44 protein-coding genes and 3 pseudogenes (2 of these 47 only partly in view) are annotated in these 57,671 nt (G+C 63.6%); 12 read left to right on the top strand and 35 right to left on the bottom strand.

Annotation, left to right across the window (positions count from 1 at the left end; translation table 11 throughout):
- Window positions 1-77, top strand: partial view of an exodeoxyribonuclease III gene (gene xth / locus OKW30_RS06410; RefSeq protein ID WP_429346286.1) — the 3' portion only. 700 nt of this gene lie to the left of the window's left edge; 77 of the gene's 777 nt are visible here — the last part of the coding sequence; its start codon lies beyond the left edge, outside the window; the stop codon is at window positions 75-77.
- Window positions 78-128: 51 nt separating this feature from the next.
- On the opposite strand, the gene OKW30_RS06405 is transcribed toward xth, so the two are convergent.
- From OKW30_RS06405 to glnA, 4 genes are all read right to left on the bottom strand, one after another.
- Window positions 129-2,246: a prolyl oligopeptidase family serine peptidase gene (locus tag OKW30_RS06405; protein ID WP_429346285.1), complete on the bottom strand. Its 2,118-nt coding sequence runs from the start codon at window positions 2,244-2,246 to the stop codon at window positions 129-131.
- A 140-nt stretch (window positions 2,247-2,386) separates the two neighbouring features.
- A complete protein-coding gene (gene ntrC / locus OKW30_RS06400) occupies window positions 2,387-3,925 on the bottom strand; it encodes a nitrogen regulation protein NR(I) (RefSeq protein WP_184070931.1) in 1,539 nt (512 codons plus the stop codon).
- A 36-nt stretch (window positions 3,926-3,961) separates the two neighbouring features.
- Window positions 3,962-5,104: a nitrogen regulation protein NR(II) gene (gene glnL / locus OKW30_RS06395; RefSeq protein WP_187626630.1), complete on the bottom strand. Its 1,143-nt coding sequence runs from the start codon at window positions 5,102-5,104 to the stop codon at window positions 3,962-3,964.
- Window positions 5,105-5,303: 199 nt separating this feature from the next.
- On the bottom strand, window positions 5,304-6,719 hold the full coding sequence (gene glnA / locus OKW30_RS06390) for a type I glutamate--ammonia ligase (RefSeq protein ID WP_184070936.1): 1,416 nt from the start codon (window positions 6,717-6,719) through the stop codon (window positions 5,304-5,306).
- 453 nt (window positions 6,720-7,172) lie between these two features.
- Between glnA and OKW30_RS06385 the strand changes: the two genes are divergently transcribed.
- Entirely contained in the window at window positions 7,173-7,637 is a 465-nt protein-coding gene (locus OKW30_RS06385; RefSeq protein WP_184022229.1) for a rhodanese-like domain-containing protein, read from the top strand.
- Window positions 7,638-7,841: 204 nt separating this feature from the next.
- On the opposite strand, the pseudogene OKW30_RS06380 reads toward OKW30_RS06385, so the two are convergent.
- The 5 genes and pseudogenes from OKW30_RS06380 to OKW30_RS06360 all read right to left on the bottom strand — a co-directional run.
- Window positions 7,842-9,518 (bottom strand): annotated as a pseudogene (locus tag OKW30_RS06380) (GH92 family glycosyl hydrolase); the annotation flags it as partial.
- Window positions 9,519-9,531: 13 nt separating this feature from the next.
- Window positions 9,532-10,380, bottom strand: a complete 849-nt coding sequence (locus tag OKW30_RS06375) for a competence/damage-inducible protein A (protein WP_429293434.1) — start codon at window positions 10,378-10,380, stop codon at window positions 9,532-9,534.
- A gap of 19 nt (window positions 10,381-10,399) precedes the next feature.
- Window positions 10,400-11,233 carry an EI24 domain-containing protein gene (locus OKW30_RS06370; protein WP_184070940.1) on the bottom strand — a complete coding sequence of 278 codons (834 nt, stop codon included), beginning with the start codon at window positions 11,231-11,233 and terminating at the stop codon, window positions 10,400-10,402.
- 197 nt (window positions 11,234-11,430) lie between these two features.
- On the bottom strand, window positions 11,431-12,429 hold the full coding sequence (locus OKW30_RS06365; RefSeq protein WP_429346284.1) for a sterol desaturase family protein: 999 nt from the start codon (window positions 12,427-12,429) through the stop codon (window positions 11,431-11,433).
- A 90-nt stretch (window positions 12,430-12,519) separates the two neighbouring features.
- Window positions 12,520-13,539, bottom strand: coding sequence for a beta-propeller fold lactonase family protein (locus OKW30_RS06360; protein WP_184070944.1), 1,020 nt, complete (start codon window positions 13,537-13,539; stop codon window positions 12,520-12,522).
- A gap of 403 nt (window positions 13,540-13,942) precedes the next feature.
- Between OKW30_RS06360 and OKW30_RS06355 the strand changes: the two genes are divergently transcribed.
- From OKW30_RS06355 to OKW30_RS06345, 3 genes are all read left to right on the top strand, one after another.
- On the top strand, window positions 13,943-14,404 hold the full coding sequence (locus tag OKW30_RS06355; protein WP_429345692.1) for a helix-turn-helix domain-containing protein: 462 nt from the start codon (window positions 13,943-13,945) through the stop codon (window positions 14,402-14,404).
- Window positions 14,401-14,949, top strand: coding sequence for an IS630 family transposase (locus tag OKW30_RS06350; protein ID WP_429345693.1), 549 nt, complete (start codon window positions 14,401-14,403; stop codon window positions 14,947-14,949). Before OKW30_RS06355 ends, OKW30_RS06350 begins: the two co-directional genes overlap by 4 nt.
- 249 nt (window positions 14,950-15,198) lie before the next feature.
- Entirely contained in the window at window positions 15,199-17,709 is a 2,511-nt protein-coding gene (locus tag OKW30_RS06345) for a YadA family autotransporter adhesin (protein ID WP_429346283.1), read from the top strand.
- Between the two features lie 149 nt (window positions 17,710-17,858).
- On the opposite strand, the gene hrpA is transcribed toward OKW30_RS06345, so the two are convergent.
- Window positions 17,859-22,520 (bottom strand): ATP-dependent RNA helicase HrpA, encoded by a 4,662-nt coding sequence (gene hrpA / locus OKW30_RS06340; RefSeq protein WP_429346282.1) that lies wholly within the window; start codon window positions 22,518-22,520, stop codon window positions 17,859-17,861.
- Between the two features lie 23 nt (window positions 22,521-22,543).
- On the opposite strand from hrpA, the gene argA reads away from it, so the two are divergent.
- The 3 genes from argA to proP all read left to right on the top strand — a co-directional run bounded on the left by argA (window position 22,544) and on the right by proP (window position 26,485).
- The gene (gene argA, locus OKW30_RS06335; RefSeq protein ID WP_184070952.1) at window positions 22,544-23,932 is read left to right on the top strand and encodes an amino-acid N-acetyltransferase; all 1,389 of its coding nucleotides are present in this window, start codon (window positions 22,544-22,546) and stop codon (window positions 23,930-23,932) included.
- A gap of 74 nt (window positions 23,933-24,006) precedes the next feature.
- Window positions 24,007-24,279 carry an oxidative damage protection protein gene (locus OKW30_RS06330; RefSeq protein WP_026225286.1) on the top strand — a complete coding sequence of 91 codons (273 nt, stop codon included), beginning with the start codon at window positions 24,007-24,009 and terminating at the stop codon, window positions 24,277-24,279.
- A 736-nt stretch (window positions 24,280-25,015) separates the two neighbouring features.
- On the top strand, window positions 25,016-26,485 hold the full coding sequence (gene proP, locus OKW30_RS06325) for a glycine betaine/L-proline transporter ProP (protein WP_090800879.1): 1,470 nt from the start codon (window positions 25,016-25,018) through the stop codon (window positions 26,483-26,485).
- Window positions 26,486-26,551: 66 nt separating this feature from the next.
- Here the strand turns inward: proP and OKW30_RS06320 are convergent, their stop codons facing one another.
- The 8 genes and pseudogenes from OKW30_RS06320 to OKW30_RS06285 all read right to left on the bottom strand — a co-directional run.
- A complete protein-coding gene (locus OKW30_RS06320; RefSeq protein WP_184070954.1) occupies window positions 26,552-27,040 on the bottom strand; it encodes a metallophosphoesterase family protein in 489 nt (162 codons plus the stop codon).
- An 8-nt stretch (window positions 27,041-27,048) separates the two neighbouring features.
- Window positions 27,049-27,855 carry a hypothetical protein gene (locus tag OKW30_RS06315; protein ID WP_429346281.1) on the bottom strand — a complete coding sequence of 269 codons (807 nt, stop codon included), beginning with the start codon at window positions 27,853-27,855 and terminating at the stop codon, window positions 27,049-27,051.
- Window positions 27,856-27,857: 2 nt separating this feature from the next.
- Entirely contained in the window at window positions 27,858-28,433 is a 576-nt protein-coding gene (locus tag OKW30_RS06310) for a TMEM175 family protein (protein ID WP_184022166.1), read from the bottom strand.
- A gap of 144 nt (window positions 28,434-28,577) precedes the next feature.
- On the bottom strand, window positions 28,578-28,931 hold the full coding sequence (locus OKW30_RS06305) for a cupin domain-containing protein (RefSeq protein WP_429346280.1): 354 nt from the start codon (window positions 28,929-28,931) through the stop codon (window positions 28,578-28,580).
- Window positions 28,932-28,959: 28 nt separating this feature from the next.
- A complete protein-coding gene (locus OKW30_RS06300; RefSeq protein WP_429346279.1) occupies window positions 28,960-30,357 on the bottom strand; it encodes an FAD-containing oxidoreductase in 1,398 nt (465 codons plus the stop codon).
- Window positions 30,358-30,526: 169 nt separating this feature from the next.
- Window positions 30,527-30,715 (bottom strand): hypothetical protein, encoded by a 189-nt coding sequence (locus tag OKW30_RS06295; protein WP_062129896.1) that lies wholly within the window; start codon window positions 30,713-30,715, stop codon window positions 30,527-30,529.
- Between the two features lie 136 nt (window positions 30,716-30,851).
- Window positions 30,852-33,167 carry a putative bifunctional diguanylate cyclase/phosphodiesterase gene (locus OKW30_RS06290; RefSeq protein ID WP_429346278.1) on the bottom strand — a complete coding sequence of 772 codons (2,316 nt, stop codon included), beginning with the start codon at window positions 33,165-33,167 and terminating at the stop codon, window positions 30,852-30,854.
- A 210-nt stretch (window positions 33,168-33,377) separates the two neighbouring features.
- Window positions 33,378-33,470 (bottom strand): annotated as a pseudogene (locus OKW30_RS06285) (SH3 domain-containing protein); the annotation flags it as partial.
- 182 nt (window positions 33,471-33,652) lie between these two features.
- Here OKW30_RS06285 and OKW30_RS06280 point away from each other — a divergent pair.
- A complete protein-coding gene (locus OKW30_RS06280) occupies window positions 33,653-34,222 on the top strand; it encodes a lysozyme inhibitor LprI family protein (RefSeq protein ID WP_429347730.1) in 570 nt (189 codons plus the stop codon).
- 82 nt (window positions 34,223-34,304) lie between these two features.
- On the opposite strand, the gene OKW30_RS06275 is transcribed toward OKW30_RS06280, so the two are convergent.
- Complete coding sequence (locus tag OKW30_RS06275; RefSeq protein ID WP_184063836.1) at window positions 34,305-34,595, bottom strand: helix-turn-helix domain-containing protein; 291 nt, start codon at window positions 34,593-34,595, stop codon at window positions 34,305-34,307.
- Window positions 34,596-34,643: 48 nt separating this feature from the next.
- A complete protein-coding gene (locus OKW30_RS06270) occupies window positions 34,644-36,077 on the bottom strand; it encodes a PLP-dependent aminotransferase family protein (RefSeq protein WP_429346277.1) in 1,434 nt (477 codons plus the stop codon).
- Window positions 36,078-36,228: 151 nt separating this feature from the next.
- Here OKW30_RS06270 and OKW30_RS06265 point away from each other — a divergent pair, with 151 nt between their 5' ends.
- A complete protein-coding gene (locus tag OKW30_RS06265; RefSeq protein ID WP_429346276.1) occupies window positions 36,229-38,562 on the top strand; it encodes an FdhF/YdeP family oxidoreductase in 2,334 nt (777 codons plus the stop codon).
- A 47-nt stretch (window positions 38,563-38,609) separates the two neighbouring features.
- On the opposite strand, the gene OKW30_RS06260 is transcribed toward OKW30_RS06265, so the two are convergent.
- Entirely contained in the window at window positions 38,610-39,113 is a 504-nt protein-coding gene (locus OKW30_RS06260) for a M48 metallopeptidase family protein (RefSeq protein WP_429346275.1), read from the bottom strand.
- A gap of 761 nt (window positions 39,114-39,874) precedes the next feature.
- Between OKW30_RS06260 and OKW30_RS06255 the strand changes: the two genes are divergently transcribed.
- Entirely contained in the window at window positions 39,875-40,324 is a 450-nt protein-coding gene (locus tag OKW30_RS06255; RefSeq protein WP_184070978.1) for a hypothetical protein, read from the top strand.
- Between the two features lie 18 nt (window positions 40,325-40,342).
- On the opposite strand, the gene OKW30_RS06250 is transcribed toward OKW30_RS06255, so the two are convergent.
- From OKW30_RS06250 to OKW30_RS06195, 12 genes and pseudogenes are all read right to left on the bottom strand, one after another.
- The gene (locus OKW30_RS06250) at window positions 40,343-41,830 is read right to left on the bottom strand and encodes an MdtP family multidrug efflux transporter outer membrane subunit (RefSeq protein WP_429346274.1); all 1,488 of its coding nucleotides are present in this window, start codon (window positions 41,828-41,830) and stop codon (window positions 40,343-40,345) included.
- Complete coding sequence (locus OKW30_RS06245; RefSeq protein ID WP_429346273.1) at window positions 41,827-43,926, bottom strand: FUSC family protein; 2,100 nt, start codon at window positions 43,924-43,926, stop codon at window positions 41,827-41,829. The genes OKW30_RS06250 and OKW30_RS06245 overlap by 4 nt, the downstream gene beginning before the upstream one ends.
- A 9-nt stretch (window positions 43,927-43,935) precedes the next feature.
- Complete coding sequence (gene mdtN, locus OKW30_RS06240; RefSeq protein ID WP_429346272.1) at window positions 43,936-44,994, bottom strand: multidrug transporter subunit MdtN; 1,059 nt, start codon at window positions 44,992-44,994, stop codon at window positions 43,936-43,938.
- A gap of 19 nt (window positions 44,995-45,013) precedes the next feature.
- On the bottom strand, window positions 45,014-45,298 hold the full coding sequence (locus tag OKW30_RS06235; protein ID WP_429346271.1) for a YtcA family lipoprotein: 285 nt from the start codon (window positions 45,296-45,298) through the stop codon (window positions 45,014-45,016).
- 253 nt (window positions 45,299-45,551) lie between these two features.
- Window positions 45,552-46,349 (bottom strand): NAD-binding protein, encoded by a 798-nt coding sequence (locus OKW30_RS06230; RefSeq protein WP_429346270.1) that lies wholly within the window; start codon window positions 46,347-46,349, stop codon window positions 45,552-45,554.
- A 131-nt stretch (window positions 46,350-46,480) separates the two neighbouring features.
- Entirely contained in the window at window positions 46,481-47,416 is a 936-nt protein-coding gene (locus OKW30_RS06225; RefSeq protein ID WP_184070988.1) for a 3-hydroxyacyl-CoA dehydrogenase NAD-binding domain-containing protein, read from the bottom strand.
- Window positions 47,417-47,437: 21 nt separating this feature from the next.
- Complete coding sequence (locus OKW30_RS06220; protein ID WP_429346269.1) at window positions 47,438-48,643, bottom strand: acyl-CoA dehydrogenase family protein; 1,206 nt, start codon at window positions 48,641-48,643, stop codon at window positions 47,438-47,440.
- A 31-nt stretch (window positions 48,644-48,674) separates the two neighbouring features.
- Window positions 48,675-49,413, bottom strand: a pseudogene (locus OKW30_RS06215) (acetoacetate decarboxylase).
- Between the two features lie 81 nt (window positions 49,414-49,494).
- Complete coding sequence (locus tag OKW30_RS06210) at window positions 49,495-50,724, bottom strand: CaiB/BaiF CoA transferase family protein (RefSeq protein WP_429346268.1); 1,230 nt, start codon at window positions 50,722-50,724, stop codon at window positions 49,495-49,497.
- A 90-nt stretch (window positions 50,725-50,814) separates the two neighbouring features.
- Window positions 50,815-51,618: an enoyl-CoA hydratase-related protein gene (locus OKW30_RS06205; RefSeq protein ID WP_429346267.1), complete on the bottom strand. Its 804-nt coding sequence runs from the start codon at window positions 51,616-51,618 to the stop codon at window positions 50,815-50,817.
- A 533-nt stretch (window positions 51,619-52,151) separates the two neighbouring features.
- Window positions 52,152-52,826 (bottom strand): response regulator transcription factor, encoded by a 675-nt coding sequence (locus OKW30_RS06200; protein WP_429347729.1) that lies wholly within the window; start codon window positions 52,824-52,826, stop codon window positions 52,152-52,154.
- Window positions 52,827-53,076: 250 nt separating this feature from the next.
- Window positions 53,077-55,029, bottom strand: a complete 1,953-nt coding sequence (locus OKW30_RS06195; RefSeq protein WP_429346266.1) for an ATP-binding protein — start codon at window positions 55,027-55,029, stop codon at window positions 53,077-53,079.
- A gap of 586 nt (window positions 55,030-55,615) precedes the next feature.
- Between OKW30_RS06195 and OKW30_RS06190 the strand changes: the two genes are divergently transcribed.
- The gene (locus OKW30_RS06190; protein ID WP_429346265.1) at window positions 55,616-56,599 is read left to right on the top strand and encodes an AraC family transcriptional regulator; all 984 of its coding nucleotides are present in this window, start codon (window positions 55,616-55,618) and stop codon (window positions 56,597-56,599) included.
- A 14-nt stretch (window positions 56,600-56,613) separates the two neighbouring features.
- Here OKW30_RS06190 and OKW30_RS06185 read toward each other — a convergent pair whose 3' ends face one another.
- Both OKW30_RS06185 and OKW30_RS06180 read right to left on the bottom strand, forming a co-directional pair.
- Window positions 56,614-57,411, bottom strand: a complete 798-nt coding sequence (locus OKW30_RS06185; RefSeq protein WP_429346264.1) for a c-type cytochrome — start codon at window positions 57,409-57,411, stop codon at window positions 56,614-56,616.
- Window positions 57,408-57,671: the final stretch of a cbb3-type cytochrome c oxidase subunit I gene (locus tag OKW30_RS06180; protein WP_429346263.1), read on the bottom strand. The gene runs 1,359 nt beyond the window's last position; 264 of the gene's 1,623 nt are visible here — the last part of the coding sequence; its start codon lies beyond the right edge, outside the window; it ends in the stop codon at window positions 57,408-57,410. The genes OKW30_RS06185 and OKW30_RS06180 overlap by 4 nt, the downstream gene beginning before the upstream one ends.

Here is a 57,671-nt window from a genome sequence, read left to right as displayed (position 1 = left end):
CGTGCGACATCGACAAGGTGCCGCGCAAGTGGGAGCAGCCGTCGGATCACGCGCCAGTGTTCGCGCAGCTGGGCTGATCCGGAATACAGCGACGAAACGAGGCAGCGCTGCCTCGCGTCCCTATTGCTTCAAGCGCCGCCCAGCACACCCCACAAGAACCCGAACACCATCGCATCATGCTCGGCCTGCTCCAACTCATCGGAGCCGCCGTGGCCGCCTTCCGTATTCTCCCGATACCACACGTGCTGCGCGCCCAGCGCCTGCATGCGCGCGGCCATTTTGCGCGCATGGCCGGGATGCACGCGATCGTCGGCGGTCGACGTCGTGAATAGCACCGGCGGATACGCGACACCCGCCGCGAGGTTGTGATACGGCGAATATGCGGCGAGCGCACGCGCTTCATCGGGTTCGTCGGGGTCGCCGTACTCGTCGATCCACGAGGCGCCCGCATGCAGCAGGTGATAGCGGCTCATATCGAGCAACGGCACCTCGCAGACGACCGCGCCGAATAGCTGCGGCCGCTGCACCATGCAGGCGGCCACGAGCAAACCGCCGTTGCTGCCGCCCTGAATGCCGAGCTGCGCGGCGCCCGTCACGCCGGTCGCGATCAGCGCCTCGGCGACCGCGATGAAATCATCGAACGCGCGCTGGCGATGCTCGCCTTGCGCCGCCGTGTGCCAGCGCGTGCCGAACTCGCCGCCGCCGCGAATATGCGCGACCACGTACACGCCGCCGCGTTCGAGCCAGCCGATGCCCTGCCCCGTCAGATAGCTCGGCAGCAGCGGAATCGCGAAGCCGCCATAGCCGCTCAGCAGACATGGGCGCGGCGGGCTTTCATCGCCCGGCGACGACGGCGCTTCCTTCGGCCCAATCACCGTGTAGGGTACGCGCGTGCCATCGGCCGATACCGCATGCCCGCGCGTCACCGCAACGCGCGTCGCGTCGAACTGCGTCGGCCAACGGTCGAGCAACTCCCATTCGCCGGGCTCCTCGAGCGCGAGATCGGAGAGCCAGTAGGCGGGCGGTTGCAAATAATCGTCGGTGTCGACGAACACTTCGTCGTTCAGTGTCGACTCGACCGGCGACACGTCGACCTGCGCATCGCCGCGCGACGCGAACACGCGCTCACGCCACTGCCAGGTGCCGTCCTCGCGCGGCGACGGCGTCCAGATCAGCGTCTTGCCGCGCACGTCGTCGAGATACGACACGATCAGATGATGGCGCGTATGCGACCACTCGCAGGCCGAGGTCAGCGGCGTCGGCGTGAATAGCGGCGTCACGTCGCGCTCGCCGCGCAGGAACGCGTCCTCGCGAATCGCGAGCAGCGCGCCGCCCGGATAGCGCGCGAGATTGCCGTCCCACTCGCATTCCCAATCGAGCCGCGGCTCGAGCAACAGCCAGCCCTGCCACGCCCCCACCGCGACGTGCGATGGCACTTCGTAACGATGCCAGGCGTCGCTAGCGTCGTCGAGGTAATACGTGTGCGAATCGAAAAAGTCGACGCTGCTCGTCACCGTATGCCGGCGATCGACCGGATCGTAATGCGCCTCCACGCCGATGTCGCCAAACTCGCCGCGAAACACGACGGGCGCATCGGCGAGCGCGGTACCGCGGGTCCAGCGCCGCACGTCGCGCGGATAACCGGAGCGCGTCAGCGTCTTGCGCCCATTGTCCCAGCCGACGTACAGCGTATCGCGATCGATCCACGACACCGTGTGCTTGCCCGCCTTCGCAATCGCGAAGCCATCGTCGACGAAACGCCGCGCGTCGAGATCGAACTCGCGCACGACGAGCGCATCCGAACCGCCCGGCGACATCGTGATTAGCGCGCGGTCGCCGTCCGGATAAAGGATATCGAGATCGACGCAGACCCACGGCGTGCCGTCGGCCGCGCCGAGCGCGTCGAAGTCGAGCAGGTTCTGCCACACCGGCGCGCCGTTGCGCCATGCGGCCCACACGGTGCGTCGCCAGATACCGCGCGGATTGCGCTCGTCCTGCCACAAATCGTAGGCCCAGTCCTTCCAGCGATCCGGAATCACCGGACGCTCGCGCGGCAGATAGGCATCGGCGAGCCGCCGTCTGAGCGAGTCGAACGACTCGCCGCTGCACCACGCCACGCGGGTGCGCGCATTCTGCGCGTCGACCCATGCGAGTGCGTCAGCGTCGTACAGCTCTTCGAGCGACAGGAAAGGATCGGGGGAAAGCGGCCACTCGAACGGGGCGGGAGAAGCTGAAGAAGCTGGCATCGTCGGCTGTTGGATCGGAACAGCGTTGATTATGCCTCGTGCGCGGTGGTTGACGGTTTGCCGCGGGGCGCGCTGCAACAACGACGAAGGCGGCCTGAGCCGCCCCCGCCTGCCGTGCAGCATCGCTCAGAACGAGCGTGTCAAGGCTCCAGATTGAGCTCCTGAATCTTGCGCGTAATCGTATTGCGCCCGATGCCGAGCCGCTCGGCCGCCTCGACCTTGCGGCCGCGCGTGAAGTCGAGCGCCTCGCGGATCACGGCCGCTTCGAAGCGGCGCGCGAGTTCGTCCATCACGTCGGCCGCGTTTTCGCGCAGCATGCGCGCGACTTCGGTGCGCAAGCCGCCTTCCCATGCGCTCAGCGCGGTGGCGACCGACGCACCGGCCGCCCCACCCGGATGCACGAGCGCGCCGCCGTTCGTGCCAGCGAGCGGCACGCCGCCCGCGATTCCCGCATGGGTCGCCACGGTCCCATCCGTCGTCGCGCCGGCAGCGGCGCCCGCACCAGGCTCGCTCCCGGCGCCATGCGCGGGACCGAGATCGGGCGGCAGATCCTTGGTTTCGATCGTCTGCGCGGGCGCCATCACCGTGAGCCAGTTCGCGAGGTTCTCGAGTTGCCGCACGTTGCCCGGAAACGGCAGCGACGCGAGATACGCGACCGCCTCCTCGGACACGCGCTTCGGTTCGACGCCGAGATCGCGCGCACTCTTTTGCAGGAAATGCCGCGTCAGCAGCGGGATATCCTCGTTGCGCTCGCGCAACGCGGGCAAGCGCAGACGGATCACGTTCAGACGGTGATACAGGTCCTCGCGAAACAGTCCCTGCCGCACGCGCGATTCGAGATTCTGGTGCGTCGCCGCGATCACCCGCACATTCGCGCGCAACGGATTGTGGCCGCCCACGCGATAGAACTGCCCGTCCGACAGCACGCGCAACAAACGCGTCTGCAGATCGAACGGCATGTCGCCGATTTCGTCGAGAAACAGCGTGCCGTTCTCGGCCTGCTCGAAGCGTCCCTGGCGCATCGCCTGCGCGCCGGTGAACGCCCCGCGCTCATGACCGAACAGTTCGGACTCCAGCAAATCCTTCGGAATCGCGGCCGTGTTCAACGCGATGAAGGGGCCGTTCGCGCGTGGGCTATGTCGGTGCAACGCACGCGCGACCAGTTCCTTCCCGGTGCCTGATTCGCCGGTAATGAGCACGGTGGCCGCCGAATGCGACAGGCGGCCGATCGCGCGAAACATGTCCTGCATCGCGGGCGCCTGGCCGAGCATCTCGGGCGCTTCGGCGACGCGGTCGTCCCACGTCTGCTCGCCGCGCATGCTTTCGTCGACCGCGCGGCGAATCAGCTCGACGGCCTTGTCGACGTCGAACGGCTTCGCCAGATACTCGAACGCGCCGCCCTGGAATGCGGCGACCGCGCTATCGAGATCCGAGAACGCGGTCATGATGATGACCGGCAAGCCCGGCACCTTGTCGCGTACGGTTTGCAGCAACTCCAGCCCGGAGCCGCCAGGCATGCGGATATCGGAGACCAGCACCTGCGGGCTGTCGTGATCGAGCGCGGCCGACGCTTCGCGCACGTTCGCGAAGCTGCGCGTCGCGAAGTTCTCGCGCGCCAGCGCTTTCTCGAGCACCCAGCGAATTGATTGATCGTCGTCTACTATCCAGATCGGCTTCATATAGGTCGGTCAGAAGTCTTGAGGTGCTTGTGTTATCTAGAGATCGAGCGGCAGCAGAATCTGAAACTCGGTATGGCCCGGCCGGCTGTCCACCTCGATCAGACCTTCGTGCTGCTGCACGAAGGTCTGCGCTAGCGTGAGACCGAGACCGCTGCCGTCCTCGCGCCCCGACACGAGCGGATAGAAAATGCGGTCGCGAATCTCTTCGGGAATGCCTGGGCCGTTGTCGATGATATGCAAGTCCAATGCCAGCTTGCACAGGCGTTTTGAAATCGTGACCTTGCGCGCGATGCGGGTGCGCAATTCGATGCGCGCATCGCCCTGCGAGATCCGCTCGCGCAACGCCTCGGCCGCATTGCGCACGATGTTCAGCAGCGCCTGGATCAGTTGCTCCTTGTCGCCGCGCAGATCCGGCACGCTGACGTCGTAGTCGCGCTCGATCGTCAGGCCGCGCGGAAACTCCGCGAGAATCACCTGACGCACGCGCTCGCACACCTCGTGAACATTCACGTCGCCGACGATATGCGGATGCCGGTGCGGTTCGAGCAAGCGGTCGACCAGCGTCTGCAGACGGTCCGACTCCTTGATGATGACCTGGGTGTACTCGCGCAACTCGTCGCGCTGACGTTCGCCGAGTTCGAACTCGAGCAGTTGCGCGGCGCCGCGAATCCCGCCCAGCGGATTCTTGATTTCGTGCGCGAGATTGCGGATCAGATGCTTGTTGACGGCCGTCAGGTCGTTGATGCGCTCTTCGCGGTCGGTGCGCAGATGCCGCTCGTTCTCGAACAGTTCGAGCAACACGTAGTCCTGCGCGCTTTCCAGAAAACCGACGATCGCATGCACGTGCAGCGGCTCGTGGCCGGGACGCTCGAGCACGGCGTCCAGATGCGTCGCGTGAAAACGGTGTGCGGCGATCGCGGTGATCGTCGCGACCAGTTCGTCCGCGTTCGAGAAGATGTCTGGCCACGCCATCTGCGTGAGTTGCTTGCGAGACATCTTCAGCATCGACTCCGCCGACGGATTCGCGAACGCGACGCGCAGCGTGCGCTTCTCGAGCACCAGCAAGACGGTCGGCAGCGCCTCGAAGCCCGGCAGCAAGCCAGAACTCACGAGCTGCATGTCGTCCGACAGCGTCTGTTCGTGTCCTTTCCTTGCCTTGATCAGATTCTTGAGAACCATCTTGCAGTCTGGCCGGTAGGAGATGGTGATAAATCAGGAGTGCTGCTTTATTGTGCTTCACCGAATGCCGTGTTGCCCGCGCGCGGCCGGCCATGCGTGCGGCCTAACGAAAAAGGGACGGCGCCGCCGTCCCTTCGTGACCGATCGCGAGCGTCGGGCAAAGCGCTTCGCCGGGTGAAGGGCGAAGCGCCATGGCCGCTTACAGCGAGTAATACATTTCGAATTCGATCGGGTGCACCGACTGACGATAACGCTGCAGTTCGGTCGTCTTCAGTTCGATGTACGCGTCGAGCATCGCATCCGTGAACACGCCGCCGCGCGTCAGGAACTCGCGGTCCGCGTCGAGCGAGTCCAGAGCCTGGTCGAGGCCCGCGCACACGGTCGGGATCTTTGCATCCTCTTCCGGCGGCAGGTCGTACAGGTTCTTGTCGGCGGCTTCGCCCGGGTGAATCTTGTTCTGCACGCCGTCCAGACCCGCCATCATCAGCGCGGAGAAGCACAGGTACGGGTTCGCCAGCGGATCCGGGAAGCGCGTTTCGATACGGCGGCCCTTCGGGCTCGACACGTGCGGAATACGGATCGATGCCGAACGGTTGCGAGCCGAGTAAGCGAGCTTGACCGGTGCTTCGAAGTGCGGCACGAGGCGCTTGTACGAGTTCGTACCCGGATTCGTGATCGCGTTCAGCGCGCGAGCATGCTTGATGATGCCGCCGATGTAGAACAGCGCGAATTCCGACAGACCTGCGTAGCCATTGCCTGCGAACAGGTTCGTGCCGTCCTTCCAGATCGACTGGTGAACGTGCATGCCCGAACCGTTATCGCCGACGACCGGCTTCGGCATGAACGTTGCCGTCTTGCCGTACGTGTGCGCGACGTTTTGGATGATGTACTTCAGTTGCTGCGTCCAGTCGGCGCGCTGCACCAGCGTCGAGAACTTCGTGCCGATTTCATTCTGGCCCATGCCCCCCACTTCGTGGTGATGCACTTCGACCGGAATGCCGATCTGTTCGAGCAGCAGACAGATTTCCGAACGGATGTCCTGGAACGAATCGACCGGCGCGACCGGGAAGTAGCCGCCCTTGGTGCCCGGACGGTGGCCGGTGTTGCCGCCTTCGAATTCCTTCGCCGACGACCACGGTGCTTCTTCCGAACCGATCTTCACGAAGCAGCCCGACTGATCCGTGTTCCACTGGACCGAGTCGAAAATGAAGAATTCCGGTTCCGGACCGAAGTACGCGGTGTCGCCGAGGCCCGAACTCTTCAGGTACGCTTCGGCGCGCTTCGCGAGCGAGCGCGGGTCGCGCTCGTAGCCCTTGCCGTCAGCCGGTTCGACGACGTCACAGGTCAGCACGAGGGTCGATTCTTCGTAGAACGGGTCGATGAAGGCCGTGTTCGCGTCCGGGACCAGCAACATGTCCGATGCTTCGATGCCCTTCCAGCCGGCAATCGACGAACCGTCAAACGCATGGCCGCTTTCGAACTTGTCTTCATCGAATGCCGACACCGGCACCGAAACGTGTTGTTCTTTGCCGCGCGTGTCGGTGAAACGGAAGTCGACAAACTTGACGTCTTCGTCCTTGACGAGTTGAATGACGTCGGCCACGGATTTACTCATAACCTATCTCCTGATTAACAATTTCGGCGGATTCAGCCGCCGCCCAATCTAGCTGACCCATCCCGGCACGTCCACTTATATGGCGTCGCGGGCGGAAAATTCTGCCGGGATAAATCGATCGGCACCAATAAAGCAGATAGTGTGCCACCTCTGGACCCCGGATGGGCCAATCCGGCGCACACATTGCGCCGCTTATGTTTGCCGGCCACGCACGAGGCGAGAGCAGCCTCGCAAACAAACGTGCAGGCATCGCAACGCACCAATTTCGCGCATTCACCGCTTTGGAAACCACGATCCATACCATGTTGGTGCATTCAGCAGAAAATGCACCATATTTGCGCATCGAGGTTGGGATGGCGCCCGCGACTGCCCGGCGCCGTCCAGTCTACACAGGTCTGTGCGCTGCCTGCAGCGCGCTAGAATGATCATTTGGTCCGAAGGAGATTGACGCTCATGAGCACGCTCGAACAGCTTTACGCGAAGGCGGACGCCCGCCGCACCGAGAACCAACTGCCCTACGCGGGCGCGGTATCGCCGGCCGAGGCGTTCGAACTGCTGGAACTCGATCCGCGCACGCGTCTCGTCGACGTGCGTACCCGCGCCGAGCTCGACTGGGTCGGCCGGCCGGTGATCGGTGATGGCCAATACGCGCATGTCGAATGGACGCGCTATCCGGGCGCGGTGCCCAATCAGGAGTTCGTGCAGCAACTCGCGCAGGTCGCCTCGCCCGACACGCCGGTGCTGTTCCTGTGCCGCAGCGCCGCGCGCTCGAAGCTCGCCGCGATCGCCGCGACCCAGGCCGGCTTCACGAAGGCGTATGACCTGCTGGAAGGCTTCGAAGGCGACAAGGACGGCCAGGGGCATCGGAAGACGGTGTCGGGATGGTGTTTTCGCGGCTTGCCGTGGATCGGAGCCTGATGACGCGTGGCGCACTGCCCGCATCTACGGAAGCCCGTGGCGCGGCGCTGAAGCAGGCCGATTGAAACGGTTCGCGCCGACCACGCATTGATTGCATCGTCGGCGCGGGTTGTGACACTGCGATGTCGCGGTTCGCGCCAACCTAACCCTCAGGCGCGGACCGCTTGTTTTGTCGAGCGCCGCGCGCGCGGCGCTCCATTGTGTTCAGGGCGCGGCCGAAATCCCGAACACGTGCAACTTGCCCGCGCTGACCTGTTTCGGCAGCGTGATGCTCGTCACGAGCTTGCCCGGCGGCATCGCGATGGTCTGCCCCACCGCCACCGCGTTATCGAGCGGGCCGCCAGACAAGACGAAGCTCGCGCCATTGAAGGAGAACGGTTTGCCCGGCGCCGCGCCCGCCGCCGTCAAGGCCTGCGACGAGTAGCTGAACAGCGAGCCGTCGAAGTCCGCACCCAGACCATCGGTATCGGTGCTGCCGTCGCTGCCGATGCCGTGGTTGTTGAATGCGTCGGCCACATTCCGCGCGAGCGGCACCCGATACGAAGGGGGTGCGTCCGCCGCGCTCGTCCCCCCACTGGGAGGGAGACGAACCCATCACGAAGTTCAGCGTGGCGCCGCTGGCGAGCGCCTCGATGTCGAGCCACGAACCATGGTGGGCCGCACCGTTGACGCTCAGGCTCTGCACATACTTCGCGCTGGGCGCACCGGGCGCATGGATACGCAGCGTCTTGCCGTTGCCCAGATGAACGGTGATCGACGCAAACTGCGGACTGCCGATCGCGAGACCGCCGACACCCGGTATCCCCGGATAAAGACCCAACGCCCCCCACACGTACCATCCCGACACCGCGCCGAGGTCGTCATTGCCGGGCAAACCGTTCGGCCCTGTGCCGAAGGCGTTCGCCATGATCTGCTGGACCACGTTCTGCGTGCCCGACGGCGAACCCGCCCAGTTATATAGCCACGGCACCTCGAAGGTCGGTTCGTCGCCCATATAGAAATTGGGCAGACTCATCCCCGCGTTCAACACCGTAAAGAACGCGTTCAGGCGCGACACCGCCGCCGTGTTGCCGCCCAGTTGCGCAAACGGTCCGACCGGGTTGAACGGCACCATCCACGTGTACTGCCCGGCATTGCCTTCGACATAGTTGTTGGTGCTGCTCTGCGTCTGTGCAATCCAGCTTCCGTCCGAGTTGCGCGCGGCGATCAGAGGCGGCGGCAGCGACGCGTTAAGCAGGTTCTGCCAATAGGCCGAGCGGCTCAGCAGCATCTTCTGGATCGTTGAATTGCTCAGTTGGCCGGCAAACTGCGAAATGGCGAAACCGCTGCTCGCGTATTCGAGCGTCGACGATGCCTGCCCCCAATTCGCCGTTCGTGATGTAGCCGAACTGCAGATAACTGGCGCGGCCGCCGTTCGTGGTCACGCCATTGCACGCCGTTCCGGGAGCGTTGGCCATCTTGATCATGTGCTTCAGCGCGCCCGAGGCATCGAACGCTCGCGCGCCGAATGCATAGGCGCCCGCCACGATCAGCGAGCCGGCGTCGCCGGGCATCACGCCATCCTCGACGTTGTCGTTGACCCAATGCGGAATCGCGCCGCACTGATCCGCATCGTTGACTAGCGACTGCGCCATATCGCTGGTTTCCTGAGGAAACAGCGTGGCTTTGAGCGCAATCAGCGAGCGATAGATGTCCCAGCCCGAAAAGCTGGTGTACTGCGCCGCGTGGCCCGCGCTAACCGTATGGACCTGCTGGTCGAAGCCGATATATTGGCCGTTGGAATCGCTGAATACGCTCGGCGCCCACAGCGCGTGATAGAACGCCGTATAAAACTTCGTCAAGCGCGGACGTGTCCTGACTGCTTACCTGAATCGTATTGAGGGCCCGCTCAGCTTCACGGCTTACCCGTGGCCGCTGCCGCCGCTGCTGCCGCCGCCGCTTCAGGCTCGACGATATCGCCACCGAGCAGATGCACTCCCTCTCGCAGTTTCACGAACGCCGCGGCGACGGCTTCCGGTTCACCCTTCACACCCAGATCGATGTGATGCCGCGCATACACGCCGCCGCGCTCCGCATCCCCGACGCTCGGCAGGCTGAACACCCGCACGCCCGGAAAATCGCGCTCGATTTTCTCCATCAGCGGCGTCACGCGCGACTCCGGCAACTCGAACACCAGCAGCGATTTTTCAGCGTGCGGCGTCGTGTGATGCAGATGCGCGTACTGCGTGTCGAGCACCCACTCGATCATCGGCCAGGCCATCACCGGGAAACCCGGCACGAAATGGTGTTGGCGGATCGAAAAGCCCGGAATCTTGTTGTAGCCGTTCGGAATGATGTCGGCGCCCTGCGGGTACGTGCCCATATTCAGGCGATGCCGGTTCTCGGGCGAGTTCAGATCGAGCGGCGCCGGCGAGTTCGCCGGATACATGTCGCGGATACGCTCCTGAATCAGCTTCGCGGCTTCCGGATGCAACTCGAGCGGCACGCCGAGCGCGGCCGCCGCGCACTGGCGCGTGTGGTCGTCCGGTGTCGCACCGATACCGCCCGTCGAGAACACGATGTCGCCCGACGCGAACGTGCGCCGCAGCGTCGCCGTGATGCGCTCCGGATCGTCGCCGATGTACTCCGCCCAGCCGAGCGACAGCCCGCGCCCGCGGAGCAACTCGATGACCTTCGGCAGATGCTTGTCGACGCGTCTGCCCGACAGGATTTCATCGCCGATGATGATGACGCCAAATGCCATTGCCGCCTCTTTCGTTTGATCAATAGGGAACCGGCGCGACCTCGCGCGCGCCACCAGGCGCTTCCGCCCGCATGCGCTGCAGCGCGCGCAGGCAGTAGTTGCCGAACCATAGCGCCGAGAACACGAGGATGAACGCGTAAATCCAGATCGTCACCGTCGTGATCACCGGGAACAGCACAATCAGCCATACCGACGACGCCCACAACAGCGTCGGCAGCGAACCTAGCAAGCCGCTCACGATACCGATCAGCAGCAACGGCAGCCGGTGGCGCCGCACCAGTTCGCGCCGCTCGTCGCGCGTCGCATGCAACGAGAGCGCGTCGTAGGTCATCACGCGATACGTGAGCCATCCCCACAGCAGCGGCGGAATCAACGCGAAGAACGGCGGCACGAGCCACAGCGGCAACGTGACGATCAGCAGCGCCAGACACAGCAGCGTGGTCCAGAGCGCCTGACCGAGGCTACCGTACCACGTTCCGCCGTGGCGCATCTCCAGCCCGGCGAACTGGCGGGCCGCGAGAAAGCGGATCACGGCCGGCATCGACAGCATGGCGATCAGCAGCAGCACCGTGACGACGATCAGCGGGATCGCCATCGCAATCACGATGAACGGCGCGATGACCGCGTGCAGCGTCGAAAACCCGAGCACGTCGAACAGATGATAAAACGTGGCGGTGAAGGACCAATCGTCGAGCCAGGTGCGGGTCGCGCCGGTCAGCGTCTGCCAGAAGAACCACAGGAGTACGCCCCAGCCGACCGTCGCGACGATAAACGGTTTGAAGGTCAGCCAGAGCATGCGCGGATGCAACGCGCTTGCGAGTGCGCGCCCAAACGAGCGCAACAGATCATTCATGCGAGCCAGTGCCTGCGAACGAAACGATGGACGGGAGAATCGCGCCGCGCCCGGGCCAGGCATGCTGGGGCACTGGAGGGTGCGCTCGAACGTGCACAGCATAAACCAAGGGACGCGCGGCCGGCGGAAGTGAGCAGCGCGGCGGAGTGCGCGCTCGAATGGATCCGCAATGGACTCAGAACGGACTCTGAACCGACTCAAACGGCAGCGGTGTCGTTGCCGGGTGCGCGGCGCTTCGATACGAGGCGATGCGCGATGCGCACGAAGGCGAACCAGTGCTGCGCCCAGAATCCATCGCCATAGCGGCGGCCTTCGAGCTGATCGCTGATACCGGTCGGCTCAATGTCGCGGCTCCACGACACGCTGCGGAACAACATGTCCCACCACGGGAACAGCACGCCGAAATTGCAACCGTAATTGAGCCCTTCGTGACCGTACCCGATCGCGTGGTGACGGCGGTGGAACGCCGGGCTGACGAGCAGCCGCTCGCCGAGCCAGCCATAATACAGGCGGATGTTCGCGTGCTGCACGCTTTGCGCGAGATTCGTGATCGCAACCAGCACGACGAACTGCGACGGCGGCACACCGATTGCGAGCGCGATCATCGCGAAGAACGACGCCTGCAGCAGGTCGTCGAGCAGATGGTTGCGATCGTCGGACCACAGCGACATCTGCCGCTGACTATGGTGTACCGCATGCAGTTCCCACCACACGCCGAAGCGGTGCTGCCAGCGGTGATACCAGTAGCCGGCGAAATCGAGTACGAGCAGATACATGACGAACGTGACGAGCGGCTGCGTGGTCACGCCGGGCCACAGGTTGTCGAAATTCAGGTTCGCGATGCCGTGCAGCCGCAGCCAGCCTTGCACGTTGTCGAAGAACGGTTGCAGCGCGAAGAAAAAGAACAGGTTCAGAATGCCGAGCTTGGCGATCCACGTGTACAGCACGTCGACGCGCACGGCCTTGCGGTTCTCCCATTGCTCGACCGGGCGCAGCGCCTCGAGCGGACGCAGGATCGCGTACATCGCGAGCACCTCGAGCACACCGACGATGACCCAGTACAGGCTGTCGTAGGTGTCCTCGTCGTAGTCCATCAGATTGAACCGGAACAGCAGCGGCTGCACCACGTCGACGTACAGCCACGTCTGCGCGGCTGAAACGAAGCTGTCGAGTGAGGAGAAAATCAGATGGAACATGATGCTGGCCTGTTACTTCATCCTTGGTGGCTCGTGGCGTCCTGGCTCTGCCCTGTTGCCCTCAGGCACTGTCGGGCGCCCTCAGGCCCCTCAAGCGCCGTTCGGCGCCGTCACCGGCGCGCGGTCGAAGAAATAGATGCCGTGCGGCGAGCGGCCCACCGCAATGGTCTGGATCAGCTTGCGCGTGTTGAGATCGATGATGCCAACGTGCTTCGCGAAGCGGAAGGTAACCCACAGATAGCGTTTGTCGGCGGAAAGTTCCATATCGTCCGGTCCCGGCATCAGGCCGGTGATGTCGCCGACGTTGGTGAGCGTGTCTTCGTCGATGATGCTGATCGTGCTAGCGACGCGGTTCGACACCGCGACATGCTTGCCGTCGGCGAGCGAGCGGAAATTGTGAGCGCCCTTGCCCGTGTGAATCGTCTTGACGACCTTCTGGTTGCGCCAGTCCACCACGGCGACGCAGTCCTCGCCGGTCATGCCGACGAGCAGGTACTTTTCCCCCGGCGTCATCCACAGACCCGCGGGCACCTTGCCGACCTTCATCTTCCATTTGACGGTTTGCGTGGGCAGGTCGATGGCGGCGAGCTCGCCCGAGATCTGCAGCGAGACGAACACCGTCTTGCTGTCATTCGAGAACGCCATGTGGCTCGGCATCACCGCGAGCGGCAGCCGTGAAGCCAGCGTCATCTGGTTTTTCTGGTTGTCGTAGTGATAGATGTCGAGTCGATCGAGCCGCAGTCCCGTAGTGACGAGCCACTTGCGATCAGGCGAAAAACCGATCTGATAGGGATCTTCGATGTTCTCGACCCAGCGCTGTAACTGCCCCGTTTTCGGATCGACGAACATCAGGCTGTTCGACACCGAATTGGCGACGATCAGCGAGGAATTGTCTGGCGTGGCCATCAGGTGATGCGGTTCCTTGCCCGTGGGCACGGTGCCGATGACCTGGCGGCTGTTCTCGTCGATCAGGCTCAGCGTGGCCTCGCCGGAATTGAGCACGATCACGTTATTGGCGTGCGCCGCCGGAGAAAAAAAGCCTGCGGCGGCGACCAGCACCGCGGTCGCGGCGAACGTGGCACTCAAGCCGGGAAGAAAAAATTTACGCATGAAAACTCGCTTCGGAGAACAACGGTCATTGTAGAACGTTTGCCGGTCCGGGCGGTTGACGTAAGTCACTGGCGACGACCGAAAAATGACGGGTGCGATGAAGCGCGGCCGCGTGCGGGAGGTTTCGTCTGCCACGTCCGGTTTGATGCTCGCGCCGCGGGTTTTCGAGTGAGGAATCAATGTGCTCTCCCTGTCAGGGTCAATCATGCATCAGCCACACGTTAAAATCGCGCAAATGATTAGCGGGAACAATAAGAATACTCCTCTTTCCTTATCAATAAAAACCTAGCCGTATTAATATATTTTTTAGCCCAATTGAATTTCGGAGTTGGCTGATAAGTGTTCCTGGTAAAACGGTTTGACTTTGGCTAACCTGGCGTCTTGGTCGGTGCCGGGGTCGTGGATGAAGTGTGTCGTAGTGTTGAAGGCAGTCGAGGAGCTGACATTGCAGCAGATGTCGATCAATCACCGTCATCGGGATACGCGCACACGCGCGGCGGGCCTGTTGATGCTCGGACGTGGCCTCAAGGCCCGCGCCATTGCGGCGCAACTGGGCGTGAGTGGCCAGAGCGTCTACAACTGGTCGCACGCATGGCGCGAGCGGGGCATATGCGGCTTGATGGGCGCACATAACGGCGGCCGGCATGCGCTGCTGACTGAAGCCCAGATCGCTGTGGCCCTTGAGATCGCCCGCGCCGAACCGCTGACCCTTGGTGGCATTGCCCAGCGCGTCGAAGCCGCGCTCAACGAGCCGCTGCCCTGCAAGGTCGAAACGCTGGGCGAAGCTCTCAAGCGCAACGGCTTTTCGTTCAAGCGCAACCGCTACGCGCTCAAAAAAAGCGCAACGAAGAAGCGTTCGCAATGAAACAGGCCACACTCGAGAAACTCCAACAGGCTGCACGCGGGGACGCCGTGCGGTTGGTGTATCTCGATGAGGCGGGCTTCCATGGATCGCCGCCGGTTCAACGTAGCTGGTCACCACGAGGCTTGCCTCACCAGGTCGAACCGAACCATCACTGCCGCCGCAGCGTGATCGGCGCACTGGACTTCGGCGAAAACACGCTGATCCACGCCGCGCATACCGGCACCATTAAAGCCCAGGATGTCGAGTGCTTCATCGACAGTGTGCTCGCCACCGGGAACGGTCTGCCCACGGTGATCGTGCTGGACAATGCCAGCATCCATCACGGTATCAGCGACGCGACGCGCCAACGTTGGCTGCTCGAACATAAGGTCATCCTGTTTTACCTGCCTGCCTATAGCCCCGAGCTCAACATGATCGAGATCGTCTGGCGGCACCTGAAATACCGATGGCGTCGAGCCCTCACCTGGACGCGCGAGACCATCGATGCCGAACTCGCAGCACTGCTAAGCAGGTACGGCGCCGATTTTCAAATCAATTTTTCCTGAACACTTATCTGAATTGCACGCTGACATCGGAGAATTCTCCATACGCGCCGCCCCGGTAGCGCCTCCCCCATGAATCCCGAGCGTACATCTCCGGGCTGACGCGCGCTCGGCCAAATAACGCAAGCCTTACCAATGACCGGCGTTTTTGTATTTTCAATATTTTCAAACCCACCAGGCAATAACTTCACGTCAAAGTCGGAATACGCGCTGTGTGCCACTAACCACAATAATGCGGAGGATTTTTAATTGATGAACAAGAATATTTCGATAATTCGCCATACCACGTCTCAAATAAAAGTCGCAGCGCCGCGAACTGCCTGCCTGCAAACACACCGTGCTTCCGCGCGCCAGAAAAGCATCGCCCGGGCGGTTCGAAGTACCGCGGGTGTTGCAATAGCGGCGGCGGCCCTTTACGTCACGGAAGCGACAGGCGCCGGCATCGATTCCGTCGAGGTAGGCACGGCCAGCGCGCCCGGCGACATCGCGGTCGCGATAGGTGCACAGGCCACCGCAAGCGGCAACTCATCCCTGGCGGTCGGCTCGCAGGCGAACGCGCAAAACGACGGCGCGATCGCGGTAGGGGCGAACGCCACGGCGCACGGCGATAGCGCCGTCGCCATGGGCCTCTCCTCTTCCGCACAAGGCGAAGGCGCGAGCGCCTTCGGGCCTTATGCGAATGCGCAAGCGGAACGCGCGACCGCGGTCGGTCTGAACGCGTCGGCGCTTGGCGTCGACTCGGTCGCAGCGGGCTCCGGTTCAATAGCGGCGGACTCGGCCGCCTCCGCGTTCGGCTCCCTATCCACGGCAACCAGCGTCGGATCGACCGCGCTCGGTTATGTCGCGCAGGCCGGAGGCGCCAACTCGCTCGCCGCCGGAGCATGGGCCTCGGCGCTCGCGGACTCGAGCGTCGCGCTTGGCAGTAATGCCGTCGTCAGCGGCGTCGGCGCCATCGCCCTCGGCGTTGCCGCGCAGGCACGCGGCGCCTACGCCAGCGCAATCGGCTTCGGTGCAACGGCCGCGGGAGCCGGCGCGATCGCGCTCGGCAGCAACGCAAACGCGAGCGCCGACAATAGCGTCGCGCTAGGCGCCAACGCCAGCACCACGACGGACCTGTCGCAAAGCGCGTTTGTGCCCGTGGGAACGGGCGCCACCCCGATCGCGGCCTCCAGCGCGACGGGCGAAGTCTCGCTCGGCTCGGCGAACAACGAGCGTCGCCTGACCAACGTCGCCGCGGGCGCCGCGCCCACCGACGCGGTCAACGTGAGCCAGTTGAGCGCGGTCGACAACAAGGTCGATGCACTCGCTCAAAGCAGCGCGCTGCATTACTTCAGCGCTGCTGACCCGGCCGACGGCTCCAACGAGGCGCTCGCAGACGGCACGCACGCGCTTGCCGCGGGCAGCAACGCCAGCGCTATGGGCAGCAACGCAACCGCATTCGGCACCAGCGCCAGCGCCAGCGCAACCGACTCGACCGCGATCGGCGCGGGCGCCGTCGCCGGCACGGCCGACGCGACCTCGCTGGGCGCGTCAGCGTCGGCCTACGGCTCCGGTGCGACGGCGCTCGGCTCCAACGCCACGGCGAACGGCGCCGGCGCCCTCGCGCTCGGCTCCGGTGCCAGCGCAGCCGCCGACAACGCACTTTCGCTCGGATCTAACTCGAGCGCGCTAGTTGCAAACTCCGTCGCGCTCGGCCAGGGCTCGATCGCCGATCGCGCGGGTACCGTGTCGGTCGGTTCAACGGGCAACGAGCGCCAGATCACCAACGTCGCGGCTGGCACCGCCGACACCGATGCGGTCAACGTCGCCCAGCTGAAAGCGGTGAGCGACCAGAGCAGCGCGACCGCAGCGAAGCTCGACGGCGCGGTCATGTACGACACGAACGCCGACGGCAGCATCAACCGGAACAGCGTTACGCTCGGCGGCGATACCACGGAGGGCACCGTCATCCACAACGTCGCAGACGGCGTACAGGCGTCCGACGCGGTCAACCTCGGTCAGCTGAACGCGGCGCTCGAAGGCGCGATCAATAACGCGACGATCGGCTCGGCCGACGCGTTGTTCAGCGCGGCAGGCGATAGCGCGACTGAGAGCGCGCAGGCGTCCGGCGCGCACGCGATTGCGGCCGGGGCGAACGCGCGGGCAAGCGGCGTCAACACGGTCGCCGAGGGTGCGAACGCAGAGGCGGCCGGCACGAACGCGATTGCCGTCGGAGCGAATGCACAAGCAAGCGGCACCAACGCGGCAAGCATCGGAGCGAACGCCATCGTCAGCGGCAACAACGCGACGGCGGTCGGTGCCGCAGCCAGCGCGAGCGCCGACAACGCGGTGGCGTTAGGCCAGGGCTCCGTCGCCGACCGAGCGAACACGGTATCGGTTGGCGCGGCGGGCCAGGAACGCCAGATCGCCAACGTCGCGACCGGCGTGCGAGGCACCGACGCGGTCAACGTCAATCAGTTGCAGCAAAGCGTAAGCGGCGCGATCAGCGCGTCGAATCGCTATACCGACGACCAGATCCGCTCAGCCCGTCGGGACAGCTACGGGGGCACGGCATCGGCGCTCGCGATGGCAGCTTTGCCGCAAGCGGTCCTGCCGGGACACGGCATGGTCGCCATGGCGGGTGGCACGTACGGCGGTCAATCTGCGCTCGCAATCAGCGTGTCGCAGTTGTCGGACACCGGCAAATGGATCTACAAGGTCCAAGGCAGCACCGACTCTCGCCGACAGTTCGGCGCATCGATCGGCGCGGGGATGCATTGGTGAAATCAGCTCGAGCGAACGTATCGGACCGAGTCCGGCCGCGACGGCGCTCAGAGGACGCTCGGTGTACCCCGCGCGCACCGGTGCGAGGGCTCGCTCATCGGCCGCGGTGCACACCCAGTGTCCAGCGTCCGCGAGCGAGCGCCCTGGCTTTAGCGCTGCATCGACTCCCACACCTTGTGCAGGCGCTTCACCGAAACCGGCATCGGGGTGCGCAACTCCTGCGCAAACAGCGAGATGCGCAATTCTTCGAGCAGCCAGCGGAATTCCGCAAGCCGCGGATCCACGACGCCGCCGCGCTGCGACACCGCGCGCTGATAGTGCTGCAGCAGCGGCTGGAATTCGGCGAACTGGCGCGAGTCGCGTATGGCGTCCGCGCGCAGCTTGTCGATACGCAGCGCCATCCCCTTCAGATAACGCGGGAAATGTGCGAGTTGGGCATACGGCGTATCGACGACAAAACGCTTGCCGATCAGCGCATCGAGCTGATTCTGCAGATCGGTGTACGCGGCCGCGAATGGCTTCGCCTGCAGGAGCTTCTTCGTCAGGCTCGCGTATTCGCCAAGAATCTGACCGACCAGCCGCGAAATTTCCTGCGCGAGCAACGTGAGGCGGCTACGCCCTTCGTCGCGGCGGACATGGAAGCTCGCATCGTCGTCGGGCAGCGGATCCTGCAGACACGCGCGGTCGAGTGCGGTGTCGATCAGCTGATCGCGCAGTTCCTCCTGCGTGCCGCGCGGCATGAACTGCATGGCCATTTCGCGCAGGCCCGGCAGATTCTTCTCCAGATACTTGATTGGCTCCTTCAACTGCAGCGCGAAGAGCCGACGCAAGCCCGCCCGATGAATCCGCGCGGCTTCTTCCGGCGAATCGAACACCTCGACGTCGCAATGGGTGCCACGGTCCACGAGCGCCGGGTAGCCAAACAGCGTCTGACCACCACGGCGAATTTCGAGCAACTCGGGCAACTTGCCGAAATTCCACGTGGTCAGGTTTTCATAGAGCGCGGTGGCTGGTGCGCCTTCGGGTGTCGCGGGTTGCGGCGCGGCCGCGCCCTTGCCGGGCAACGCGCCACTCCGAGCCAAATCTGGAGAGCGTGCAGGTGCCGCAACACCGCCGCCGCCCGCGTCGGCCAAGGCGGCGCCCGCCGCGCCCGAAACGAGCTTCTGGAAATGCTGCTGCGCCTGAGCGCCGAGCTCGGCGCGCAGTTGCGACAAATTTCGCCCCATCGCGAGTTGCCGGCCATGTTCGTCGATGACCTTGAAGTTCATGAACAGATGTGCGGGCAGCGTCTCGAGCTTGAAGTCGGACTGCTTCATCGTGACCTGGGTCTGCTCGCGCAGGTCGGCGATCAGCGCCTCGAGCAAGCCTCCTCCTCCGAAGCGCTGTGCGCCGTGCCGTTCGGCGAAGCCCGCCGCGTACTCGGGGAGCGGCACGCAATGCCGACGCAGCTTTTGCGGCAGCGACTTCAGCAGCATCTGCGCCTTTTCTTTCAGCATCCCGGGCACGAGCCACTCACAGCGGCGCGCGTCGACCTGGTTCAGCGCGTACAGCGGCACTGCGAGCGTCACGCCGTCGCGCGGCGTGCCCGGCTCGAAGTGATAGGTCAGCGCCATCTCGATGCCCGCCATCGTCAGCCGCTTAGGGAACAGATCCGTCGTGACACCCGCCGCCTCGTGCCGCATCAGATCGTCTCGGGACAAATACAACAGCCGCAGCTTGTCCTCCGCCTGGCCGCTCTTTTCGACCTCGTCGCGATACCAGCGCTCGAACGCGGCGCCGGTATGGATGCCGTCCGGCAGCGCCTGATCGTAGAACGCGTAGATCAATTCGTCGTCGACCAGCACGTCCTGGCGGCGCGACTTGTGCTCGAGCTGCTCGATGTCGGCGAGCAGCTTGCGGTTGTGCGCGAAGAACGCAAGCTTCGTGTCGAACTCCCCTTCAACAAGCGCACCGCGAATGAACAGCTCGCGCGCCCGCGCCGGGTCCTGCTTGCCGAATGCGACGCGCCGCCGGTGATAGATCGGCAGGCCGTACAGCATCGCGCGCTCGAACGCGGACACCTGCGCCGCGCGCTTTTCCCAATGCGGCTCGGACAACGACTTCTTGAGCAGATGCGCGCCGACCTTCTCGACCCACTCCGGCTCGATTTTCGCGATACAGCGCGCGTACAGACGGCTCGTTTCGACGAGCTCGGCGGCCATCACCCACTTGCCTGCCTTTTTCACGAGCGCCGAGCCGGGCCACAAATAGAACTTGATGCCACGCGCGCCGAGGTAGTACGGCTCGTCGTCGGCTTTCAGGCCGATGTTGCCGAGCAGACCGGTCAGCAGCGCCAGATGGATCTGCTCGAATGTTGCCTCCGCTTCGTTCAGCCGCCAGCCGTGCTCGCGCACCACCGTCAGCAGCTGCGAGTGGACGTCGCGCCATTCGCGCAGCCGCAGTTGCGACAGGAAGTTCTTGCGGCACTCGTCCTGCAGCTGCCGGTTCGATTTCTTGTGCGCGATCGCTTCGTCGAACCAGTTCCAGATCTTCAGCCACTGCAGGAATTCGGAGCGCTCGTCGGCGAACCGGCGATGCGCCTGGTCCGCCTGCTCCTGCGCTTCGATCGGGCGATCGCGCGGGTCCTGCACGGACAGCGCACTCGCGATGATCAGCACTTCCTTCAGCGCCTGCTGGTCGCGCGCGGCGAGGATCATGCGGCCGACGCGCGGATCGAGCGGCAGTCGCGCGAGTTCGCGGCCGAGCGGCGTCAGGTGGGTGTCGTCGTCGACGGCGCCGAGCTCGTTGAGCAACTGGTAGCCATCGGAAATCGCACGGCCCGGCGGCGGTTCAATAAACGGGAAGGTTTCGATCGCCGTCAGATGCAGCGACTTCATGCGCAGAATCACCGAAGCAAGCGACGAGCGCAGAATTTCCGGATCGGTGAAGCGCGCGCGGCCCTGGAAGTCGCTGTCCTCATACAGACGAATGCAGATGCCATCGGCGACCCGGCCGCAACGCCCCGCGCGCTGGTTCGCGGCGGCCTGCGAAATCGACTCGACCTGCAACTGCTCGACCTTGTTGCGATACGAGTAGCGCTTCACGCGCGCAAGGCCCGTGTCGACCACGTAGCGGATGCCGGGTACCGTCAGCGAAGTTTCGGCGACGTTGGTCGCGAGCACGATGCGGCGCGCGTTCGACGCGCGGAACACGCGCTCCTGCTCGGCGGCCGAGAGCCGCGCGAACAGCGGCAGGATCTCCGTGCGGGGCGGATGATGTTTGCGCAGCGCCTCGGCGGCGTCGCGAATCTCGCGCTCGCCGGGCAGGAATACCAGTACGTCGCCGGGGCCTTCGCGGCACAGTTCGTCGACGGCGTCGACGATCGCCTCCATCAGATCACGATCAGTCTCGCGCTGCGTCTTCGGGCGCTCGCGGCCAGACGAGGTTGCACCCGAGGTCCCTTGCGCCGCCTTGACCGCCGGGCTGTCCTCGACGACCGGACGGTAACGTACCTCGACCGGATACATCCGGCCGCTCACTTCGATCACCGGCGCGGGTTTGTCGTCGCTGCCGAAATGACGCGCAAAACGGTCGGCGTCGATTGTCGCCGAGGTGACGATCAGCTTCAGGTCGGCACGCTTGGGAAGAATCTCCTTCAGGTAGCCGAGCAGAAAATCGATGTTGAGGCTGCGCTCGTGTGCTTCGTCGATGATCAGCGTGTCGTAGGCTTTCAGCAGCGGATCAGTCTGCGTTTCCGCAAGCAGAATGCCGTCGGTCATCAGCTTGACCGATGCGCCCGGCGCGAGGTTGTCGTTGAAGCGCACCTTATAGCCGACCACTTCGCCGAACGGCGTGCCGAGTTCCTCGGCGATACGGCGCCCGGTCGCCGACGCGGCGATCCGGCGCGGCTGCGTATGGCCGATCAGACCATTGCCGCCGGCACCGAGACCACGGCCAAGCGCGAGGCAGATTTTCGGCAACTGCGTGGTCTTGCCCGAGCCGGTTTCGCCCGACACGATCACGACCTGATTCTGCGCGATCGCCCGCGCGATCTCGTCGCGACGACCGGAGACAGGAAGCGCTTCGGGGAACGTGACCGGTGGAATCGGATTCGGCTCGACGACCCGCAACAGCCGCGCTTCGCGCGGCGGGCGAGGTTGTTCCTTGCGCGGCTCGCCCGATTGTTTGTCGCGCGATCCGTGACGTTGCTCGCCGCGGGTCGATCCGCGTTGCTCGCTACGTGGCCCGCGATCTCCCTGTTCGTTGCGAGACGCACGACGCTGTTCAACACGAGGCGTGTCCGAGTGCGCGTCGCGGATTTCATTGCGCTGCTCGCTTTGCCGCGCATCACCTCCCTCGTCGCGAGCCTGCTGGCCATGCTCACCGCGAGGCGCGGCCGAAGGCGTATTGCGGCGCTCGCCTTGCGGCCCGCCCCTCTGCCCGCTTTGCGGCCCATCGCTCTGCTGCTCACGGGCCGCGTTATGAAGCGCAGTACGGAATTGGCCAAGCTGCTCGCTCAACGAAGCGCCACGTTGCTCGCCACGAGCCCCACCGCCCCGCTTCGCACCAGACGCGTCATCCGATTCATCGCGGGATTCACCGCGCCGTTCGTCACTCGCGCCAGCGTGCTCTTCGCGACCTTTTCGACCTGCACCGCCCCCTTCAGGCGGCACCTTTCGCGCAGACGCGCCCGCCCCCCGACGCGCGTCACGCGCCTGATCGGGTTTCGCATCCTGCGCTGGGCGGCGCATCGTGTCGCCGGGGTTGGCCGGCTCGCCGGCCGACGCCGGTTTCTCGTTCGCCCCAGCGGGACTTTTGGGTACATTCGACATGGGGGCGCATTATAATCCCCGGCATGAATTCCCAAACCGACCTCGTCCCCGCGCCCGCGAGCGTCCCGGCCCCCGCCGACTCGCCGGAAACCCTCGCCCAGCACGCGCAATTCGTCGACTGGATGCGTTCCGTCGCCCCGTATATCCACGCGTTCCGAAACAAGACATTCGTCGTGGGTTTCGGCGGCGAAGTGGTGCATCAGGGGCTGCTGAATGCGCTCGTGTCCGACATCGCGCTGCTGCAGGCAATGGGCATCCAGATCGTGCTCGTGCATGGCTCGCGCCCGCAGGTCGAGGAGCAGATGAGCCTGCACGGCGTCGAATCGGAGTTTTCACACGGCATGCGCATCACCGACGCGCGCGCGCTCGAGTCCGCGAAGGAGGCGGCCGGCGAAGTGCGTCTCGACATCGAAGCCGCGATCAGCCAGGGTCTGCCGAACACGCCAATGGCGCACGCGCACATCAGCGTCGTATCGGGCAACTTCGTGACGGCGCGCCCCGTCGGCATTCTGGACGGCGTCGACTTCCAGCACACGGGCCTCGTGCGCAAGATCGACGCGGATTCGATCCGACACTCGCTTGCGAGCCGCAAGCTCGTGCTGCTGTCGCCGCTCGGCTTCTCGCCCACCGGTGAGGCATTCAATCTGTCGATGGAAGACGTGGCCTCGGCCGCGGCGATCGCGCTGCGCGCCGACAAGATCGTGTTCCTGACCGAAACGCCGGGCCTGATGGAAACCGGCGAAAGCGGCACCGAGCTGATCCGCGAACTGTCGCTCGACGACGCCTACAAGCTGCACGAAAGCGGCGAAGTGACCGGCGACGCCGCGTTCTACCTGAAGCATTCGATCCGCGCCTGCCGAGGCGGCGTGCCGCGGGCGCACATCATCCCGTACGCGCTCGACGGCAGCCTGCTGCTCGAACTGTTCCTGCACGATGGCGTCGGCACGATGATTTCGTACGAGAACCTCGAAAGCCTGCGCGAAGCAACGCCGGACGACGTCGGCGGCATTCTCGCGCTGATCGAGCCGCTCGAAACAGACGGCACGCTGGTACGGCGCGGCCGTCACCAGATCGAACGCGATATCGACCATTTCTCGGTGATCGAGCACGACGGCGTGCTGTTCGGCTGCGCGGCGCTGTATCCGTATCCGCAGGAGCGCATCGGCGAAATGGCGTGCCTGACCGTCGCGCCCGAAGCTCAAGGCACCGGCGACGGCGAGCGCCTGCTCAAGCGCATCGAACAGCGCGCGCGGGCACGCGGCCTCACGCGCATTTTCGTGCTCACCACGCGCACCGAACACTGGTTCCTGAAGCGCGGCTTCGTCAAGGTTACGGTCGACGACTTGCCCGAAGACCGCCGCCGACTCTATAACTGGCAGCGCAAATCGCTCGTGCTGATGAAACAGCTTTGAGTACTTCGTGATCGCCCCCATCTGATCCGAACCGGCGTCTGCCCGCCCCACATCGATTACAGGAGAAGCACAGCATGACTCGTATGGTTCAATGCGCGAAGCTCGGCAAGGAAGCCGAAGGCCTCGATTTCCCGCCGCTGCCGGGCGAACTCGGCAAGCGGATCTACGAAAGTATCTCGAAGGAAGCCTGGCAGAGCTGGTTGAAGCAGCAGACCATGTTGATCAACGAAAACCGCCTGAACATGGCCGATCCGCGCGCGCGGCAGTATCTGATGAAGCAGACCGAAAAGTTCTTCTTCGGCGAAGGCGCGGATACCGCGTCGGGCTACGTGCCGCCGTCGGCCTGAGCTTGCCTCGTCCGGGACGACACAACGTGTCGCCCGAACCGGATGAACGCACGCCCACAATCCGCGCCGCGAGCGCGGATTTTTTTCGCACCAACATCGGCCGCGCATCGCGCCCGCCGCTCGCATCGTCTTCGCCTCAAAAAAAGCGCTCGCCAATGTTCTAAGCGGTCCGTTTTTCAGGGCCGTTCCGACCCCGCCAAGTCTCCCGTCCCGCAACGGTTCGAGTCACATTGGCGGCCCTACCTCGCACCACCGATTTGCATGATCCTCTGGCATCGTGCTAACATGTGCCCTCGTTTCAGCCGCAATTCACCTTCATTCGTGTTCTTTCAAGTTGGTTCATCGTGTGTTTGTCCGCGCACGCGCCCTCCTGAATTGAACTGTTTTTAAACAAGAAGGCTCGTCGGTCGTTTCCCCGCCTAAAGCGGAAAATTCAAGACCGGCCTTTTTCGTTTCAAGCCTTCAGTGGCGCATGGGTCAGTTTCCCGCCAGCCCCGCGTCCCTCATGCATCTGCCCCCCTTCCACGGCCACGCAGGTGCAACAGTCAGCACGATCTAGTCGAGTGTTTTTTCGCGAACTTACCGCGAGGCACGGGCGTTTGCTTCTTTTCGCCATCCGTTGCGCCGCCGGATAACCGGTGCCGCGAACAGCCTCGCCTTGCTCACGAAATTACACTTTCCGGCAACCGTGGCGGAACGCATCACGAGTTTCGTCGCAGTCATTGGAGTTTCAACCTTGACCGCTTCCAGCAACGGCTTCTGGCGACATCACAAACCGGAACAGCGTCTTTCCCTCGACGACATCACCGTCGTCGATCACTCCCTCCTGAAACGGGCCGTCGGCGCCATGGCGCTCGGCAACGCGATGGAATGGTTCGATTTCGGCGTGTACAGCTACATCGCGGTCACGCTCGGCAAGGTGTTCTTCCCCTCGTCGAGCCCTTCGGCGCAACTCATTGCGACCTTCGGCACGTTTGCCGCGGCGTTTCTCGTGCGGCCGATCGGCGGCATGGTATTCGGGCCGCTCGGTGACCGCATCGGCCGTCAGCGCGTGCTGGCAATGACGATGATCATGATGGCCGCGGGCACCTTCGCGATCGGCCTGATCCCCAACTACGCGACGATCGGCATTCTCGCGCCGGCGCTGTTGCTGCTTGCGCGCCTCGTGCAGGGCTTCTCGACCGGCGGCGAATACGGCGGCGCCGCGACCTTCATCGCCGAATTCTCGACCGACAAGCGCCGCGGCTTCATGGGCAGCTTTCTCGAGTTCGGCACGTTGATCGGCTACGTGCTCGGCGCGGGCACGGTCGCGCTGCTGACGGCGACGCTGTCGAACGACGCGCTGCTGTCCTGGGGCTGGCGCGTACCATTCCTGATCGCCGGACCGCTCGGCCTGGTGGGTTTGTACATCCGCATGAAGCTCGAGGAAACGCCCGCGTTCAAGAAACAGGCCGAAGAGCGCGAAGCCGAGGACCGCGCGCTGCCCAGCCAGTCGTTGCGCCAGCTGCTCGTGCAGCAGTGGAAGCCGCTGCTGCTGTGTGTCGGCCTCGTGCTGATTTTCAACGTGACCGACTATATGGCGCTGTCGTATCTGCCGAGCTATCTGTCCGCCACGCTGCACTTCAACGAAACGCACGGTCTGTTCCTCGTGCTGCTCGTGATGATCCTGATGATGCCGATGACGCTCGCCGCCGGCCGTCTGTCCGATGCGATCGGCCGCAAGCCCGTGATGCTGCTCGGCTGCGTCGGTCTGTTCGCGCTGTCGATTCCCGCGCTGCTGCTGATCCGGATGGGCACGGTGCTGCCGGTGTTCGGCGGTCTGATGATTCTCGGCGTGCTGCTGTCGTGCTTCACCGGGGTGATGCCGTCGGCGCTGCCGGCGCTGTTCCCGACCCGGATCCGCTACGGCGCGCTCGCGATCGGCTTCAATATCTCGGTGTCGCTGTTCGGCGGCACGACGCCGCTCGTGACCGCATGGCTCGTCGACCGGACCGGCAATCTGATGATGCCCGCCTACTACCTGATGGGCGCATCGCTGATCGGCATCGTGTCGGTACTCGCGTTGCGCGAAACCGCGCGCAAGCCGCTGCTCGGCTCAGGTCCGTGCGTCGCGACGCGCGCTGAAGCGCACGCGGTGCTGCGCGGTGAGCGCGAGGCCGAGGAGATGGATGAACGGTTCGCGGCGGCTGCGACCGCGCGTGCCTGACCTGCGCAGTCATCACGCCAGGCGTAGTTTCTGAAGCGGGCCGGCGACATTCGCCGGCCCGCTTTTTTACGTCAGCAGCGAATCGAACGTCGCGCCAACCTGCGCGCCTTCGACGGTCAGCATGCCCGCGCACACCGGCAGCTTGAAGCGCCGCGGCCCCGCGCTGCCCGGATTGACGTACAGCACGCCGTCGCGCTCGGCGATCGACGGCTTGTGCGAGTGGCCGCTCACCACGACGCGAATGCCATCGTGCTGCGGCACGCAGCCCAGCTCGGCGATGTCGTGGACGACCAGAATCGTCACCTGCTGGATCGTCAGCCGCGCATGCGTCGGTAGAGACGCGGCCCAGTCACCGGTATCGTTGTTGCCGCGCACCGCGGTCAGCGGCGCGATCCGCGCGAGCGCGTCGAGCACGTCCGGGTTGCAGATATCGCCCGCGTGAATGATCGCGTCGCAGCCGTCGAGATAGCGCAACGCTTCGGGACGCACGAGGTTGTGCGTATCCGAGATGAGCCCGATGCGGGTAGCGGTCGAAGGTGAGCGACGTGAAGCCATGCGCAGTCTCACTCCGTCTGCGGCTGCGCCAGCTCTCGCGCCGCCGCCTGAGCACGGCGCTGCCCAGCCAGCAGGCGCCGCGTCAACCCCTGCACGACGACCGACACCACCGCCGCGCACGCAAACCCCGTCGCCACACCGTACTGCGGCAGCAGCATCGCCGTCACCGCGAAGAACGCCGCGAACGAGCCGCGCCCGACCACCATGCCGCGCATCAAGAGCGCCACGAAGTCCGCGCCATGCGCACGCTGCGCCGACACCGCGAGCACGATGCCGAGCAGCGGAAACACCGACACCACGCCACTCCACGCGGCGCCCATCGATGCCGAAGCAGCCGTCACCGCGAGCGTCAGCAATGCGCCCGCGAGCATCCGCACGGCCAGATCCGCACGCCCGACGCGCGCCGCCGGCACATGGCCCGTCGCGCGCGGCAAGCAGCTCTGCGACACCGCGACGGCCGCGCACGCCGCCGCCAGCGCCCACCCAAGCGAGCCGGGCATCCGCACGATCAGCAGTCCCGCGCCGAGCCACCCGGCCATGCCCGCGACCAGTGCGAGCGGCCAGTCGAAGCGTCGGCAGCTCCATCCATAAGCAAGATTGAATGCCTCGGATGCGGCGATCGCCGCAACCGACGCCGCCGACGCCTGCGCCGCGAACGCCGGCCCGTGCTCGACTGCGAGCAGCAGCATGATCGGTCCGGCGACGACCGGCAGTCCCGCGAGCCATCCCGCGACCGACGGCCCCCAGACGCGCGCGGCCGCCGTCAGCGCGGCGAGAAAGGCCGGCACCAGCACGAGCTTCAGCGCGAGCAGCATGCTCAGGCCTCCAGCACGTGTTCGATGCGACGGTCCGGTACGAACCACCACGCGGCGGCAAGCGCGTACAGCACGGCCGACGCCCACGGCACGACGAACGCGAGCCCGATGCCGGTCAGGTAAATGACGACGGAGACCTTGCCCTTGAAGTCGTTGCCGAGCGCTTTGGCCAGCGTCGAGTCGTGTCCATGCTGCGAAATCAGCGTGCGCGTCAGGATGAAATACGCGATCGCCGCCATGAACAGCACGATGCCGTACATCGCGGTCGGCCACGCGGCCAGATGGTTTTCGCCGACCCAGTGCGTCACGGCCGGCAAGAGGGATAGCCAGAACAGCAGATGCAGGTTCGCCCACAAGACCTTGCCGTTGACCTTCTGCACCGCATGGAACATGTGATGGTGATTGTTCCAGTAAATGCCGACGTAGACGAAGCTCAGCACGTATGCGCAGAACACCGGTACGACCGGGCGCAGCGCCGCGAGATCGTGGCCTTCGGGCACCTTCAGCTCGAGCACCATGATCGTGATGATGATGGCGATTACGCCATCGCTGAAGGCTTCGACGCGTCCCTTGCCCATGCGAGTCCCGAAGATCGATGCGGTGGGGCGCACAGCCCGCCTTCGCCTTGCGCGCGGGCCGCGCCGCTGCCGATTATCGGTGAAGGTGTGAGGATTTGTCGATGCGCGAGAGCCGGCCGCGCGGATGGCTCGATCCGCCGCGGCTCACGGATAATGGACGGCGAGCCACACGCTCGGCTCGGTGTCGCTCGTCCATGCGACGCGGTGGCGGCAATGCGCCTCGATCAGCACGTGATCGCCGGGCTTCATCGGATGCGGTTGGGGGTCGCCGTCGAATTCGAGCATCGCCGCGCCGGTGAGCAGCACGACCCATTCGGCGCGCGGGCTGTCGTACCAGAAACCGGGCGGACTCGCCTGCCCGGTCGAGACGATCCGCTCGATCGTCACGCCGCCCCGCTCGACGAGCGCGTCGACCTGCTCCTCGGGCGTCGTCCCCAACTGCGCGACGATGTCGAACAGATTGCCGCTGTTACGTGCGGGTTTGAGCGAGCTTGTCATCAGCGTGTCGCGCCAGCGTCAAGACAGTTCATTGCATCGGCTTGAGCCCATCGAGCAGCGTCGGCACCAGCTCGCTGATGGTCGGATGCACGTGCATCGCGTATTGCAAAGTCGGATACGGCGCGCCCGCGGTCATGATGTCGACGAACGTATGGATCGCCTCGTCGCCCTCGATGCCGTGAATTGCCGCGCCGAGTATCTGTTTGCTGTTCGCATCGACGAGCGCCTTCATGAAGCCGTCGGTCTCGCCACGCTCGCGCGCACGGCCCACGCGCGACATCGGCATCGTCGCGATCAGCGCTTCGCGGCCGCTGTTGCGCACCTCCTGCTCGGACATGCCGACGCGCGCGAGCGGCGGGTCGACGAACACCGCATACGTCATGATCCGCGTGTCGACGCTGCGCGCGCCGCCGTCGAGCAGGTTCGCCGCGACGATCTGGTAGTCGTCGTAGGACGTATGCGTGAACGCGCCGCGACCGTTCACGTCGCCGATCGCCCACACGCCCGGCACGCTGGTGCGCAGCTGGCCGTCGACGATGATCGTGCCGTGCCGGTCGGTCTCGATGCCGGCGACGTCGAGGCCGAGGTCGTCGGTGTTCGGCCTGCGGCCGGTGGCCAACAGCAGGTGCGACGCCTCCATGGCCGGGATGTTCTGCTCGAAGCCGATGCACACGTCGTTCGCGCGATGCGCATGCGGCTCGACGCGCGTCGGCTGCACGCCGAAATGAAACTCGACGCCCTCGCGCGCGAGCACCTTCTGCACCGACTCCGCGAAATCGGCATCCTCGCGGTTCAACACGCGCTCGCCGCGCACGAGCACGCTGACGCGGCTCCCGAAGCGGCGAAACACCTGCGCGAATTCGAGCGCGATATAACTGCCGCCGACGATCACCAGATGATCCGGCAACGCGGTCAGTTCGAGCAGCGTCGAGTTCGTGTAGTACGGAATCCGCTGGATGCCTTCGAGCGGCGGCACGACGGCGCGCGTGCCGGTGTTGATGAAGATTTCGAACGCGCTGAGCTCGTTCAGCAATTGCCCGTCGCGCCCGCAGATAGCGAGCGTGCGCGCGCCGGTGAAGCGCGCGTGGCCGTTGAACACCGTGATGTTTTCCGTGCCGCGCAGCCATTTTTCGACGCCGCTGCGCGACTCTCCGATAATCCGGTCCTTGCGCGCCTTCACGGCCGCCAGATCGACGCCCACTGAACCCACCTGCACGCCGAGCTCCGCCGCATGGCGCGCCACGTGCGCCGCGCGGGCGCTCGCCACATAGGATTTGGTCGGCGTGCAGCCGACGTTCACGCAAGTGCCGCCAAACTCCGCGCGTTCGATCACCGCGGTGCGGCGCCCGCTTTGAGCGAGGCGCACGGCGAGCGGCGAACCGCCTTGTCCCGTACCGATCACGACTGCGTCGAAGTGCTGTGGCATGGCAACTCTCCCCGGCTGGGTGCAGGTCGTAGCATCTTACGCTTAGTGCCACGCGCTGCCATGTCATGTCTGATTGTGCGGGCGCTTTGGCGACGGCCCGTCTTCCCACGCGCCGCGCGCGAGGCGGCGCCAATCAGTTGGGATTACTGCGTATGCTGCGCGGGAAATCTCAGGCGTGGCAATGAACCGCGCAAATCAACTCGCGCGAACGTTGCAGTGCGGCCTGCGCGCCGCGCGCCGCGAACACCCAGCCGACCTGGCCGAGATTGAAGTCCTGCGACACCATCACCTGCATCAGCGCGACCATCGGCAGTACGACCGCTGGCCGGTAAAGCTGGTTTCTGATCAACTCTGACATGACGACCCCCAAACGCGGGGCGCCGCTTCGGCACCGCGCACCAATAATGTTTCGATGGGGGAATTTTAGGGAGTGCGTCGCCGCCGATAAATAGCGGCAACGCGAAGTCACTTGTTCGGCAATCTGAACAATCGCGTCAGGACGCCTTCGCCATGCCGATCAGCTTCGCGTCGTACAGCGTGCGCGCATACGCGCTCGCGCCGACCGGCCGGCTGTACAGATAGCCCTGCTGCTTGTCGCAATCGATCGCGCGCAGGAACGCCGCCTGCTCGGCGGTCTCGACGCCCTCGGCGGTGACGTTCATGCCGAGCGAGTGCGCCATCGCGACGACCGCCTGGGTGATCGCGACCGAATCGCGATGATCGGGCAGCCCCGCGACGAACGACCGGTCGATTTTCAGGTTATGCAGCGGAAAGCGCTTCAGGTACGACAGCGACGAATAACCGGTGCCGAAATCGTCGACCGAGACGCGCACGCCCATTGCGTTCAGCGCGCTCAGCATCGGCAGCACGGTATCGCTGTCGCTCATCAGCAACCGCTCGGTGATCTCGAGTTCGAGCGCGGCCGGTTCGAGCCCGGACTGCGCAAGACAACGTTCGATGCGCTCGAGCAGCCCGTCGTTGAACTGCCGCGGCGACAGATTGACCGCGACGATCAGATGCGGCGCGAGCGAGCGCCGCCACTGCGCGACCTGCTGGCAGGCGTGCTCGAGCACCCAGTCGCCGATCTCGACGATCAGCCCGGCATCCTCGGCGACCGGAATGAATTCGCCCGGCGACACGTTGCCAAGCTCGCTGTTGTACCAGCGCAGCAGCGCTTCCGCACCGATCGTGCGGCCGCTCTGGCTATCGACGATCGGCTGGTACACGAGGCTCAGCTCGTTGGCCGCGAGCGCGCGCCGCAGCGACTGTTCGATCGTGAAACGCCGCTGCAGATGCTGGTTCAGCTCGGCGGTGAAGAACTGGAAGTTGTTGCGGCCGCGCTGCTTCGCGTGATACATCGCCGAATCGGCGTTGCGCATCAGCGTCGCGACGTCCTGGCCGTCTTCGGGAAACAGGCTGATGCCGATAGACGCGCCCAGGTAGTACTCGTTGCCCGCCACCGCGAACGGCACCGCGATCATGTCCAGAATGCGGTGCGCGAGGCCGATCAGCCCGCCGGTATTGCCGTACGCACTGGCGACGATCACGAACTCGTCGCCGCCGACGCGCGCCAGCGTGTCGGCGCACCCGACGCAGGCCGACAGCCGTTCGGCGACCCTGCACAGCAAGGCGTCGCCGGCTTCGTGACCGGCGGTGTCGTTGACCTTCTTGAAGCCGTCGAGATCGACGAACAGCACGGCGACGCTGGTGAGCTCGCCGTCATGGTCGCCGGCGGCGCGCGGCGCGAACAGGTCGCGCATCCGCTCGGTCAGGTAGGCGCGGTTGTAGAGGCCGGTCAGCGAATCGCGTGTGGCGAGGTACTTCAGCTGGCGCTGCGCCTCGCGCACCGGCCCGATGTCGGAAAACGAAATCAGCACGGAGTCCGGCTCGCTGTCGCCGGGCCGCAGGATCGGCACGACGTTCTGCGTGATCCACACGACTTCGCCGCCGATCAGTTCGAGGCCGACCGTCACGCCGAGCATCGGCTTGCCGGTCGCAAAGACCTGCGAGACCGGACGGTTGACTTCGCCGATGACCGAGCCGTCCTCGCCGAACGCGCGTGTCATCACGGTCCGCATGCTGCTGCCGACGACCTCCGGTGTCACGTGCAGCATGCGCTGCGCACTCGGATTGCAGGCGAGCACGATGCCGGTGCGCGACTGCACGACGATGCCCTCGCTGAGATGATCGACGACCAGCCGGTGACGCTCCTCGCTATGCGCGAGGCGCTGCGCCATCACGTCCTGATGGACCGCAAGGCCGACGCTGCTGCCGATGTCGCGCAGCATCGCCTCTTCTTCGGGGGTCGGACAGCGGGTGGCGCGGTAGTAGACGGCGAACGCGCCGAGCACGATGCCCGCGTCGTTTTCGAAGGGCACGGACCAGCATGCGCGCAAGCCGTGCGGCAACGCGAAATCGCGGAAGTTTTCCCACAGCGGATCGGATTCGATGTCGTCGACGATCACCAGACGCCGCTCGAACATCGCCGTGCCGCACGAGCCGACGCGCGGACCGATCGCCGCGCCCTCGATCGCGGCGCTGTACGCGGGCGGCAGCGACGGCGCGCCGCCGACGCGCACATGCACGCCGTCCGGGTCGAGCAGCAGGATCGAGCAGCACGCGCCGTCGCCGAGCAGCGCCTCGGCGCGACGGCAGACTTCGTCGAGCAGTTCAGGCAGCGGCGTGTTGCGGGTGATCAGCCGCAACACGCTGCGCTCGGACGCGAGTACCTCCTCGGCCCGTTCCGGCCGGTAGCGGCCGCCCTCCGACGCAGCTGTCGTCGTGCCACGTGATGTTGCTTCGCAAAGCATAGTTGCGCCCCCCAAACCCAACATCGGCAAGTTAGTGTACGCGGCACACCGGGGTTTACGCTAAGTCCAGCGTGAAAATCTGCCATGCATCGCGTGCGGACGGCTCCGGTGTGGCGTGCCAGCATCGGTTGATGCCGGTACGACGGGCGACGGCAGTGCTGGCGCCGTCTGTTCGTGGCCCGCAGGCGCCGCAGCGGCTCGACGCTGGGCCGGCAGTTGCGCGACGACCGGGTAGTCGGCCGCAGGGCCCGCGCGCACGTTGGACCCGCTGTTCGTATAGGCCTGTGACTGCGCGCTGCCAACATATAGACGTTGCGCCTACTTCATGACACGCGAAGGTGCGCGAGCGCCGACCTGGGCCGGCAGCCCGCGCGGCAACATCTGGTAACGACCCGCCCGAATTCCCGCGTTGTTCGGACGTCCGCGAGGCGCGCGACCGGTCGATCATCGGCGGCATGATCAACCGATGCACCGCCCGGACCCTGATGACCCTCTTGCGCCCCCTCCTGATCGCCGGACTGCTGCTCGCGCATCCGCACGCCAACGCTGCGAGCTTCGATTGCCAGCGCGGCCGCTCGCCGGCCGAGCGCATGATTTGCGGCGACGCCGCCCTGTCGACGCTCGACGACACGTTGGGCCAACTCTACTGGAAGGCACGGCGGCGAGTCGCCCAGCGCCGCGCGTTCATCGACGACAGCGACAGCAAGTGGGCCTGGCGCGAAGCGAACTGCCGCGACGCCGCGTGTCTGCGGACGTGGTACGCGACGCGTATCGACGAATTGCAGCGACTGCTGGCGAGCCTGCCGAGCGGCGCGCGGCACGCGGCGTCCGTGGATGCGGATGCGCACTCCGCCCCGTCGACGCTGCAATGCACGGCCGCGCAGCCCGACCTTGTGGTGAACGAGCAGTGTGCGAGCGTGATCGGGCAGTCCGGCAAGCGGTGGAAGTATCAGCCGCGCGATGCCGACTGGTTCTGCGGCGTGGCCACGCTCGAGGCGGCGGACATGGCGCCATCGCAATCACAACCGCAGGTGCAGGCGAGCGTCGGGCAATGAGACGGCGGAACGCGCTGACTACGACAACAATCAACCCGTGCGCCGGATCAATTGCGCGCCGGCGGCAGTTGCGCCGGGACGCTCAGCCGGCGGCCGACGGCTCGCCGCCCTCGCTCGTGCCGAACAGCTCCGCGCAAAGCTGCGCGCCGATTTCACTCAGCGACGCGGCTCCGGTGCCATCGTCGTGGCACATCGTATCGACGAGACCGCTTCCCGAGAGCGCCGTCAATTGCCGCCGCAAGCTGCTCATCGGCACGCCGGCCTGCTTCGACAGCTTCGCGAGCGACCACGCGCGCCAGGGTGTCTCGCGATGCGCGCGCCATAGCTGCGCGAGTATCGCGGCGAGTTGCGGGTCGATGTCGTCGTCATCCATGTCGGTCTACCTGTCGTGATGTGTCGTTTTGCATCGCCGTAGCGCCTGTCACGCCATCGTCGTAGCCAGCTCACCGAGCGTCTTCAACGCCGCTTCGGCCTGCGCGGTCCACGGATAGCTGTAGTTGAGCCGGATGAAGTGCCGAAAATCGTTGCGCGTCGAAAACATCATCCCCGGCCCGACCGTGATCCCGCGTTCGAGCGCTGCCTGATAAAGCCGCATCGAATCGCTCACAACGGGCAGCTCGACCCACAGCACGTAGCCGCCCCGCGGCGTCGACACGCGCGTGCCGACCGGGAAAAAGCGCAGCACCAGCGCGCTCATGATGCTCGCCTGCTGCCGGTACACGCGGCGCAGGTGCCGCAAATGGCGGTCGTAGCCGTCCTGACGCAAATAATCGGCGACCGCGATCTGGGGCACCGACGGCGTCGTCAGCGTATTCAGGAACTTGAGCTTCTCGACCTGCGCGCGATAGCGCCCCGGCAGCGCCCAGCCGATCCGGTACGACGCCGTCAGGCTTTTCGAAAACGACGCACAGTGCAGCACGAGCCCTTGGGTGTCGAAGGTCTTCAGCGTCGACGGCCGCGTGTCGCCGAAATACAGCTCCTGGTAGACATCGTTCTCGATCGCCGGAATCTCGTGCGCGGCCAGCAGTTCGACCAGTTGCCGCTTGCGCTCGTCGGACATGCAGAAGCCGAGCGGATTCTGGAAATTCGGCATCACCATGCACGCGGCGATCTTCTGCCGCGCGATCGCCTTCGCGAGCGCGTCGATGTCGATGCCGTCGACCGGATGCGTCGCCACCTCGATCGCGCGCATGCCGAGGCGCTCGATGGCGTGCAGCATCGCGTAGTAGGTCGGCGACTCGACCGCGACGGTGTCGCCCGGCTTGGCGACCGCCTGCAGGCTCAGGTTGATCGCCTCGGTCGCGCCGAGCGTGATCACGATTTCGCCCGGATCGACCGGCAGACCGTTTTCCGCATAGCGCCGCGCGATCTGCCGGATCAGCTCGGGGTTGCCCGGCGGCAGATCGTCGATCAGATTCCAGCTCGCGTGCCGCCGCGCGATCGCGTTGGCGTACTGGTTGATGCGCCGCCACGGGAACAGCGACGGATCGGGATACGGCGAGCCGAACGGCACGGCGTCATGCGCGCGGATGCTGCGTAGCGTCGACAGCACGAGCCGGCTCACATCGACCGTCGCGGGCACTGGCGGCGGCGCGGACTCGCGGCCCGCGCGGGCCGCGGCGGGCGCCGGCGCGAGCGCCCGCGCGGCCGCGTCGCGCACGAAATAGCCCGACTGCGGCCGGCTCTCGACGATGCCGCGGCTCTCCAGCAGCGCATACGCGTGCAGCACCGTCTTGATGCTGACGCCGTGCTGCTGGCTCGCCTGACGCACCGACGCAACCCGCTCGCCGGCCGCGAACACGCCGCGGCGCACGGCTTCGGTGATTTCGTCGGCGAGTTTTTCGTAGAGCTTCATGCGAGTCGGGTGGATTCGGGCGGCTTCAGGCATCGTCGCGCAACTGTACTCCTATTCTTTCCAATTTTCTGTATCCAACGTGGTTTGTGGAACACAGTACGCTCTCCAGCATTGGGCTGTAAAGCCCGTCGAATCTGTCCACCGCCACGTCATGAAGAACGAAACACAAGCCGAAGCCCGCATCGAGCCGTACAAGCACCCCGCCGCTGGCTGGGGCGCGCTGAAGTATGTCGCCATCAATCTGCTCAAGGAAAAGGTCGCGGGCGGCAACTACCGCACGCTGCTCAAGCAGAACCAGCCTGACGGCTTCGACTGCCCCGGCTGCGCGTGGCCGGATCGCGAGCATGCGTCGACATTCGAGTTCTGCGAAAACGGCGTGAAGGCCGTGGCCGCCGAGGCCACCGGCAAGCGCGTGACGCCCGCGTTCTTCGAGCGGCACAGCGTCACGGAGCTGATGACGCAATCCGACTTCGAACTCGAGCAGCACGGCCGCCTGACCGATCCGCTCGTCTACGACGCCGCGCGCGACCGCTATGTGCCGATCGGCTGGGACGACGCGTTCGCGCTGATCGCGAGCCATCTGAAGCGTCTCGACGATCCTGACCGCGCTGCGTTCTATACCTCGGGCCGCGCGAGCAACGAAGCCGCATTCCTGTACCAGCTGTTCGTGCGCATGTACGGCACCAACAATTTTCCCGATTGCTCGAACATGTGCCACGAGGCGACGAGCCGTGGCCTGCCGCACACGGTCGGCATCGGCAAGGGCACGGTCACGCTCGATGACTTCGAACACGCGGATACGCTGCTGATCTTCGGCCAGAATCCGGCCACCAACCATCCGCGCATGCTCGGCGAGCTGCGCGAATGCGCGAAGCGCGGCGCCACGATCGTGTCGATCAATCCGCTGAAGGAGCGCGGCCTCGAACGCTTCGCGAGCCCGCAGCATCCGGTCGAAATGCTGACGATGGGCAGCACGAAAATCAGCTCGGTATTCATCCGTCCGAAGGTCGGCGGCGATTTCGCGCTGATCAAGGGCGTCGCCAAACGCGTGCTCGAACTGGATGACGAAGCGCTCGTGTCGGGCCTCGAGCGCGTGCTCGACTTCGGCTTCATCGCCCAGCACACAGTCGGCTTCGCTGCCTTCGCCGACGATCTGCGCGCCGAGCGCTGGGACACGATCGTCGCCGAGGCAGGCGTGCCGCTCGATGAGGTGCTGAAGCTCGCCGATATCTACGTGAAGGGCCGCGCGGTGATTTCGACCTGGGGTATGGGTCTCACGCAGCACAAGAACTCGGTCGCGACGGTACAGCTGCTGTCGAATCTGATGATGATGCGCGGCAATATCGGCCGGCGCGGCGCGGGGCTGTGCCCGGTGCGCGGCCACTCGAACGTGCAGGGCGACCGCACCGTCGGTATCGAAGAAAAGCCTGCTGAAGCGTTTCTCGACAAGCTCGGCGCAGCCTACGACTTCGCGCCGCCGCGCGAGCACGGACTCGACGTCGTCAACACGATTCAGGCGATGCTCGACGGCAAGGTGAAGGTATTCATCGGGCTGGGCGGCAATTTCTCGATCGCGACGCCGGACACGCCGCGCACGTGGGACGCGATGCGCGCATGCGATCTGACCGTGCACGTGACGACGAAGCTCAATCGCAGCCACCTCGTGCATGGCCGCGACGCGCTGATCCTGCCGACGCTCGGACGCACCGAGATCGATGTACAGAACGGCGTGGCACAAGGCGTCAGCGTCGAGGATTCGATGAGCATGGTGCACATCTCGTATGGGATGAACAAGCCGGCGTCGGACAATCTGCTTTCCGAAGTGGCGATCGTCGCGCGCATGGCGCATGCGACTTTGGGCAGCGGCAAGGTGGACTGGCTCGCCCATGCGGCCGACTACGCGCTGATTCGCGAGGGCATCGCGAAGGTGATCGACGGTTTCGACGACTACAACGAGCGTCTGAAGAAGCCGGGCGGCTTCCATCTCGGCGTCGCATCGCGCGATCGCATCTGGAAAACGCCGAGCGGCAAGGCACAGTTCATCGTCCACGCGATCGCGCTCGACACGCCGATTCACCAGGCGAAGAAGCAACATGGCGAACGCCTGATGACGCTGATGACCACCCGCTCACATGATCAGTACAACACGACGATTTACGGTCTCGACGATCGCTATCGCGGCGTCTACGGACAGCGGCGCGTGCTGTTCGCCAACAAGGACGATCTCGCGATGCTCGGGTTCGCGGCTGGTCAGCGCGTCGATATCACGAGCGTGTGGGCCGATGGCATCGAGCGACGCGTGGACGGTTTTCTGCTCGTCGAGTACGACATTCCGCGCGGCTGCCTCGGCGCTTATTATCCGGAGACGAATCCGCTGGTGCCGCTCTCCTCGGTCGCAGATGGCGCGGGTACGCCGACGTCGAAATCGATTCCGGTGTTGTTGACGGCGTCGATGGTGGAGGATGCCGCGGAACTGGCGGCTTGAAGTCAGCTCCGTTTGTCGCGCCTGCCGCGCCTGCCGCGCGGCGTACCTCACACGGTCTTCTTCGCCAGATCGCGATGTGTCAGATACAGACGTAGATCGAATTCGATCTGGTGATAACCCGGCTGCATGAACTCGCACAGACGATAGAACGCTTTGTTGTGATCGCTCTCCTTCAGATGAGCGAGTTCGTGCACGACGATCATCTTCAGAAACTCCGGCGCCGCGGCCTTGAATAACGACGCGATGCGGATTTCCTTCTTCGCTTTCAGCTTGCTGCCCTGCACCCGCGAAATGCTCGTGTGCAGGCCGAGCGCGTGACGCATCACGTCGAGTTTGCCGTCGTAAGTGACCTTGTCGATCTGCTCGGCGTTGCGCAGGTGTTCGCGTTTGAGTTCCGCGCAGTACTCGTAGAGCGCGCGGTCGGTTTGCACCTCGTGCGTGCTCGGGTACTTCTGCGCGACGTAGGAGCCGAGCTGACCGGCGGCGATCAGCTTTCTCACCTTGTCTTGCAACGGTGCGGGGTAGCCGGCGAGGTATTTGAGGGGGGACATGAAGGCGGAGTGAGGTTGGCGGGACCGATCTTACGCATAGTCGCGCTGATGGACAAGGTTGGGCATTTTCCGGTTGCCGCTCCATTCGAAGTACCGAAGATTCGTGAAGCGCTTTTTTCTGTTTCATCGAAAGCCGCGGCGATTTTGGGCTGTCGCCCATGTAAGGACAGAAGTGGCGCCGGGAATTCGGACAGGCCGGTAAGTGGAAAAGCTGGGACGTGAGTCGGTCATAATGGCCGGCAACAAGGAACCAGAAGATGACGAAACGCAACCGACGGACACACTCACCGGCGTTCAAGCAGGGATCGCTCCACAGGTGATGTCCTGAGCGATTGGCCTGAAAGCTCATGGGCCGTAAGCGCAAGCAACCCACCGACCTGATCGGCGAGAACGGATTCGGCCAGTGGCGCGCAAAGCGCAAACTCCGGCGAGGATTGGCGCGAACGCGATCTGGAAATATCCCTTGAACGGGGGAGCGAGAGGGGGTGATGCGGGAGGGAGCACGGCTGTTCGGCAACAACCAATCGCCTTCCGGCACTGGGCGACAAGGGGTTTTCACCTGGATATGCCGCCCCACTGCTGCCGGGCAACGCGGACTGGATTTTTTCTTTGCGGGCGGTCTACGCCACTTTCTGAGTCCTTGAACAAAAACCCGAGCGCGGCCAGCGTAAACGCGAAGCGTTGCGTCGCACACGTATCGCGGAAAATGCACCCATGGGCGCTAATATGGATGACCGTGATTGGCAGAGAGAAAATGCTCTATGAACCCATCGGTCATCTCCGCACTGTCCGCACTCGTCGGCGCCGCCATCGGCGGCCTGACTTCCGTTCTTGCCACATGGCTGACCCAACGCACCCAGGTTCGCGCGGAGTGGCGAGCGCATGACCGCGTGCGGCGGCAGGAGCTCTACAAGGAGTTCATCGAGGAAGCCACGAAGTGCTATGTCGACGCGCTGCAACACAACGAGCCCGACCTTTCCTCGCTCGGCAATCTCTACGCGAAGATCAGCCGCATGCGCGTCCAGTCGTCGCGCGAAGTCGCAGATGAAGCCGACGTGATCGGACGCAAGATCGTGGACACCTACCTTGCGCCGGACAAAACCTTCGTCGAGATTCGCGAGATGCTCGCGGATGGCTCGATCGACATCCTCGCCACATTCGGCGACGTGTGCCGCACGGAATTCGAATCGCTGCGCGCACAGCAGTTCTGAATCCTATATATGCGCCGTTCAACGCGACTTCAGTTCGACGGGCGGATCGGCGCGATAACCGCCGCCGAGCGCCTTCGTCAGTGCAATCTCCTGACTGAGCGTCTGACCGTTGAGTGTGAGCAGCGCAACCTGTTCGGCGATTACCGGCTGGCGCGCTTCGAGCGCCGCGAGCCGGCTCGTCAGTCCGCGTTGATAGGATGCTTCGGCGCTGTCCCTCGCAAACGCAACCGATTCGATCCGTTGTTTCTGCAACCCGGTCTCCGCATCGAGGGTCTGCAAACGGCTGCCTGTCTGCGCGACATCGCGTACCGCGTTGAGGACGGCCTGGTTGTACTGCTCGATCAACAGGTTGCTCCCCTCGCGTGCGCCGCTCAGGTTTGCGTTGAGCCTGCCGCCGTCGAAGATCGGTAAGTACAGGCCCGGAATCAGGTTGATCTGCTGGCTTGCATGCGTGAAGAGGTCCGCGAGATGCAATGCGTTGAAGCCGAAGAACGCCTCGATGTCGAAACTCGGATAGAACGCCGCTTTCGCTGCGTCGATCCGGTCGAACGATGACTCTACATACCATCGCATCGCCTGCAGGTCGGGCCGCCGGGCGAGCAGTTCGTATGAAAGCGTCGCCGGCAGGGCCGCTTGCGAGCGCGGCAGCGCGACGGGCTCGATCGCCGGCAAGCCGTTGGCTCCCGCGCCGACCAGCGCTCGCATCGATTCGCGAAACTGCTTGATCTGCCCTTGCGCCGACACGATCTGCCGTTCGATGGCCAGTTGCTGCGCGCGGCTTTCTTCCAGTAACGTGCGGGCTTCGAGACCCCGCGCCGCACGTGATTCGTGTGCCTGCACCGCGAACACCGCGACGTCGTGCGATTCATTCAGCAGATCGATAAGCTGGTAAGTCGTTTGAATGCCGTAGTAAAGCTGCGCGACATCCGTCGAAATTTCGAGTTCGACGGCGGCCGTCTCGGCGAGCCGCGCATTGCTCACACCAAGCGATGCGGCGACCTGCGCGCGCTGCCTGCCCCAGATGTCGACGTCCAGGCTTGCGCCAAGCCCGACGATGCCTTCGGTGTACCAGGGACCCGTCAGCCCCAACGCCGGTTCGTTCATCGCGAACGGGCCGATAAAGCCGTTCGCCGAGACATGCTCGCGATTCAGCGACGCCAGCGCGGCCACCTGAAGGCTCGACCCCGTTTTGACAAGCTCGACGTCCGACTTCGCCTGCGCGACGCGGGTTCGCGCAATCACCATCGTCGGCGCATCGGCGAGCGCCTGATCGATAAGCGCGTCGAGCTGCGCATCGCGATAGCGGTCCCACCAGCGCGCCGCGGGCCAACCCTCTCGCGCAAGATGGATGTCGTCAGCAAGATTGATCTGCTCGGGCGCGATCTCGGTATAGGGCGTGCCGTTGTGATGGATCAGCGCGCACCCCGACGGCGCGAACGATATCCACGCGACGCATACGAAGCATCGACGCCATCGCCAGGCACGCAAACCCGATCGCGGATTCATGTCCGTACGGCCTGTGAAGAGCTCGTCGCGACGGGTGCCTCGCTGCGCCACTCCGGCAGGCCTGCGACCTGCCGCGACAGGTCTTCCGCGGCGACGATGAGCGGCTGATCGGCCGGTTCGACGGCCTGGGCAACGATCCCGATGCGTTGCGGGGCGTACGCCTCGGGCGGGCTGATGACAAGCCCGTCCGCGTAACGGTTGACCTCGGCGCAAGCCTGTTCCTGAGCCGCCCGAACTGCGCCCACGGCCTGCGGGCTCGATGACCCCGCCTGAGCCACCAGCGCCTTGTGCAGCGCATCGCCAGCGAGCATGATCTCGCGCCCCTGCGCGAGGACGGTTTGTGCACGCAGCGTCAGTTGGGCCTGTTCCGCTTCCTGCCAGCCGGGCTCGAGTGCGACGCGCGACAGCGTCGCTTCGCAATCGGCCAGCACGGCCCACGCCTGCAACTGGCGCTGCGCATACGGCAACTCATCCCGTTCGTCGCTGCCAGCCTGTGGCGCGCATAGCTGGGCGGCAATCGCACGCAGCATCGTCGCGAGTTTCTGCCGCAACACGTCGCCCTCGCCCTCGCGCCAGAACGACATCTGCACAAAAGTCGCCACACCGACGCCCAGCAGAATGCCGACCAGCCGGTCGCGTATTTCAGTCAGATTGATGGTTGGACCGAACTGTTCGAACAAGGCGAGCGAGAAGGTGAAGATCAGCTGGACGCCCGCGTAGCCGATCCGTTCCGAACCGGCCGAGATCCATGCCCCGAACGCGACGACAGGCAGCGTCATCAGCAGCAGACCGACAATGTCGTCGAGATGAGGAACGACGAACACGACCATGAACAGCGCCAGCGCGCTTCCGATGGCAGCACCGGCCACCCGCAGCAATGCGCGCTGCGCCGATGCGCCGAGGCTCGGCAGCGCGACGATCACGCAAGTCAGCATGATCGTGTGGACGCCCTGCCAGTCGACGGCGTTGTAGAACACGTAGCAGGCCAGCACGGCGAGCAGCGTCTTCAGCGAAAAGCGCGCGTACGCGGGATTGGTCCATGCGTCGGGCGCGAGCATCGGCTCGCTCGCGGGCGGCTTGCCGGGTTCGACATCGCTTGCGGTGAGATCGGCGAATGCGCGCAGCGCCCGCTGCAATTCGGCCGCGGCGGGAAACGTATCGGCGGCAGCGCGTTCTTCAGTTGTTGCCGTGCTCACGTAGCGATACGGCTCGTCTGTCAGTACCGCTTCGTCGAGCGCGCGGCAGTTCGTGTGCAACTCGCGCAACATCGCCAGTTGCGCTGCCGACGCGCCCGGCCAACCGGGCGGCAGGTCACTCGCTCCGCGATAAAGACGCGACACTGTTGCAATGCATGCAAGCTGCAGCGCCTGATGCTCGCGATAGTGGGCGTCGCGCATCGTCGTGAACCGGAGCAGCTTCTGCAACGTCAGCACGCCTTGCTGGAGGGCCGCCAGCGTGATCGGCTCGGCGTGCCTGGTGCCGTCGATCAGTTGCGTCAGGCGCATGTCCAGCGCCGCCAGTTGTCGATGGATTTCCGCCTTGAGCTGCAATTGCGGTTCGGCGGGCAACAACAACGTGTTGACCACGAGCGTCAGCGCGATCGGATAGTTAACGGCGACCCACACCCACAACACCGCGCGGATCAGCAGATCGGCCTGATCGGTCCGGTCGACGAAGCTCTGCACATAGATCACGACGATGGCGACTATGAAGAACACCACACCGATCTTGAGCACGCGTAGCAGATACACGCTGCCGAAGAACAGCAGGCTCGCGACGACGATGCGCAGCAACGGATAGCCGAATGTAAACTTCATCAGCAGGATCGACAGACCGATGCCGAGCGTCGATCCGACGATGAACATCAGGCCTACCAGCCGCGTGACCACCACGTTCGCCTGTGTCACGTAGAACACCACCAGCAACGACAGCGCAAGCTCCGGCACTTCGAGCGTCATCGACGCGACGATCACGATCGCGCTCGTCAACATGCAACGCAACATCACGTTGACGCGACCGGGGAAAGGCGCGAGCTCGCGGCTGAGGAACACGCCTGTATCGCGCAGTGTGAGGGGCAGGTAGTCGGCGGCGGCCATGTGCGATCCTCAATGGCGCTCGCCGTCGTCGCCGCGCCCGGGGTGCAGAACAGCCACCGCCGATGTCCCGATGCGAAACAGCTCCGGGTTCGGATTGTCGACGCGGATCTTCACTGGGAAGCGCTGCGCGACGCGGACCCAGTTAAGCGTGCGTTGAATGCGCGGCAACCCGCCCTGCAACGCAAGGCCGGCTTCATCGGACGCGACGCCATAGCTGATCGAATCGACCCTGCCGTGGAAGCGCTGGCCCGTGTCGCTCATCAGGTAAACCATGGCGGGCGTCCCGGTCCGGATGCCTTTGAGCTCTGTCTCGCGAAAGTTCGCGACCACATACCAGTGGCGCGTGTCGATCAATGTGAAGACGGGTTTGAGCGCGGACGCGAACTGCCCCGTCGATGTTTTCAACGACACGATGCGTCCGTCGAACGGCGCCCGCACGGTCGAATATTCGAGGTTCAGCTCGGCAATCGAGATTTCCGCCATGACGACGGCACGCTGCGCAACCAGCGCGTCGACGCCGCTCACGGCCGCTGCCGCCTGTTGCGCCTGCAGTTGCGCGGCGCTGAGTTCGGCCTGCGTGGCACGTTGCGCGGTGCGCGCACGATCGACGTCCTCCGCCGATACATAGCCGTGCGACAGCAGCGGCTCCATGCGGTGCAGCGTATCGGACGCCTGGCCGGCAGCGGCTCGCGCGCGCTCGACGGCCGCACGCACCGACTGCGCGTTGTACTGCTGCGCATTGACCGTGCGCTGGGTCAGCTCGATCTGGCGGTCGAGCGCGACGAGGGATGCCTTGCCCCGCGTGAGCGCGTCCTGATAGGGACGCGGATCGATGCGGAACAGCAGATCGCCCTGCTTCACCGCCTGATTGTCGTGCACGGGCAGTTCGACGATGCGCCCATTGACCTCGGGCACCACGTCGATCGTATCCGCATAAACATAGGCATCGTCGGTGCGCGGCGCGCGGTCCAACTGGCGGATGACAAACACCGCCAGCAACAGTGTCACCACGACAAGAATGATGGCCGGCCATGCTATCTTCTTCGTTCTGCTGGCAGTTATCGCCATCGCATCTACCTGAGAAGATTCAATGTTGGAACAACATCAACCACACAGCGAGTGAAAGGAAGGCGAAGAGCGTGGGATATACCACGGCTGAAGGCCACATCAGTTGGTCGACCTGCCAACGCTTGAGAACCAGATAGATGACGACCGTGAGCACGACGCCCGCGACGATACAGAACAGCCAGTCGGGAAAGTATGCGCCGAGCACGCCAATGGACGGCGAGTTGGCACACCCGCCCGTCAGAGGGACAGCCGCCGGGGCAACAACGACTGAACGCGGCACACGTTTTGTTCTGAAGAACGGCATGTGGTCGCTCCAAAGTCGCTCGCGTCATCAGGATTTGCATCACCAATCCGAGCCTTTCGCGCGCGGTTCTACCCAATCGCAAGGACTTGGAAAGAGCTAGACGTCGCGGTATACCCTATTATCTCGGGGACGCCCACGACCGCCAGCGTGATGTCTGCAATGATGTCGCGCGGCAGTTGTGCGGGGTCGATGGGCAGAAGTCTCTGCAGGAACGCAATGCGATGCAGATGAGAATCCGTGGAAGCCGCTGGTTTCATGTCGTCTCCACCCGCGCTGTGAGCTTGCCGACCAGCGCATCCGCCACGATCTCATCGACGATAACCACGTTGGATGCCCCCGCACTCTCGAACAGCCCCTTTCTCAAGGGATTTTCGCCGGGCACGATGATCGCGAGCGAGGCATTCAGCGAATGCGCCAGCAAGGTGATCGCCAGATTGTTATTGCTGTCGGGCGTCGTCACGACCAGCGCCTTGGCGGTGTCCAGCCGCGCGCGCCTGAGCACGTCGTCGAACACGCCCGGAGAACCGAGCACAACCATATGGCCGCGATCCGCCGCGCGGTCCGCCTGGTCCTGATCGCCCACGAGGACAAGCACCGTCTGTCGCGCTTCGCGCAACCGGTGTGCGACCAGTTCGCCAAGCGAATGGAACCCAACCAGGACCACATGATCGGCGAGATGCACGAGCCTGCCTTCCATCACCCTATTCTCCCGATAAGCCATCACATCGTCGCCCGATAGCATGCCGGTGAGCCTCGAAACCGCGAATCCGCCGATCAGCAGCGTCGCGAACATGGCTAGCAGCATAAAGATCTTCTGCGGCTGATTGAACTCGGTAAAATCACCGAGTGTCGAGACGAGATTGACCCCGTCCCAGAGGGCCGCGAACACCTTATCGGGAATAGAGGCATTGGACTGATCGAGCAGGACCAGCCCAACAGCGGCGGCGCCCAGCAGCAGAACGAGCAGGCCGACGGTATGGCGCGCGCGGCGGCGCCATTCGCGAATACGGATGCCCCCGAGACGCGGCTCATCGACACGGAATATCCACATCATTACCTCGGGTAGGTATGCCGATGGAGACGACAGCGAACCCAATGCCAGATAATCACGCTCGCCTTGCGGATCAGTTGCCTATAGTCAGTCAAAAGTCTCTCGACAGGCCGCGCTTGGGACGCATAGCGTCATTCCTTTCCTCGCAAGCGCAGCAGGCCCATCAGAACCTCGTCGCGGTACGTCGCAAGGTCCTCCTGTAAGGAGCGTGACTGAATCTCCTCGTGCACCCCCTTGATGATGGTCGCGCGAACGTCAGGCGTCAGTTCCGGCGTACCGAGTACATGCCACCACGCCGTCAACGGGCCGGTGAACTGTTCGAAGAAATGCTCGATGCCACCCTGACCGCCGCCGAGGTGATACAGAAGACTCGGCCCCATGATCCCCCAGCGCAAGCCCGGGCCCCACGAAACGGCGGCATCGGCGTCGGCCACGCTGACCACACCCTCCGCGATCAGATGGACCACCTCGCGAAAAAGTGCCGCCTGCAGACGATTGGCGACATGGCCCGGCACCTCCTTGTGCAGGCGTATCGTCCGCTTGCCCAGGCCGCGATAGAACGCGCTGACGCGTTCTATCGTCTCTTCTGAGGTCTTCGCGCCGCCGACGATCTCGACAAGCGGAATGAGATGCGGCGGATTGAATGGATGGCCGATCACGCACCGCTCAGGGTGGTTCGGGCAAGCCGACTGAATCTCGCTCATTGTCAAGCCCGACGAACTCGATGCAATGATCACGTCCGGCGCCAAGGCCTCATCGAGACGCCGGTAAAGATCTTTCTTGAAGTCGATTCGCTCCGGACCGTTTTCCTGAATCAGATCGCTGCCGGCGATGGCGGCATCGAGGTTGTCGGTGAATTCCAGCTTCGACGGGGCAGTTCCCGGGGCGAGGCCCAGATGCTCCAATGCAGGCCAGGCGGCCGAGATGAAATCGTCGAGCTTTTTCTTTGCGTCGGGGGCGATGTCGGTGGCGACCACCTCCAGGCCTTTCGCAAGGAACAGCGCAGCCCAGCTCGCGCCGATAACACCCGTCCCAATGATCGCGACGCGTTTGATTGGCTTGGCCATGACAGATGAACTCCGGTAATTTTAAACAAACGCACTGAAACCGGTGACCGCCTTGCCGACGATCAGCGAATTCATCTCGCGCGAGCCTTCATAGGAGTACAGCGCTTCCGAATCGGCAAAGAAGCGGGCTACGTTGTAGTCAAGCACAATGCCGTTGCCGCCCAAAATCTCACGAGCCGACGCCACCGTTTCGCGCATGCGCACCGTGCAGAAGGCCTTGGCAAGCGATGCATGCTGGTCCTTGAGCTTGTCCTGGTCCTGCAACTGCGCCAGCCGCACGACCAGGCACTGCGACGCGGTGATATTTCCCAGCATCTTCGCGAGGTGATCCTGGATCATCTGGAAAGACGCAATCGGTCTGCCGAACTGCTCGCGCGTCTGCGCATACTTCAGCGCATGTTCGTACGCGCCCATGCTGCAGCCGACCGCCTCCCACGCAACGTACTGCCGGGTCAAGCGGAGCACGCGCGCGGTGTCGCGGAACGACAGATCGCCTTGCAGGCGGTTTTCTTCGGGCACGCGGCAGTTATCCATCGTGATGACGCCGTTCTGCACCACACGCAGCGCAACCTTGCGCTCGATCTTCTCGACGGAAAATCCCGGCGTGGTCTTGTTCTCGACGATAAAACCCTTCACCTGATTGTCGGCGACGTCCCGCGCCCAGATAATCGAGACGTCGCACCACGGCGAATTGCCGATCCAGCGCTTCTGGCCGTTGAGGACCCATGTATCGCCTTCGCGTTTGGCCGTCGTCAGCAGGCCCCCGCCGGCACCGGAACCGACGAGCGGCTCGGTCAACCCGAAGCAGCCGATCTTCTCCATCCGCGCCATCGGTGGCAGCCACTTCTGTTTCTGCTCTTCCGATCCGCCCAGGTAGATCGAGCCCATCGCGAGGCCCCTGTGCACACCGTAGAACGTCGCGATCGATGCATCGACCCGTGCGATTTCCATTGCGATGAAGCCGTCGAGCAAGGTGCTGCCTCCCGGGCAGTCGTAGCCCTTGAAGCCGATTCCGGCAATGTTTAGCTCGCGGATACCGGGAATCAGATCGAACGGAAACCGGTCCTCAGCCCAGTACAGGTTGATGACCGGGGCGACGCTCGTTTCCATGAAATGGCGCACCTTCTTGAGGATGGCCTGCTCTTCCTCGCTCAGAATGTCGTGGATCTGATAGAAGTCGCTGTCGGGTGCAGGCAGCGACGGTTGGGAAGTCTTCGTCTCGGGCATGGCGATCTCGCACAGTGGGTCTGGACAACGTCTACGCAAGGTAGTTGTAGACGACCTCGGCATTCCCGAGAGACAGATCCGTCAGGATATGGACAGCTGACAGCACCTCGAGAACGGGAAGCTTCGCGACGGGTGCAAAGCAGTGTGGGTGCAGTTCCAGGGATGCGGGTCCCGACCAGGCGCCCTTCACCGTCAGATCGTCGACGTGGTATTTGACGATCTCGCAGACCCGCGCGGTGCCGTTCACATTCGGCAGGATCTTCAGCAAAAAGCCTGGCGCTTCGAGCGACTTCCTGACGCCGACGAGATCGAGCTCGGCGTATTTGTAGGCCATCGTCGCGGTGGCGATGCGTACGCCGTTATAGTCGAGCGTGCCGACCAGGGCGTCCTTGCGCACCTCGAGCTTCGGCTGCGCCAACACCTTCGGAAAACCCAGCAATTCGCGGCCGGAGGCAATGCCCGCTTCGCTGTCGAGATACATCGCGTGCGTGAACCCGCCCGCCACGCCGTTGAACGTCACGGGAATGACCTGGCCGGATTCGGTGTACGAGCCGAGTCCGCTCGAGTCGGGCATGTTGATGAATTCGTATTTGACAATCGGCTCGGTCGGCTTCAGCGGCGCCGGCACCACGCGGGCAAGCGCCTCCGGATCGGTGCGATAGGTGATGATCACGAATTCGCGGTTGACGAACCGGGAACGGACCCTTAGGATAGGCGGGACTCGTCAACGGCATGGTATAGGCGCTCGAGCGTACTTCGTCTTCAGTCATGTGCATCTCCGTGTGTGCTGCAGCGCGACGTATGCGAAGCCGGGCGGTGGGGTGCCTGGTCCGGCGCCTGGATGCGCTACCTCATGATTTGTCTTCAAAGCGGGCGACGGCGCCGCCATCGTTCAGCCGCGCAATGTCGGCGTCGTCGAATCCCAGTTCCTTCAGGATTACCGCGCCGTGTTCGCCGAGCCGGGGCGCGACGGAGGGTTCGACCTTCGGTGCACCATGGATCTGAATGGGGCTGCTGACGGTACGGGCACCTGCTCTTCCGGCAACTTCGAGCGGCACGACGATACCGTTGGCCGACAGTTGAGGATCGTTGATGATCTCTTGCGCGATCTGCACGACGCCGAAAATCACGCGGCCCGCGCTCAGCACTTCCTTCCAGTGGGAAAGCGGTTGACTCGCAAACATCGGATCAAGAATCTCAACAAGCTGTGCAGCATTGGCCGTGCGCTTGTCGTCGGTGAAACGCGGATCTTCGAGTAGCTCTGGCCTGCCGATCGTCTTCACGAAGCCGGGCCAGTCCTTGCGCTGCGCAGCAACAAGGAGAATCCAGCGATTGTCCGACGTCTGGTACGGATTGAGCAGCGCATTGGGTGGAGACTTACGGTTATGTTGCGCGAAGAAATGGCCGCCATTGAGGCCGCCTTCGACCCACGCTGCCGCCGCCCAGATACCGTTTGCGATCAGTGAAGTCGAGACGTGGCTGCCCTTGCCCGTCGTCGCGCGCACATAAAGCGCTGTGACGATCGCCGCATAGAGCGTTGTCGCAGTCGCGTGGTCGCCGATGCCGGGTATCGGAAGCGTCGGCGGGCTTCCGGCATCATGCGTCACTTCCATCAGGCCCGAGCGTGCCCAATAGGCGGTCACGTCGAACCCTGGTGTATCGGCCTCCGGCCCCTCGGAGCCGTACCCTGTAATATCCGCGTAGATCATCTTCTCGTTCAGCGGCGCGAGATCTTCATAAGTGACGCCCAGAGAGACCTTCACGCGAGGAGGAAAATTGACGACGACGACATCGGCCCAGCGCACAAGGCGCTGCATCACTTCTTTCGCGCGGGGAGACTTCAGATCGATGGCAATGCTGCGCTTGTTGCGGTTCGTCAGTTGCCACGCGTAGTTGACGTCGCTGGTTGGATTCGGCGGCATCGCCGAAAAAAAGCGATAGACGTCACCCGTACCGGGGGGTTCCACCTTGATGACGTCGGCGCCAAAATCGGCAAGGATCGTCGCCGCGGCCGGGCCCGCAATATAGCTTGCCAGATCGAGTACTTTTAGATCCGAGAAGATGTGGTTGCCGGTAGTCATCTAGTCATCTCCATGAGGTGGGACTAATTTCGTCTCGTTGGTTACACGGATGTTTGAGGCAGTGACGACGGTCGTATCGACGGTCGCTATTCATCGGCCGGCGAACTTGGGTGGCCGTTTCTCGAGGAATGCTTTCGTGCCTTCCATTTTGTCTTCAGTGGATGCGCACAGCGCAAACAAGGCGCCTTCGAGGGCAAGCCCCTCGAACAGCGAACCGTCGAGTCCGCGATTGACGGCCGCAATGGCGTAACGGACCGCAAGGGGTGCATTCACGGCTATCTGCGCGAGAAGTTCTTCTGCACGCGCGAGAAGCTTTGACGGCTCGACGATTTCGTTAACAAGGCCGATTCGAAGCGCTTCTTCGGCGGTGATCATCTCGCCGGTGAGAATGAGTTGCAGTGCGATTCCCTTGCCGACAAGGCGCGCAAGACGCTGTGTCCCGCCAAAGCCCGGAATGAGGCCAAGTTTGATTTCGGGTTGCCCGAATTTCGCAGTTGATGTTGCAAGTCGGATCGTGCAGGCCAATGCGGTCTCACATCCGCCGCCAAGCGCAAGACCGTTGACCGCTGCAATGACCGGCTTGCCGAGGCTTTCGACGAGACTGAGCAAGGCCTGCCCGTCACGTGTGTGCTGCTCGGCCTCGACGGGTGTCGCGCTCGCAAGTTCGCCGATATCCGCTCCAGCAATAAATGCGCGCTCACCTGCGCCAGTGACGATGACACCGCTGACCTGAGAATCATCCCGAGCGGCTTCGAACGCTGTCCTCAACTCGCTGATGGCTCGCCGGTTCAATGCATTGAGAACCTTGGGGCGATTCAGCGTGACGTAGGCGACAGCACCTTTCTTTTCAAAGACGATCGTTTCAAACGATTCCGGGGTAAGTGACTGAACCATGGATCTCAACACTCCGCATGAACGTTAAAAATGATCTACGATCCTTTTGCGATCGCCAGAATTCCAAGTCCGTAGTTGCGCGCAATCCTTCTTTTCGCTTTTTCTCGGTTCCAGTGCCCGCTATCTCGCACACGTGGCGCGTAAGCCTCCCGCCGACCATCGGGGGGTTTTTTTGCGATGCGCGGTCAAGTCCATGAGATTAGTTTAGAAATACGCCTCGCACAAAACCATGCTACGAACGGCTAGTCTTACTAACGAATTGGCATTGGATTCTCATACATTTGTATATCTTGACCATGAACAATGTAGTGGTCTAATTGTTGGTCTTTCGCTGCAGGCTCAGGGGTCCTATGAGCGCCTTGTAAGCGCACAGTGGGACGCGCGCGACTGTGTCGTAGAGACGTGCTATTCCAGCGAGGGTACCGATGACTTACCTGAACGGCGGCATGCGGAACGACTCGCGCCAGCGCGCGCACACCGCAGCAACCATGCAGACGACGCGCGAAAAATTGCAACTTCTGGGCCCCACGCTGTCAACCCGATCTTTCCGAATGCGGCTTAACGCCAAGCGCTTCTGCCTTTCTGACGAGATCCGCTACCGAGCGCGCGGCCATTTTTTTCATCGCTTGTCCACGATGAATCTTTACCGTAATTTCGCTGAGTTTCATTTCCGCGGCAATCTGCTTATTCAGCAGGCCGGCCACGACGAATTCCATGACCTGTTTTTCTCGTCGCGTCAATGAATCATGGGAAATGCGGAGGGCGGCAATTGACTGTTCGGCCAGAAGCCGCTCGCGGTCACGTGTCAACGCATGAGTGACAGCATCCAGCATGTCCTGGTCGCGAAAAGGTTTGGCGAAAAAATCGAGAGCACCTGCTTTCATGGCCTTGACCGACATTGAAATGTCACCGTACCCGGTCATGAAAACGATCGGCATGCGAAGCGCGCTCTTTGCAACCTCCTCCTGAAATGCAAGACCGCTCTCGCCCCGCAGCCTGACATCGAGAATCAGGCAACTAGGTGCGTCATACCTCGGAAATGCCAGAAATTCCGGAGAAGATGCGAACGTTTCAACGTGTAGCCCGACAGAACGCAGCAGGGTGCCTAGCGCGAGTCTCATCGCTTCTTCGTCGTCGACAATGTACACCACCGATTGCGCGCCTTCGCTAGTGTCTTTGACCGAACTCAAATCTTGTCCCGAACTCATCAACGTCTCCCTATCGGCACAATGCGCGGCAAGGTTCTGCATACCGATACCGTTCTGATACCTTCATGCCGCAATGAACGCTTCTCGCTCAATCCGTTTTCTTTTGGATACGGCAAGATCCGCTGGTGCATCCTGTCGGGCTCCGGAAGAAGACGGTCTAATGTCAAATCGGTCTGCTCGTCGTTGCTTGACGTATGTTGTCGACAACAGTGTCGACCGAAAGTGAATCACTAGGGATGCTGCAGCGCACCTATTGGGGTGCACGTTTGGTTAACTCCCGGAAGTCGATTTGTCCTCGTGCGTTATCCGGACGACCGATAATCGCAGGCAGGCCGAGTTGGAAGGTCGCGCCGTGGCCTGGCTTGCTGGACACCCACATCCGTCCTCCGTGAGCTTCGGCAATCGATTGGCAGATTGACAATCCCATGCCGAGACCGTTGGGTTTCGTCGTGAAGAAAGCATCGAATAGTCGTTCTGCATTCTCCGGATCAATTCCCGACCCTGAGTCCTGAACCGCGACGACCAGGTTTCCATCCTCATCCATGCGTGACTCAATGAGCAGCTCACGGGGCCGACCATGAATGCCGTCCATGGACTGAATGCCGTTCATCATAAGATTTATGATCACCTGCTGAAGCTGAACCCGGTCGCCCAGCAACGGGGGCAGCCCATAGGCAAGTTTGAGGCAGAGCGATACCTTGTGATTAAAAACTTCACGCTGAGTCAGGCAGACGACGTCATTGATCACGTCGTTGAGGTCCAGTAGCGTTTTCTGAGGAGAATCCTTCTTGGCCAGCGTGCGGATATGATGAACAATTTTGCTCGCGCGCCGGCCTTCGCCAATCATGCGCGTGATGCAGGACTGCACCTCCGCCAGTTCCGGGCTCGGGTGCCCCAGCCATCGCAGACAGGCCTCGCCGTTTGTGACAATCGCGGCGAGCGGCTGGCTGACTTCGTGGGCGATCGATGCGCTCAGTTCTCCCAGTGTCGTCACGCGCGTAACACGCGCGAGTTCTGTCTGTGCCTCATGCAACTTTTGCGCTGCAAGCTTCGTCGCGGTCACATCCATTATTGCGCCCACAAACCGCCGCTTGCCGGGTTCATCGGTCACCACATGGGCGACGACGTGGAGATGCTTGACGGAGCTGTCCGGCATCAGCAGACGATACTCACAATCAAATTGCTGTTCGCCGCTCGTCGCCTTATCGATCACTTGCCTGAAGAGGGCAACATCGTCGGGATGCACGCGTTCGAGCGTTAAGTCGACCGTGGGGATGATGTCCGGGTCGTATCCAAAGATCCTGAAGCTTTGCTCGGACCAGAAAATCTCTCCGCTCGCTGGGTTCCAGCCGAAACTGCCGGTGAGGCTCAATTGCTGGGCTTCAGCCAGGTAGGCCGCCTGACTTCGGCGCAGCGCGTCTTCGGCGCGCTTGCGCAGCGTAATGTCATTGTTGGTTTCGAGAACCGAGATGGGGCGTCCGTTCGCACTGTGCTGCAATGACCAACGGCTAGCTACCACGACTTGCGAACCGTCCCGTTTGGCATGAACGAGTTCACCTTCCCAGCGCCCCGTCTTCAGCAACGTGTTCATGATGTCGTCAATAGAGACGGGAAATCGGGTTTGCAGGAGTTGGTGGGAAGTCCTGCCGAGTGCCTCACCCTTTTCCCATCCATAAAGCTCCTCCGCGCCGCGATTCCAATAGGTGATCACGGCGTTCATGTCGCGAACGAAGAAAGAGTCGTGGGACAGATCGAGGAGGTGGGCCTGCTCGCGTGCTGCTTTCCCGAGCCAACGTACGCGTCTCACAAGTGTGGTGATGGCGAGTGACGTGGTTAGAAAAGCAATCAGCGCTGCAACATCGCGTAACTCAGCTACCCGAAAGCCGAAGATCGGCTGCGTAAAGAAAAAAGCAAGGCAGCCAACGGCGGTTATCGAGAAAACTGCAGAGGTAATGAAGCTGTCCATTAACGACACCAACACAATGACAATCAGATAGACAAATCCCGTTGTGCCAAGGCGAGCCTGAAGGTGGAAGCAGACCCCGGTCGCAGTCGCCATGGCAAAGCCACCGGCTAACCAAAGCCAGGCCAGATAACGTAATCGGGCAATCTGGTCGACCGAGGTATCTGATCGAAACAGCCGACGCTCTGGAAGGCAACGGAGCCGCTCCGACTGCTCGACCAATTCCGCGAAGAAATTCATGGGGTATCGTGATGTCAACCGGGGTGAACCAATCTCTGTTGATAGCTTGAGCCGTTGTGCCCGTGGGTCGTGAGTCATCCACCGATGGAGGGGTAGCCACCCCGAGGAGGTAACGGTAGGTTGTCCCGCATTGTTTTCTGGTAGATCAATGCGAGGCCCGGCGTTCTGAGCGAAGCACAAACGTTTTCGGCTAACTTTCGGTTCTCGGCTGCGCTTCGCTTCGGCATCACAACGATTCGTCAAATGTGAAGGAAGCCTGCCTTGCTTGCCCGATTCGCCGGCTATGACCCTTGCAGCCACAAGTTTAGATGTGGCCTCGCCCGCCAGATTGACTGATCGTGCCATTCATGCCCGAAATATGGTCTGTAAGTGCCACAGAAGACCATTGCCGGCCTTCGGTGATGTACGCCTTTCCTCGGATCAAATCGTCCCCGCGCCGGAACGCTCAGCGAAGGGCATCCAACACGGGCCGAGGATTCGCAAAGGTTCGCACCTTATGTTCGGATCACGACGCTGCTCAGGAAACCTGATTGACCAGGCGATCTCAGCGTCCTAATCTTTGCTTAATCACCATAAGAGGAAGAATATGTGGAGCGTCGAGCCACCTTCGATTGCGCGGTTGTCGACGCAAGATGTGCCACCAGTGCAGCGGCTTGACTACTGGGCCGACGTTCTCGCCTCTGCCCTCGTGCCGATGGCGATCGGTTGCCACTCGCCACGCCAGTTCGAGTCGAACCTCGTGAGCACCCCGCTCGGTATGGTTACGGTAACAGCCCAATGTGGATCAGCACACGATGCCCTGACCACGCCACGTGAGATTGCGCGGAGCCGGGGTCGTTCGTTTCACCTCGTGATGAGCCGTAACCACCCGTGGACGACGACGCACCGCGGGCAGGCGCGGATTCTGCCTCGCGAGTTGGTACTTTTTGATTCGCAGCTTGAGTTCGAGATGAATTGTCCGGACACGTACGACTTCCTGAATTTGACGCTCCCGCCAGAATGGCTGGCCACGTGGGGCTCGAACGTGGAGGGACTAACAGGTCGGAGAATTTCAGCAGACTCGGGATGGGGGCGAGTGCTGTCAAGCTATGTGAGCCAGCTCTCGCCTGAGTTCACCCTTCACGCGCCGCTGGCTGAATCCGTTCTCGCCGATCAACTCGGTGCATTGCTTGCGCTTACGGCCCACGAGCTTTCGGGCGAATCGTTCAAGACATCGCCTACGGAGCGATCCCTGCTTGAACGGATTCACGAGTGCATCATGCAGCGTCGTACTGAGTCGCAGTTGACTGCAAGCGACATTGCAGCAGCGTTAAATGTGTCGCCTCGCACTTTGCACCGGGTTCTGGCAAGCAGCGGCGAGACGTTCGGTCAACTGTTGCTGAAAGCCAGAACAGAAGCGGCCGTGCGTATGCTCCAGTCACGGGCATTTGATCACGTAACGACCGCTGAGATCGGCCGACGCGCCGGATTCTCGGATGCGTCGCATTTCGTCCGCGTGATTCGCCAGAGGACCGGCCGCACTCCCCGGCAGCTTCGGCAAGGCCGAAAAGTCAACGAAGGCGCAGGCTAGCGCACGCGGCTTCATCACCGCGTCAGGTTTGCGTAGTAAGAAGCGGCAGCGGCGATCTCATCCGGCGTCATATTGCGCGCAATGTTGCGCATCTGCTCCGAGATATCGTTATGCCGCTCGCCCGACGCGAACGCCTGCAGCTGCGCCTGCGTATAGGCCGCCGGCAAGCCGTCGAGCCAGGGGCTGCCCGCCTTGTTGTCGATCCCGCCATGGCACGTCGCGCACGCCGGAATATTGCGCAGCGGCGCGCCCTGCAGGACGATCCCGGGGGCGCCCGCCGCATCGAGGCCCTGCGCCAGCCTCGGTCGCGGCAGCGACGCGTAGTAGGCGGCCAGATCGCGCATGTCCTGGTCGCTCAGGTTCGCCGCCATCGGCGACATCACGGCGTTCGCACGTGCGCCGCTCTGGAAGTCCTGCAACTGCTTGTAGACCATGATCGCATACTGCCCCGCCAGATTCGGCGAGTTCGCCCCGCTCATGCCGCGCTCGCCGTGGCACATCGTGCAGCGCAGCGATAGAGTGGCGCCGCGTCCGATCGATAGCCGCGTCGCCCCCGCGAGCAATTGAGGCGTCACTTCCACCTTGCTCAACCGCACGTGCGGCGCCACCGGCGCCTCGTTGGCCAGCCAATGCTGCGGCACCCCCGCCGCGCTACAGATCGCATTCCAGAGACCCTGGAACTGCGCATCGCGCTGCACCGACGGCAGCCATACGAAGCCCACCGCCACGCCGAACACGAACACCGCGGCCGTGGCGATGACGCTCGTCTTGAACCAGCGATTGCTCCACGAGAACAGGCGTTCTTCGCTCATCGCCGGGCTCCAATCGGAATTACCGGGACGGTGTCGCCTCTTGCCATCAACTGCGCGATCGGATAGCCGTAGTTGAGCACCGTCAGCGCAACCATCAGCGTGAGCCACAGCGCGAAGCCGTTGAGCGCCACCGGCACCGTACGCGGCTCGTGCACCGCGGTACTGAAGCGGTATTCCTCGGGCTCGGCGGCTTCGCTGCGATGCCCTTGAATCAGAATCACGAAGAACACGATCGCCGAGAGCACGAGGATGAAGCCGCC

The organism is Paraburkholderia sp. Clong3 (genome assembly GCF_050436485.1).
In the GTDB taxonomy this organism is placed as follows: domain Bacteria; phylum Pseudomonadota; class Gammaproteobacteria; order Burkholderiales; family Burkholderiaceae; genus Paraburkholderia; species Paraburkholderia tuberum.
The sequence above is the reverse complement of the archived record's forward strand: the minus strand, read 5'-3'. Positions and strand labels throughout refer to the sequence as shown.

Coding starts and splice junctions, on each gene's coding strand:
- OKW30_RS06355 (WP_429345692.1), top strand. CDS start 13,943: ATGAAGTGTGTCGTAGTGTTGAAGGCAGTCGAGGAGCTGACATTGCAG.
- glnA (WP_184070936.1), bottom strand. CDS start 6,719: ATGAGTAAATCCGTGGCCGACGTCATTCAACTCGTCAAGGACGAAGAC.
- OKW30_RS06225 (WP_184070988.1), bottom strand. CDS start 47,416: ATGGCCAAGCCAATCAAACGCGTCGCGATCATTGGGACGGGTGTTATC.
- OKW30_RS06405 (WP_429346285.1), bottom strand. CDS start 2,246: ATGCCAGCTTCTTCAGCTTCTCCCGCCCCGTTCGAGTGGCCGCTTTCC.
- mdtN (WP_429346272.1), bottom strand. CDS start 44,994: ATGGCGATAACTGCCAGCAGAACGAAGAAGATAGCATGGCCGGCCATC.
- OKW30_RS06245 (WP_429346273.1), bottom strand. CDS start 43,926: ATGGCCGCCGCCGACTACCTGCCCCTCACACTGCGCGATACAGGCGTG.
- OKW30_RS06275 (WP_184063836.1), bottom strand. CDS start 34,595: ATGGATGACGACGACATCGACCCGCAACTCGCCGCGATACTCGCGCAG.
- OKW30_RS06195 (WP_429346266.1), bottom strand. CDS start 55,029: ATGAATTTCTTCGCGGAATTGGTCGAGCAGTCGGAGCGGCTCCGTTGC.
- OKW30_RS06290 (WP_429346278.1), bottom strand. CDS start 33,167: ATGCTTTGCGAAGCAACATCACGTGGCACGACGACAGCTGCGTCGGAG.
- OKW30_RS06345 (WP_429346283.1), top strand. CDS start 15,199: ATGAACAAGAATATTTCGATAATTCGCCATACCACGTCTCAAATAAAA.
- OKW30_RS06365 (WP_429346284.1), bottom strand. CDS start 12,429: ATGTTCCATCTGATTTTCTCCTCACTCGACAGCTTCGTTTCAGCCGCG.
- OKW30_RS06200 (WP_429347729.1), bottom strand. CDS start 52,826: ATGAGTTCGGGACAAGATTTGAGTTCGGTCAAAGACACTAGCGAAGGC.
- ntrC (WP_184070931.1), bottom strand. CDS start 3,925: ATGAAGCCGATCTGGATAGTAGACGACGATCAATCAATTCGCTGGGTG.
- OKW30_RS06295 (WP_062129896.1), bottom strand. CDS start 30,715: ATGTCAGAGTTGATCAGAAACCAGCTTTACCGGCCAGCGGTCGTACTG.
- OKW30_RS06210 (WP_429346268.1), bottom strand. CDS start 50,724: ATGACTACCGGCAACCACATCTTCTCGGATCTAAAAGTACTCGATCTG.
- OKW30_RS06190 (WP_429346265.1), top strand. CDS start 55,616: ATGTGGAGCGTCGAGCCACCTTCGATTGCGCGGTTGTCGACGCAAGAT.
- OKW30_RS06185 (WP_429346264.1), bottom strand. CDS start 57,411: ATGAGCGAAGAACGCCTGTTCTCGTGGAGCAATCGCTGGTTCAAGACG.
- OKW30_RS06265 (WP_429346276.1), top strand. CDS start 36,229: ATGAAGAACGAAACACAAGCCGAAGCCCGCATCGAGCCGTACAAGCAC.
- OKW30_RS06350 (WP_429345693.1), top strand. CDS start 14,401: ATGAAACAGGCCACACTCGAGAAACTCCAACAGGCTGCACGCGGGGAC.
- glnL (WP_187626630.1), bottom strand. CDS start 5,104: ATGGTTCTCAAGAATCTGATCAAGGCAAGGAAAGGACACGAACAGACG.
- OKW30_RS06260 (WP_429346275.1), bottom strand. CDS start 39,113: ATGTCCCCCCTCAAATACCTCGCCGGCTACCCCGCACCGTTGCAAGAC.
- OKW30_RS06310 (WP_184022166.1), bottom strand. CDS start 28,433: ATGGGCAAGGGACGCGTCGAAGCCTTCAGCGATGGCGTAATCGCCATC.
- OKW30_RS06375 (WP_429293434.1), bottom strand. CDS start 10,380: ATGGCATTTGGCGTCATCATCATCGGCGATGAAATCCTGTCGGGCAGA.
- OKW30_RS06305 (WP_429346280.1), bottom strand. CDS start 28,931: ATGACAAGCTCGCTCAAACCCGCACGTAACAGCGGCAATCTGTTCGAC.
- OKW30_RS06250 (WP_429346274.1), bottom strand. CDS start 41,830: ATGAATCCGCGATCGGGTTTGCGTGCCTGGCGATGGCGTCGATGCTTC.
- OKW30_RS06230 (WP_429346270.1), bottom strand. CDS start 46,349: ATGTGGATATTCCGTGTCGATGAGCCGCGTCTCGGGGGCATCCGTATT.
- OKW30_RS06300 (WP_429346279.1), bottom strand. CDS start 30,357: ATGCCACAGCACTTCGACGCAGTCGTGATCGGTACGGGACAAGGCGGT.
- OKW30_RS06205 (WP_429346267.1), bottom strand. CDS start 51,618: ATGGTTCAGTCACTTACCCCGGAATCGTTTGAAACGATCGTCTTTGAA.
- hrpA (WP_429346282.1), bottom strand. CDS start 22,520: ATGTCGAATGTACCCAAAAGTCCCGCTGGGGCGAACGAGAAACCGGCG.
- OKW30_RS06320 (WP_184070954.1), bottom strand. CDS start 27,040: ATGGCTTCACGTCGCTCACCTTCGACCGCTACCCGCATCGGGCTCATC.
- OKW30_RS06270 (WP_429346277.1), bottom strand. CDS start 36,077: ATGAAGCTCTACGAAAAACTCGCCGACGAAATCACCGAAGCCGTGCGC.
- OKW30_RS06280 (WP_429347730.1), top strand. CDS start 33,653: ATGACCCTCTTGCGCCCCCTCCTGATCGCCGGACTGCTGCTCGCGCAT.
- OKW30_RS06385 (WP_184022229.1), top strand. CDS start 7,173: ATGAGCACGCTCGAACAGCTTTACGCGAAGGCGGACGCCCGCCGCACC.
- argA (WP_184070952.1), top strand. CDS start 22,544: ATGAATTCCCAAACCGACCTCGTCCCCGCGCCCGCGAGCGTCCCGGCC.
- OKW30_RS06255 (WP_184070978.1), top strand. CDS start 39,875: ATGAACCCATCGGTCATCTCCGCACTGTCCGCACTCGTCGGCGCCGCC.
- OKW30_RS06360 (WP_184070944.1), bottom strand. CDS start 13,539: ATGCGTAAATTTTTTCTTCCCGGCTTGAGTGCCACGTTCGCCGCGACC.
- OKW30_RS06315 (WP_429346281.1), bottom strand. CDS start 27,855: ATGCTGCTCGCGCTGAAGCTCGTGCTGGTGCCGGCCTTTCTCGCCGCG.
- OKW30_RS06330 (WP_026225286.1), top strand. CDS start 24,007: ATGACTCGTATGGTTCAATGCGCGAAGCTCGGCAAGGAAGCCGAAGGC.
- OKW30_RS06235 (WP_429346271.1), bottom strand. CDS start 45,298: ATGCCGTTCTTCAGAACAAAACGTGTGCCGCGTTCAGTCGTTGTTGCC.
- OKW30_RS06370 (WP_184070940.1), bottom strand. CDS start 11,233: ATGAATGATCTGTTGCGCTCGTTTGGGCGCGCACTCGCAAGCGCGTTG.
- OKW30_RS06220 (WP_429346269.1), bottom strand. CDS start 48,643: ATGCCCGAGACGAAGACTTCCCAACCGTCGCTGCCTGCACCCGACAGC.